The organism is Caulobacter sp. SRI_014 (genome assembly GCF_057586315.1).
On the sequence record NZ_JBYCZQ010000008.1, the window covers coordinates 109313 to 164808 of the forward strand.

Consider the following 55496-nt stretch of genomic DNA (forward strand, 5'->3'; position numbering starts at 1 on the left):
CAGGCTCTGCCAACGGTCCGCGCCATAGAGGGCGAACAGCCGCTTGAGGTCGGGATCGGCGGCGCGCAGTCCTGTCGCGGCCCCCGAATAGATGGGGAAGAAGGCGACGATGGTGGCCAGCACGATGATGGCGCGCTCGGGATGATCAAGGCCGGTCCAGATCATCACCAGCGGGGCGATGGCGATGACCGGCGTGACCTGGATGGTGACCGCGACCGGCTGGATGGCCTTCTCGATCAGGGGCGACAGGCCGCCCAGCAGGGCCAGTGTGCAGGCGCAGACGCTGGCCACGGCCAGGGCGGTGAGCGCCATCGACAGGGTGGTCCAGGCGGCGGCGGCCAATGGCCGCCAATCCTCCATCAGGCTGGACCAGACCGCGCTGGGGGCCGGCAGCAGGTAGACGGGCACGGCCAGCGCCCGGCAGGCGATCTCCCAGCCGGCCAGCAGGACGATGACCAGGGCCAGCGGCGCGAGGATGTCGACCAGCCGCTTCACGAGGCGCCCCCATCCAGCAGGCGGCTGATGGTCTCGGCCGCCTGGCGGAAGCCGGCCGTGGTGCGGAAGCCCTCGGGCCGGGGCATGGGGCCTTCGATGGCCAGCTGGCCGGCGATGCGGCCGGGGCCCGGCGTCATCACCACCACCCGGCCGGCCATGTAGACGGCCTCCTCGACATTGTGGGTGACGAACAGGATGGCCGGTTTGAACTCGGCCCAGAGGCTGAGGACGTCGTCGGCCAGCCGCCGGCGGGTAATCTCGTCGAGCGCCGCGAACGGCTCATCAAGCAGCAGCAGGCGCGGCTTCGTCGCCAGCGCCCGGGCCAGCGAGACGCGCATGGCCATGCCCCCCGACAGCTGCGCCGGCCGCGCCGCCTCACTGCCCGTGAGGCCGACGCGCCGCAGCCAGTCGATGGCCAGCGCCCTCGCCTCGCCGCGGGGCGCGCCGGCCAGCTCCAGCGGCAGGGCGACGTTGTCGGTGGCGCTGAGCCAGGGGGCCAGGGTCGGCGCCTGAAAGACCAGCGAGGTCTCACCCCGGCCGGTGGTGCGGGTCACCGTCCCGCGCGTCGGCGGCTCCAGCCCCGCCAGCAGCCGCATCGCCGTCGACTTGCCGCAGCCCGACGGTCCGACCAGGGCGACGACCTCCCCCTCGCCCAGCGACAGATCGACCGGCCCCAGGGCCAGGCCACGGGCGTATTCGACCTCAACGGCTTTGAGGTCGGCGATCATCAGGCCTTCTTCAGGAACTCAAGCGTGTAGGCCTGCTTGAAGTCCATGTCCTTGGGGTAGACCCCCTGTTCGCTGGTGACCTTGAAGAACTCGGCCCAGCGGGCGTCGCTCATGGCGCCGATGCCGCCGGCCTTCGCGTCGCCGCTCTCGACTATGCCGTACTGGTTCATGACATCGCGGGCGTGGGCCAGCAGCTCCGGGGTCATCTCCGGATTGTCCTTGAGGATCAGGGCGTCGGCCGCCGCCGCGTCCCCGGCCAGATAGGCCTTCCAGCCGACGGCGCTGGCCTCGACGAAGGCGCGGACGGCGTCCGGATTGCGCAGGATCAGCTTGTTGGGCGCCAGCACCATGGTGGCGTAGCCGGGGTAGCCCTCGTCGGCCAGCAGGAAGACGGCCGGTTTCATTCCGGCCTCCTTCTCGATGGTGTAGGGCTCGCTCGACAGATAGCCCTGCTGGACGGCCCGCTTGTCGGCCAGGAAAGGCGCGGCGCTGTAGTTGTAGGCCCGGACCTGATCGTCGGTGAACCCGTACTTGGCGCGCAGCCAGACCCAGAAGGCCTCCTTCGAGGCCGCCGACAGCAGGATCGGCCGGCCCTTCATGTCGGCGATGGACTTGATGCCCTGGTCGGGGTGGGCCAGCAGGACCTGCGGGTCCTTCTGCATGAAGGCGGCGACCGCCTTCACCGGCACCTTCTCCTTAACCAGGTTCAGGGCGATGAAGCTGTTGGAGCCCATGCCCAGTTCGATGGCCTCGGCGGCCAGCAGCTGGGGCACGTTGACGCCCGGACCGCCCTGCTTGATCTCGACCGACAGGCCGCGGCGGGCGTACTCGCCGCTGGCCAGGGCGTGGTAGAAGCCCCCGTGCTCGGCCTGGGCCTTCCAGTCGGTGGCGAAGCGGATGCGGGTCTTGCCGGGCGGGGTCTCGGGAGCCTTGGAACAGGCCGCGGCGAGCGCCGCCATGCCACCAGCCAGGACCATTCGACGAGACGTCATGCCACCCTCCCTCAAAGGGGTGAGAAGGTAGGGCGACCGGCGTTCTGCGCCAAGGGGTTGCGGCGATGATAGGGGCCAAAACGAGAAAGAGGGCGAAGCATCCGGTTGCCCGGCGGCCTCGCCCTCTTACCCAGCTCCCCGAAGGGATCTGATGGCCGAGTGGTGATGGTTGGCGTGGGGTCCGGATTGCTCCGGTCTTCAACCAACCGACCCCTGACCGGTCTCCTCGGGTCTCCCCTCGGTCCTAAAGTCTGGAGCCGTTCCGCTCGCCTGGCCTTCCGGTTTCCCGTCTCGCCCGCGCCGCAGTTCCTCTCGACAAGTGGAGGGTGTCACCGCTCCGGGCGGGCCGCAACAGGCCGTTTCGGCGGGGATGTGCGCCGAGGTCGGACGAGTTGGGGACGGCTTGTGGATAAGCGGGAATAGGTCCTTCACGCCCCTTGGCGGGCAAGGCTTCCCGGTTATCCACCGGTTTTCAGCCGCCGAGGCTCTCGCGCTTCTCTTCGAGGGCCAGCCACTCCTCCTCGGCCGCCTCAAGCTTCGAGCGCGCCGTCTCGGCGGCCGTCATCGTGCGGTCGAAGGTCGCCCGATCGCGCGCATAGAGGCCCGCATCGGCCAAGATGGCGTCCAGCTTGGCGATTTCGACGGGCAGGCTGGCGACCAGGCCTTCCAGCTCCTCCAGCCGGCGCTGGTCCTTGTAGGTCAGCTTGGACTTGGCCTTGGGCGGGGCGGCGACCGTGGCGGCCGCCTTCTGCTGGCTGCGCAGCACCTGGACGCCGCTGGTGAAGAAGCCGGGGTTCTGGGCCAGGAAGTCGTTCCACCCGCCCGGGGTCTCGACCACCTCGCCCCGGCCGTTGAGACCGATGGTCGAGCCGGCCAGCCGGTCGATGAAGTCGCGGTCGTGGCTGACCAGGATCAGGGTGCCCTCGTAGGCGACCAGCAGGTCCTCCAGGAGATCGAGCGTCTCCATGTCGAGATCGTTGGTCGGCTCATCGAGGACCAGCAGGTTGGCCGGCGTCGCCAAGGCGCGGGCCAGCAGCAGGCGGGCCCGCTCACCGCCCGACAGGGTCGAGACCGGCTGGCGCAGCTGGTTGTCGCGGAACAGGAAGTCCTTGGCGTAGCCGGCCACATGGCGCGGCGTGGTCCCGACCATCACCTGGTCGCCGCCGCCGGGGGTCAGGGCTTCCCAGAGGGTGGCGCCCACATCCAGATCGGCCCGGGCCTGGTCGATGTAGGCGATCTCGAGATTGGTCCCCAGCTGCACGGCGCCGCTGTCCGGCTCCAGCTGGCCGAGCAGCAGCTTGACCAGGGTGGTCTTGCCGGCGCCGTTGGGGCCGACGATGGCGACGCGGTCGCCGCGCTGGATGCGGGTCGAGAAGCCCTTGACCAGAACCTTGTCGCCGAAGGCCTTCGACAGACCCTTGGCCTCGGCCACCCGCTTGCCCGAGGCCGAACCGACCGCCATTTCCATGTTCAGCGTGCCGCGCGCCTCGCGCAGCACCGTCGACTTCTGCTCGCGCATGGCCATCAGCCGGCGGCGGCGGCCCTCGTTGCGGGCCCGGCGGCCGGTGACGCCGCGCTGCAGCCAGTGCTCTTCCTTGGCCAGAGCGACGTTGAGACGGCGGAACTCATCGGCCTCGGCTTCAAGCTGCTTTTCCGACCACTCGTCGAAGGCGGCGAAGCCCTTGTCCAGACGCCGCACCCGGCGGCTCTCCAGCCAGAAGCAACGGGTGGTGGTGCGCTCCAGGAAGGCGCGGTCGTGGCTGACGATCAGGGCCGCGCCACGGCTGGCCTTGAGCATGCCTTCGAGAGTCTCGATGGCCAGGATGTCGAGGTGGTTGGTCGGCTCGTCGAGCATCAGCACGTCGGGCTCTTCAGCGAAGGCCCGGGCGAGCGCGGCGCGGCGGATCTCGCCGCCCGACAGGCCGGCGGTGCTCTTGGCGGGATCGAGGCCCAGTTCGGTCAGGGTGGACTCCGCCTGGTAGCCTTCCGCGCCGCCCGCCGTGGCGTAGTCGAGCAGGGTCTCGCCGGTGATCCTCGGCTCCTGAGGCACGACGCTGATGCGGGCCCCGGGGCTGACCACGCGCTCGCCGGCATCGGACAGGATTTCGGCCATCAACAGCCGCATCAGGGTCGACTTGCCCGCCCCGTTGCGGCCAACCAGACAGGCCTTCACCCCAGGCTCCAGCGCCAGGTCGACCCCATCGAACAGGGTGGTGGCGCCGTCCACGAGGCGGACGTCTTTGAGGGCGAGGATGGGCGGGCGCATGGGAGGGCTGCCTCGTAGCGGGCGGCGGGCCCAAGGTCGAGGGCCAATGGTCATGCGAATGAAATCGATTCGCCATAACCCTCATTGTGGGTCATGGTGCCGCCGTCGGGCTCGCGCCTGACGCGAAACCTATTTCCACCACGACGGACGGGGTCGGTGATGGCGATAAAGCTGGTTCGGCCCGACGACGAGGCCACGGTAACGGTGCTCGAGCCGCTGACGGCCGAGATCATCGACGCGTTGCGCTATTTCCGCGGCGCCAGTCACCGCAAGCATGTGATCGAGTTCATCGAGGCGGCCCACCGCAAGGCGGGCCAGCGGGTCGACGGCCTGGCCGACGCACTGCTCAACGCCTTCGAACGGCATCTGGGCGAAGGGCGCGACGATCCTCGGCCCTTCCGCCTGCCGCTGGGGCCCACCTCGCATCGCTGGGCCCTGGCCGACAGCGCGATGAAAGCCTAGTCCGGCTTCACCGGGTCGATGCCGCGGCCCTTTTCCGGGATCAGCATCTGGCAATCGAGCAGTTCGCGGGCCGCGTTGTCGTCGCCGGCCTCGAAACGCGCGCGGGCCGCCTTGATCTCGCGGTTCATGTCGGCCTCGACCTTGGGCGCCGTCAGACCGCCCCTGCGCTGGGCCGCATCCATTGTTGCGAAGGCCCAAAACTCCGCATCGCTCATCGCCAGCTTGGCGCCGGCGGCGTTGCTGCGGGTCTCGAGCACGGCCCAGGCCATTGTCAGGCCGGCGCAGCGTAGCGACTTCGGATAGGGCGGCGGCCCCTCCGACGCAGCGAGCATAAGGCTGAAGGCGGTGACGATCATGCGCTGCCCTCCCCGGCGGCTGCCCTATGAACGGGATAGCAGGAGACGGCGTCAATCGGATACCCGACAAAGGGGGGCTGGCGTCAGCCCCGCTCGCGGGTGCGCTGGAAGCTGACCTTCGGATAGCGCTCGGCGACGTAGTTGATCTCCCAGGCCGTCTTGCCCAGGAACACCGGCGAATTGTCGATGTCGCTGGCCATGGCCGTGCGGTGGGTCGAGCGGAAATTCTCGATGTCGGCGTCGGTCCCGCCCAGCCAACGGGCCTCGGCATAGGGCGAGGCCTCGAAGATGACGTCCAGGGCGTACTCATTGCCCAGCCGGTCGGCCATGACCTCGAACTGCAGCTGGCCGACGGCGCCGACGATGAAGTCCGAACCGAGCTCCGGCCGGAACAGCTGGGTGACACCCTCCTCGGCCAGGCCTTCCAGCGCCTTCTTCAGGTGCTTGGCCTTCAGCGGATCCTTGACACGCACGCGACGGAGGATTTCCGGGGCGAAGTTGGGCAGGCCGGCGAAGCGCAGGGTCCCGGTTTCCGACAGGCTGTCGCCGACCCGCAGCACGCCGTGATTGGGAATGCCGATGACGTCGCCGGCGAAGGCCTCCTCGGCCAGCTCGCGGTCGGAGGCGAAGAACATGATGGGCGCGTTGACGCTCATCTGCTTGCCTGTCCCGCCCTTTCCGAGAGGGGCGCTCTTCAGCTTCATGCCCCGCTGGAACTTGCCGCTGGTCAGGCGGAAGAAGGCGATGCGGTCGCGGTGGTTGGGGTCCATGTTGGCCTGGACCTTGAAGACGAAGCCGGAGACTTCCGTGTCGCCCGGCTCGACCTCCATGGCCTGGCCGGCCTTCTCGGCCTTCACGGCCTTGGGCGGCGGGGCGAAGGCGCCGAGCGTGGCCAGCAGCTCGTCGACGCCGAAGTGGCGCAGAGCCGAGCCGAAAATCACCGGCGTCATGTGGCCTTCGAGGAAGGACTGGGCATCGAATGGCTTGGAGGCCTCCTGCACCAGCATGGCGCCTTCCTCGGCCTCTTCCCGCTCGGCGGGGTCGAGGTAGGAGTCCACCGCATTACCGCCCATCGGCACGGCCGGATCGTGGCCCTCTTCGCGGTTGCGGTTGTAGGGGATGAACTTCTGCGCCCGCAGGTCAATCATGCCCTTGAACCGCCCGCCCGAACCGGCCGGCCAGTAGAGCGGCGCGGGATCGAGCTGCAGCTTGCTGGCGATCTCGTCGAGCAGTTCGAAGGGGTCCTGGGCCTCGCGGTCCATCTTGTTGATGAAGGTGACGATGGGGATGTCGCGCAGGCGGCAGACTTCGAACAGCTTCAGCGTCTGGGGCTCGATGCCCTTGGCGGCGTCCAGCACCATGACGGCGGCGTCGGCGGCGGTCAGGGTGCGGTAGGTATCCTCCGAGAAGTCCTCGTGCCCGGGGGTGTCCAGCAGGTTGAACATCAGACCATCGTGGTCGAAGGTCATGACGCTGGCCGAGACGGAGATGCCGCGCTCGCGCTCGATCTTCATCCAGTCGGACCGGGTGCGGCGGTTCTCGCCACGGGCGCGCACGGCGCCGGCCGCCCGGATCGCCCCGCCGGCCAGCAGCAGGTTCTCGGTCAGGGTGGTCTTGCCGGCGTCAGGATGGCTGATGATGGCGAAGGTGCGCCGGCGCGCGGCCTCGGCGGCGGGGGTATTGGACATGGGCGGGGCTGTAGCGGGCGGCGGCCCGCTTGTCACCTCACCGGTTGGCCTTGATCCGCCGCAGCATGTCCTGGGCCGCGCTGGCCGCGCCGCCGCCGTGCGGGTTGTTGGCCACGGGGCCGAGGATGACGATGGCCTCGTCATACTCCTTCTTGCGCACCAGGGCCTGGGCGTAGAGCAGCCGCACCTGGTCGACCTGGGGCGCCAGGTTAAAGGCGATGTCCAGAACCTGCAGGGTGTTCTCGCTCGGGTAGCCGGCATCGGTCTGCTGGGCCAGAGCGAAGTAGTAGAGGGTCTGGTAGTTGGTCTTGTCGGCCGCGAACGAGCGCGCCAGGAACTTGCTGCCCCCCTTGTAGGCGTCGACCAACGCCTGGCCCGACACCCCGTCGTCATGCGCCTGGTCGATCATCGCCATGCCGATCAACCGCAGGGCCTCGGGGTCCTTGGGGTTGGCCTCCAGCCAGGCGTCGATCAGCGCCTTGCCCTTGGCGAAGTCGCCCAGCCGGAATTCGGCCCGGGCCAGGACCAGGGTGGCCAGCCGGTCGCCCGGATACTTGGCCGCCCGCTCGCGCAACAGGGCGAGAAACTTGTCGCTGTCCTCCTCCTCGCGGTGAGCCGTCTTCAGCCGCTGGTTTTCCAGCAGCAGATCATCGGCGGACGGCGACAGGGTGGTGACGGTGATCACCGGCGGGGCAAAGCCGCTTCGGGTGTAGTTGGTGTATTTCAGCCCGCTTTTCAGATAGGCGCGCAGGATACGCTCCAGGCCCGGGCCGTCGGTACCGAGGATCTGGTACATGGTCCTGGCCGGATCGGCGCCCCCCGAAACCTGCTTCATATAGGCCAGGAACTTCTCGTACCGGCCGGGATCGCTCATCATGTAGTGGGTCAGAAGCCAGGACTGGCCGTAGAAGCCGCCCTGCGTCTCCTTGGGCAGTTCCCAGAACCGCTTGCTGAGCAGGTCGTCCATCGGCGCCCACTTCAGATACTCGAGCTCGAGCACCCGGCCCTCGCTCCACTTGCCGACCTCGACCTGGGTCTTGCCGACCTTGGCGGTATCGAAATACTCGGCGTAGCCCTCGACCAGCCAGGCCGGATAGGCGTTGGCGAAGTACTGGTGCATGAAATGGTGCACGTACTCGTGCTGGATGACGTTGTTGTCGCCCCGGCTGCGGATGGCGACGGCGTAGATGTCGCCCATGCTGGCCGAGTAATAGCCGCCGATGCCGTCGCCCATGCCGGGCGAGGCCCGCCGCAGGCTGGGCGAGTTGGCGACCAGGTAGATCTCCAGCTTGCGCGGCGGCAGCCCGCCGGTCGGCATGCCGTGCCGGAACCGCAGCAGGTCGTCGAAGATCTCGAGGTCGGCGACATAGGTGCGCAGCACCGTCTCGTCGCCATCGCTGTAGACAATGAAGCGGGGGCTCTCGGCCCGAATCCACTTGGCGTCAGCCGGGCTGGCGGCGAGCGCCAGCACGACGACAGCGGCCAAGGCCGTCAGAATACGCGACATCATTGAAAACCCCCGGTACTCACCCGGAAGAAGCTAAGCAAAGCCTGGGCGTAGCGTCCAGAAAATCAGGCGGCGAGGCGGCGCCAAACCTGACGATCGGCCTCGACCGTGGTCAGGGCGCCATGCTGCTGGCGCTCGTAGAGCAGTCCCATGACCTCGAAGCTGATCTGGGCGTAACGCACGGCCACCAGGTCGTCCTTGCAGCCCCGGGCCGGGGCGACGAACAGGGCGGCGTTGATCTCCGGCTGCTTGAGCAGGATCAGGCTGGCCAGCCGCCGCGCGCGTTCGGGGTGAAACCGGTGCAGAAGCGGCTCTTCGGCGAACAGCTCGCGGCCCAGCTTTTCGACGAAGGCCATGCTCAAGGTCTTGAAGCGCGGTGCGGCGACCGGCGGAGCCATCTCCGTCGGCGCAAGGTTCAGAACCACGTCGTTGAGCAGGAAAAGCATGGCGCACTCATTCTGGGGGCAGATATGAATGCACCGGCGTGGCTTTCAGGACCGTCAAGGAACGCGGTTAACGCGTCTCAACCGGCTCGGTCAGGAAGTGGCGGCCCTCGCGGTCCTCGATCTCGACCACCCAGATGTCCGGGTCGATCTTCGCCGTGCGGCTGATGTAGGCGTCGAGGTCGCTCTCGACCGTGCTGGCCACCGGCTGCATCCAGAACCGTTCGCCGTCGCCGCGTGTCGCCTCGCTGTAGAGCCGCGCCCCGCCCTCGCCACGGTTCACCGCCTTGACCAGCACGGATCCGGCCCGCGCGTCACCCTTGCGGGCCACCACGGCGAACGCGCCGCCGAGCTCGGCCCTGCGGATCAGGGCGGCGACCCAGATATCTGTGGAAAGCAGCACAATAGGTCTTTCAAAAACACCGGGCGCTAACCGGATGGTAGGGCAACCGCCGTTACGGTGCCAATTCCAAGCGAAGACTTGGCAAGAATAGAGAAATGCGGACCGATGACGAGCCTGCGTGAGCAGATCGCGGGTCGGGCCGCCTGGTGGTCGGTCGGTCTGGTCTGTGTCGCCCTGGTGGCGACGGCCAAGCCCGCGCATGCCGCCGGGGGCGCCCTGGACCTGCTGTACGAGCGAACCGTGATGACCGCGGCCGACCAGCGCTGCGCGCTGTTCACGCCGCAGATCAAGGCCGCGCTCGACGCCTCGCGGCTGCAGGCGCGCGGCGCCGCCCTGCGGGCCGGCGCCGCCAAGGAAACCCTGGCCGAAACCGAGGGCCGGGCCTGGCGCAAGGCCAAGGCCGTTGACTGCCGCTCGCCCGACATCGCCACGGCCGCGGGCCGGGTGCGCGGGGCCTTCGCCGGCTACTCCAAGCTGGCTCGCATGGACTATCCCGGCGAGGTCGCCGGCTGGAGCGCCGACCGCTCGGTCTCCAAGGCCGGTGAACGCTGGAAGCTGGCCCAGACCAGCAACTTCGGTTGGGACAAGCTGCGCTTCGGCCTGGCCGGCCAGTATGGCGGGCCGCAGCTGACGGCCGTCGCCGTCTTCGCCGACAACGCCACCCCCTATGCGGCCCGCCTGGTCATGCGCGACGTCACCCGCACCAGCGGCCCCTATCTGGACACCCGCGCGCGCGGCAAGGGCGGCAAGCTGACTCTCGTCGCCCGCACCTCGCCGCGTTCGACCTCGCGGGTGTTCACCGCCGAGAGCCGCGGGTCCGCCGGCCCCATGCTGCTGCCCGAGGGCGCCAAGTCCGGCTGGGCTTTCCGCTTCTCGCCGGCCGCCCAGGCGGCGCTGGCCGGCCTCGACCCGCGCGAGGCGGTTGTGGTGGAGTTCGTCTTCGCCGGTCCGCGTGGCGACGTCGTGCGGCAGGCCCATGTCGAGGTCGGCGACTTCGCGGCGGGCAGAGCGTTCCTGGCGGCGGGCGCGCGGTAGTTACCGCACCGGGTTGAACGCCACCACATTGTCCCCCGCCGGCTCGGCGGGTTGCACCGGCGGCAACAGCACCGGCAGGCGGATGGTCACCGTGGTGCCTTCGCCGAGTGTGCTTTCGATGCCCATCTCGCCGCCATGCAGTTCGGCGAAGGACCTCACCAGCGACAGGCCAAGACCCGTGCCCATGGCCCGCCGGTCGCTGTCGCCCGCCTGTTCGTAGGGCCGGCCCAGGCGCTCCAGATCGTCGGCCCCGATGCCGACGCCGGTGTCGGCCACGACCAGCTCGAAGAAGCCTTCGAAACCGTGCGCCGTCACGGTGATCGCCCCGCCCTTGGGCGTGAACTTCAACGCGTTCGACACCAGGTTCAGCACGATCTGCTTGAGCGCCCGCCGATCGGCGTCGATCTCCAGCGGCTGGGTCGGCAGCATGCCGCGCAGCTGGACCCCGGCCCCATCGGCCTGCAGCCGCATCAGGCGAAGGGCCGCCGACACCGCCTCGCGGGCGTCAAAGGGTTCGCGCGACAGCTCGAAGCGGTCGGCCTCGATCTTCGACATGTCGAGGACGTCGTTGATCAGGTCGAGCAGGTGGCTGCCCGCTTCCAGGATGAGCCCGCTGTATTCGCCGTACTTGTCGGGCATCGGCCCGAACAGCCGCGAGTGCATGATGTCGGAAAAGCCCATGATGGCGTTGAGCGGCGTGCGCAGCTCGTGGCTCATGTTGGCCAGGAAGCGCGACTTGCCGCTGGCCAGGGTTTCGGCGTCCGTCTTGGCCTGTTCCAGGGCCGCCTCGCGGGCGCGGTCGGTGGTGGCGTCGCGGACCAGGGCCAGGATCATGTCGTCCTCGGCCCGGCGGAAGGAGACGGCGACCCAGCGGTCCTGGGCGGCGACCGGGGCGAAGGCGACCTCGGCCTTGCCCTCGGTGGCGGCGGCCTTCAGGGCGGCGGCGACCGGCTCGCGCTGCGCCGCCAGCGCCGGCAGGCCCAGCTGCACCAGGGCGTCGGTGTCGATGCCCTCGGGCGCGCGGCCATAGAGGGCGCGGACCTTGCCATGCGGATAGAGGGCAACCAGCAGGTGCGGCTGCCCCGACAGCAGGCCGGTCAGCCGCTGGGCCTCGCTGTCCTGGCGTCCTTCGATCTCGCGGCTGCGGCGGCGCGACAGCAGCAGGCCCGAGCCCAGGGTCAGGACGATGACCGCCATGCCAAGCAGGCCAAGCGCCATGGCCACCGGCGGGCTGGGCGCCTGGAGCGACACGCCCAGCAGCTGGCCGAGCGCGGCGACGGCGGCCGCCGCGATAGACAACAGAGCCCCGGCGGCGGTCAGCCGGTCGCGCCCCATAACTAAAGCTATAGCCAGGGGACTGAGGCAAAGCACGCCCAGAGGCCCGCCGACCCCGCCCGACAGCAGAGCGCCCAGCACGCCGGCGGCGGCCGACAGGGCGAGCAGGAGCAAGGGATCGGGGCGCGCGGGCTTGCGCGCCTCGGTCTCGGCGTCGGCTACGTGATCGTTCGGATCGTCGGTCAACGGCCTGAGCTTGGCGTCCCTGCCCCACTGGTGGTCGTTAAGACATTACCCGTCCGGGGCCGTCAGCAGAAGCGCGCACAATCGGCGGGCGACGGATCAAGCGGGGATGGCTGTGGATAGGGGCCCCGACTGGCGCGCCAGGCGCGCAACGGCACTCCAAAGAAACGGATTCGTAAGCGCCGACTGGCACAACCGCATGGAGGCCGCTCAGAAGCGCGGCGCGAAAGGCCAGAATGACCCGCGCGGCGCTGCAGACCGTTGTCCCCTTCGAGCCGCCGGCCCCCTCGCCAGAGGACCTGGCCGCCGAGCGCCGGGCGATCTTCGACGAGCAGAAGAAATCCTTCCTGCGTATGGTCAGCCACGAGCTGCGCACGCCGCTCAATGCGGTGATCGGCTTTTCCGAGATCCTGTCCTGCGAACTCTATGGCCCGCTCGGCGCCCCGCAGTACAAGGAATACGCCGAACACATCCGGGCCAGCGGCCACAAGCTGCTGACCATCGTCAACCAGGTGCTTGAGATCGCCCGGCTGGAAGGCCATGCCGCCGACATGCAGCTTGGCCCCGAGGCCCTGGACCACGCCCTGGAAGACACGCTGGAACAGCTGTCGCCAGACCTGCGCGAGGCCGGGGTCACCATCGACATCGCCGACGACACCGCCCTGCCCTCGGTCCTGGCCGATGGCCGCGGCCTGCGCACCATGCTGTTCAACCTGCTGCAGAACGCGGTGACCTGGTCGCCGGCCGGCGGGGTGGTCAGCGTTTCGGCCCACAGCCGGGCCGGGATGACCGACATCGTCATCAGCGACACCGGCCCGGGCATCGATCCGGCCGATATTCCGCGCCTGCTGAAACCCTTCGAACAGGGCCAATGCGCCCTGACGCGCAAGGCCAACGGCGCCGGCCTCGGCCTGCCGATCGTTGAGGCCCTGAGTGGGGCCATGGGCGGGCGGCTGACCATTGTCTCGGCCAGGGGCGAGGGCCTGACCGCGCGGCTGAGCTTGCCCGCCGCCTGATCGGCGTCTAATCCCCGGGCATGACTTCCCCCATCGACGCCGAACTCGCCGCGCTTGCCGAGGACTTCGACCTGATCGGCGATTGGGAAGAGCAGATCCAGTACGTCATCGACCTTGGGAAGGAGCTCGCTCCCCTCAGCGAGGCCGAGCATTCCGACGCCAACAAGGTGCGCGGCTGCGCCAGCCAGGTCTGGCTGGTCACCGAGAAGGACGGCGGTGTCCTCAAGTTCCGGGGCGACTCCGACGCCCACATCGTGCGCGGCCTCATCGCCATCCTGCTGAAGTTCTATTCCGGCGCCGCACCCGCCGACATCCTGGCCTTCGACGCCAAGGCCGCCTTCAAGCGCCTGGGCCTGGACGGCACGCTGTCGACCCAGCGGTCCAACGGCCTGGCCTCGATGGTGGAGAGAATTCGCCGGGACGCGGCGGGCGCGCTCTAGGCGGCGCGAATACCGCTCGAATAGGCCGTCCGCTCGGCCTTCAGGCCAATGACCGCGTCATAGCCGAGGATCATGTCGACCTCGCTGCCGTCGGTGGCCAGCGGCAGGCGCAGCCACAGGGTCGAGACGTGGGAGGCGCCGCGCCAGGCCATGCTGTGCGAACCGACCCTCGGCTTGCGGTCGGCGACCACGGCGTCGAGCTCGCTCTTCCAGTAGTCGGCGGCGGTGCTGCTGTAGAGGTCGGTCAGCTTCATGCCGGTAATTTCGCGGCCGTAGACCGAGTAGAGACCGGTGCCGGCCAGACGCTGACGGTAGTCGACGCTGCCGTCCTCGAGGCGGACAACGTCGATCAGGCTGACGGTGGGGAGCAGGCGCTTGAAGGCCTCCGGGCAGATGTCGGCCCGGGCCGGCAGACGGCCAGAGCGGCGCTGAGAGGCCCAGTAACGCAGGAGCTCTTCGTGAGCGCGGGCTGCAAGAGCCGAGGCGCCCAGTTGCGCGACCATCTACAGAATCCTTAACAACCCTTTGAATCACCTGTGATTCACTATCGCTTAACCGACGAATCGGAGGCAAGGGATATTTCGCCGCACGGGAGAAGATTCTGTTTTTGAGTCAATCAAAAAGAGAACCCCGGTTTGTCAGCCCACTTTTGAATCAACGAAAACGCCCGCCGGAATCTCCGGCGGGCGTCCGCGAGTCGAAGCTGAGTCGACGGTAAGTCTTTAGCGGCGCTTCTTGGCCTGACGGCCGCCCTGGCCCAGGCCCATCTGCTTGGCCAGGTCCGAGCGGGCCTTGGCGTAGTTCGGCGCGACCATGGGGTAGTCCTTGGCCAGACCCCACTTGGCCCGGTACTCTTCGGGGCTCATGTCGTACTTGGTGCGCAGATGGCGCTTCAGCGACTTGAACTTGCGGCCGTCTTCCAGGCAGACGAGGAAGTCGGGGGTGATCGAACGCTTCACCGGAACCGCCGGCTCCTTGGGGGCGACCTCGACGGTCTCGACACCCGTGGCAACGCCGCTCAGGGCCTTGTGCACCGACTGGATAAGCGCCGGGATGTCGGTGGCCGACACGGTGTTGTTGCCGACGTAAGCGGAAACGATGTCGGTCGTCATCTCGATGATGGCGGATTTATCTTCCATGGCCGGGGGTTCCATTTGGGAATTGTTGGGTTGTTTCTTGCCCGGGCGCGCCGCCCGGCTGATGGCTGCATAAGCCGTGTCGCCAATGAAGACAACCCCAACCACGATATTTGAAACAACAGTAGAGTGTTGCTCACCGGTAGACAGTGTGGCGGCGGATAGTCGTCAGTTGACGGTCAAAACCTGAGGTTTCCGACACTTATCCCGCGAAATCACGGCCCAAAGCGAGCATGGCTGCCCGTTGTGGGGCGGAGAATTCATCGACGGCGCCATCATCGCCTTCGCGAATGGCCTTCATCAGGGTGGGGGTCAGGGCCGAGGACAGGGCCCAGTTCCAGTATCGCAGCACCGTCTGGGCCCGGTCGACGGCCAGGCTGTCGAAGCAGGTCAGGACCCGTTCCAGCGCCGGGGTGATGTTGCCGGCCCCGTCGGTTTCCGGACGGCGCAGGCCGCGCCAGAGGGCCTTGATGGCGCCCCGCGGCAGGCCGGTGGCCTTGCACAGGATGGCGATCGGCTCGCCGCCCGGATCGGTCATGATCTTGGCGCCGGTCATCGGCTTGAGGCCGGAGAGGTAGCTGATTTCCTCGGCCAGCTCGCGGGTCATGCCGCTCTGCGAGGCGGCGATGGCCTCGTCGAGGCTGCCATAGGGGCTTTTCTCGATGGCGGCGCGGTTGCGCTGGCGGCGTTCGATGAACTGCAGGGCCTTGCGGGTCAGGGGATCCTGCCAGCCCTCCTCGGCGGCGATGGAGAAGAGGTCGCCGACGGCATCCTGCAGCACCTCGCGGCTGACGGCGAACCTTTGCAGGATCAGGCGGCGACAGTCGGAGTCGGCCCACCAGAACATGATGTAGGCGTGGCTGGGCCGCAGCTCGGGCCGCCGCAGCAAGAGGGAGATCAGCCGGGGATTGTCGCGGGTGCAGCCGACGATGGTTTCCAGCGCCCCATGGCTGAGGCGGGCCAGATCGTTGCGCAGCAGGGCTTCCAGCACCGGCTGTTCACAGCGGCGGACCAGGGCGTCGACGACCGCCTCCCCCACCCCGCGGCGAAGGGCGATCTGGCGGCGATGCTCAGGGCCGGCGTAGAGGACGCAGTCGATCAGGTCGGCGTCGCCCAGGTGCTGGCTGTGCTCAAGCAGGTTGCCGGCGATGTCGATGCTGTCGCGCATCAGCATCCGGGCCAGGGCCGGTGGAATATCGGCAATGTTGGCCAGGCGGCGGGCGACCTTGGCCCGTTCCTCGGGCGCGGCCTCGCGCAGCATCTCGATCAGGAGGTCGGAGGTCATCGCCCGTTCGAAGGCGTTGACCCGGCTGCCCGGCAGGCAGACCACGTCGGCCAGGCGCTTGAGCAGGGTGGCGCGGGAGCGGGCCACCGGGGCCGGCGCGGGCGCGGCGCCAGGCGCAGGAGCGCCCGCCGCCCCCGTGGGTTCGGGGGCGTCCTCAAGGGGGCGCATGGGGGCGGGCTCGCTCATCGGGACTCCGGTTCCGGCGTGAGCTTAAGCCCACGCCGTTAACTACCGGTGACGAACGCCCCGCCCTCGAGAGACGCTCAGCCGGCCTTAAGCGAAACTCGCCCGCTCCGGCTTGGAGGCCGGGTGGCTGGCCGTGAACAGGTTGTTGCGCTCGATGAAGATGCTCACGCCCGCGAGGGCCGCGATGGCCACGGCCAGCAGGAACATCGCGCCCTTGTCCGTCGGCAGGTTCAGGGCGTCGATCTGGGCGGCCGTCATCCCCTGGGCCAGCGCCTGCGACAGCGGGACGGGCCTGGGAACCTGCCAGCCCAGCCAGGGCGACAGGTGGAAGACAATGGCGCCGGCGGCGACGAACAGGCCGAGCATGGCCCCCCGTTGACGCATGGCGGGCCACAGCACCAGAGCGGCCGCGATCAACTCCAGCACGGCGGTGAAGTACCGCAGGCCGGGCTCGAACAGACCGATCCCCGACCGGGCCGCGATCAGGCCGAAGACGGGGTTGGGATCAAGACCGAAGAACTTCTGAAAACTCATGGCCAGCAACAGCCCAGCGAGCGCCAGGCCGAACGACCAGCTCAACACGCGATCCATCATGGCATTCTCTCCCGCGAGACTCTGTGAGGTCTCTGCGGGAGAAAGATTGCGCCTCGTCCTTAACTTTGACGAGTCACGGTTCCGCGACGGAAACCGGGGCGCAATGCTCTATTTGAACTGGGGCTCTTCCCAGTCCGGCCAGATGTCGGGCAGATCGGTCGACACCTTGTCCGGATAGTTGGGCGTGCGCTTTTCGAGGAAGGAGGTGACCCCCTCCTTGGCGTCGCCCTGCGCGCCCCGGTACTGGATGGCGCGGCTGTCGGACCGGTGGGCGTACATCGGGTGCGGCGCCCCGACGTTGCGCCACAGAAGCTGGCGGGTCAGGGCGATGGACACCGGGGCGGTGTTGTCGGCGATCTCGCGGGCCAGGGCGCGGGCGGCCGGCAGCAGGTCTTCGGGCGCATGCAGCGAGCGCACCAGCCCGCCGTCCTTGGCCTCCTGCGCGGGGAAGACCCGGCCGGTGTAGCACCACTCCAGCGCCTGCTGCATGCCGACCAGGCGCGGGAGGAACCAGCTGGAAGCCGCTTCGGGCGTGATGCCGCGGCGGGCGAAGACGAAGCCGAACTTGGCTTCCGTCGAGGCCATGCGGATGTCCATGGCCAGCTGCATGGTCAGGCCGATGCCGACGGCGGCGCCGTTGACGGCGGCGATCACCGGCTTCTTGCATTCGTAGATGCGCAGGGTCAGGCGGCCGCCGCCGTCGCGGTAGATGTTGTCGACCTTGCCGCTCTCGCGGGCGTCCTCGTTGCGCGAGGCGTAGTCGAAGGTGGAACCGCCGGTGCCCAGATCCGCCCCGGCACAGAAGGCGCGGCCCGAACCGGTGACGATCACCGCCTTGACCGCGTCATCGGCGTCGATCTCGTCGAAGCATTCGATCATCTCCAGCATCATCTGGGCGGTGAAGGCATTCATCCGCTCCGGCCGATGCAGGGTCAGGGTCGCGATGCCGTCCTCGACGACGTACTGGATGGTTTCGTAGGCCACGAGCGGCTCCCTCTATTGATGTGCCGGCATAGAACCCGCCCTCCCTCACGGAAGGCAAGGACTAGCCGCTGAACGCCACGCCGAGACGCCGGATGGCGTGCACGAAATTGTTGGGGGCGATGTCGATGTCGCCGGTCCAGCGGATGTCGGGATAGCGGGCCAGCAGCTGGCGCCAGGTTTCCTCGAGCTGCAGCTGGGCGACCCGCTTGCCGATGCAGACGTGGGGGCCGTAGCCGAAGGCGATGTGCTTGTCGGCGTTGGCGCGGGTGACGTCGAGGACGTCGGGGTTCGCGAACACCGCCTCGTCGCGGTTGCCGGCGCCATAGTACATGATCACCTTCTGGCCCTCGAGGATGCGCTGGCCGGCGACCTCGGCGTCGCGGGTAGCCGTGCGGCGCATGTAGATCACCGGGCTGACCATGCGGATGAACTCGTTGACGGCATTGGGCAGCAGGCTGTCGTCCGCGAGGAGCTTCGCCCGCTGATCGGGGTGTTCGGTGACCAGCTTCACCGAACCGGACAGGGTGTTCCGCGTCGTGTCATTGCCGGCGAAGACGATCAGCAGCCAGCTGCCGTCGAGGTATTCGTCGGACAGGAAATCCCCCTCCAGCTGGGCGCGGGCGATGGCGCTCATCAGGTCGGGCTGGGGATCCTGGCGGCGCTTGTGCAGCATGTGCCGGCCGTAGTCGAACATCTCCTCGACGTTGGTGTTGAAGTCCTGGATGAACTGCATCAGTTCCAGGGTCGGGCCGGCGGCCAGGTTGGCCTGCTCGGTGGCCATGTTCTGGGCCAGCTCCAGATAATGCATCCATTTCAGGAACTTCGGCCGATCCTCCGGCGGCACGCCGAGGATTTCGCAGAGCGTGAACAGCGGCAGCTGGGAGGAGAAGTTCTCGACGAAATCCAGCTCACCCTTGCCGGCCATCTGGTCCAGCAGACGGCCGATCTCGGCTTTCACCTTGACCTGCAGTTCGCGCAGGTAGCCCGGGGTGAAATAGGGCATGTGCTCGCGGCGCAGCTGCAGGTGCCAGGGCTGGTCCATGTTGATCATGGCGTCCATCGAGGCGCGGAACAGCAGCGCGTGGCGCTGCTCAGGCTTGCCGACGGCCATCAGGATGCCGCCGCGCTGGCTGGAGAAGGTTTCCGGATCGCCGTTGACGGTCATGATGTCGGCGTGGCGGGTCACCGCCCAGAAGCCGGGGCCCCCGCGCGGCTCGGCGTGCCACATGACCGGGGCTTGCGCGCGCATGCGGGCGAAGTCGGCCCAGGGCTGGCCGTGGGCGAAATTCATGGGGTTGCAGAGGTCGATGCCCTCGACGACCGGATAGGCGAGCGGGGCGCCGGGACCCGGACGGGCCTCCTGGACAGTCTGGCTGAGCAGCTCCATCGGTCTCTTCCCTGGATAGGTTATCGTTGGTTAGTCGGGACCTTGGCCCCTCCCCGTTCCGGCGCCAAGGGATGACGTGGCGTCAGGCCACAAGCTTGTGCGCCGCCAGCCGCTCATAGAGGGGCCGGGCGGCGTCAGCGATGCGGGCGAGGTCATCGGGCAAGGCCTGCGCTTCCTCGACGGGCGGCGGGCCAAAGCCGGTCGAACGCTCGACCGCGTCATACCAGGCCGGGGCCCAGACGCCGTCGCTGTCCCGGGGGCCGGCGGGCCAGGCCAGCATGGCCGCGCTGAACGGAATGCCCAGCGCCGCGCAGAGGGCGGTGAGGGTGCGTTCCGGGTTGGCCAGGACATCGGCGCCCTCGACCACGGGCGGCGCGCGACCCAGCCGGTCGCACTCGCGGTCGAACAGCTCGCCCTGCCGCTCGACGCCGATGTCGGCCAGGCTGACCTCGCCGCGCTTCTTGACGTAGGAGGCCAGGACCTTGGCCGGATCGCGGATCAGGAAGGCGTTGACGCAATGGGCGGTCCAGCCGAGGTCGACGCCGGGCAGCATGTGGTGAGTCATGTGCTTCTGGTAGAAGACCGGCGCCGCCGCCTCCCCCGCCATGTCGGCGGCGACGCTCGCCCAGTCCTGCGATTGCGAAGCCAGCACCTCCTCGCGCATCGGATGGTCCAGCCCCGTGGCGGCCAGGTAGGCGGCGTAGAAGGGCTCGTCGACGACGACGGTGTCGGGCCGGTTCTCGAAGGACCGCATCATCGCCGTTGAGATGTTGCGCGGCCCCGACCACATGGCGATGCGCAAGGTCACCGGACCGCCTCCGCGTCCTTGAGAGCCTCGTAGAGCGTCCTCAGTTTCGTCGTCACCGGGCCGGGAAGGGTCAGAGGCAGGGTGACGCCGTCGATCTCGCGCACGGGGGTCAGGCCACCGAAGGTGCCGGTGACGAAGGCTTCGTCGGCGGTCTTCGGATCGTCGGCGGGGAAGTCGCCCAGCTCGAGCGGGATGCCGCCCTCCCGGCACAGGCGGATGACATTTCCGCGGGTGACGCCGTTGAAGCAATAGTCGCCGCGCGAGGTGCGGACCTGGCCGTCCTTGACCCAGAAGAAGTTGGTGGCGTTGCAGCTGGAGATGAAGCCGTGGGGGTCGAGCATGATCCCCTCGTCGGCGCCGAGCGCGATGGCTTCGTTCAGGGCGATGATCAGGTTGAGCCGGCTGTGGGAGTTCAGCCGCATGTCGAACATCTCCGCCGGGCTGCAGCGGATCGAGACGGTGGCCAGCTTCAGGCCCCGGGTGACGATGGCCGGACTCGGCGACTTCCATTCGGCCAGGATGACGACGGTGGGTGTGCCCAGCGCATTGCGGGGGTCCTGGTTGGCCGCCGACTTCGGCCCACGCGTCACCATCAGCCGCAGGTGGACGCCGTCCTCCATGCCGTTGGCGGTCAGGAGTTCGTCGAGGGCGGCGATGACCTCGGCCCGGCTCATGCCGATGTCGAGACCGATGGCGGCCGCGCCGGCGAACAGCCGGTCGAGATGGGTGTCGAGGAAGACCAGTCGGCCCCTGTTCAGCCGCAGCCCCTCCCAGACCCCGTCGCCGACCACGAAGCCGGCGTCGAAGATCGAGACCTTGGCGTCCTCCTTGCGGACCAGGGCGCCGTTCAGCCAGACGCGGGCGGTCTCGTTGCGCGGGTCCGCCGCGAAGTCCTGACTGCCGGCCATGAGTCTTCTCCCTTCCGCCAGACATGAAACAGCCGGCCCTGGAAGACCAGAGCCGGCTGCAAAAGTTCAGGCCCTGAGGGGCTCAGATCAGAGGATCCAGCCGCCCGTGCCGTCCAGGAAGGTCCCGGGGGCGATGATCGACGTGCTGGTGCCCGAGTGGTCACCGTCGATACGCAGCGAGTAGTCGGCCTTCTTGTCGCCGTTGACGTCGAGGCGCAGGTAGGTCGAGTTCGTCCCCGCATCGTAGGTCAGGGTCGCTTCGCCGGCCACACCGCTGAAGGTCGTCAGCACGGTGGCGAAGTGGAAGGCCTGGTTGCCCATGACGTTGGCATTGGCGTCGATGGCCGACAGGTCCACCCGGTCGCCGCCCGCGAAGCTGAGATCGAAGATCCGGTCGGTTTCCAGGGTGGCCAGGCCGACGCTTTCCTGACGGACCGCGAAGATGTCCCAGCCGTTCTGGCCGTACAGCAGGTCGTTGCCGACGCCGCCGAAGATGACGTCGTTGCCGTCGCCGCCCTTGATGGTGTCGACCCCGGCCTTGCCATCGAGGACGTTGACGCCCTCGTTGCCGGTGATGGCGTTGGCCCCGCTGTTGCCCGTGCCGGCGATGTCGCCGGCGCCGGCCTGCAGTTCAAGCGCCTCGAGATTCTCACCCATGATGTAGGAGGCGAAGGCTCGGACGATGTCATAACCTTCGCCAGCATTCTCAAGGATGAAGTCATTGTATTCGTTGACGATGTAGACGTCATTGCCGACCCCGCCATACATCTTGTCGGGACCGATGCCGCCATCCATGAAGTCGTTGCCGCTGCCGCCGGTCATGGTGTCCACGCCGTCGCCGCCGTACATGTAGTCGTTGCCGTTGCCACCCGTCAGGTTGTCAATGCCGGCGCCGCCGAACAGCTTGTCGGCGCCTTCGCCACCATCCAGCTGGTCGTTGCCGTCATCCCCGTTGAGGATGTCGTTGCCGTTGCCGCCGGCGGCAGTGTCGTTGTCCGCCCCGCCGTTGACCACGTCATTAGAGTCGCCGCCGTCGATGACGTCAGCCCCGGCGCCGCCGTTGAGGACATCCTTGCCACCAAAACCGTAGAGCTTGTCGGCGCCATCCATCCCCGAGAGGATGTTTACCCCGTCATTGCCGTTGATGGTGTTGTTGGAGCCGTTGCCCGTGCCGTTGGAGTCGCCCGAACCCAGCAGGGTCAGGTGTTCCAGGCCGGCGCCGAGGATGTAGGTCCCCATCGACCTGACGGTGTCGATGCCCGAGCTGTCGGTGATGGTGTCGCCGGCGTCATCCACGAAGTAGATGTCGCTGCCGTCGCCGCCGTTCATGTCGTCGGCGCCCGTGCCGCCATCCAGCGTATCGTTGCCGTTGCCGCCGACGAGGTCGTCAGCACCGGCGCCGCCGTTGAGGATGTCGTTGCCCTCCTCGCCGTTCAGCTGGTCGTTGTCGTCGCCGCCGTTGAGCTTGTCAGCCTGGTCGCCACCGTTGAGGGTGTCGTCGCCCGCTTCGCCGTTGATGACGTCGCCGCCGCCAAGGCCGTTTCCGGTGTCATTGCCACCGCCGAGGTTCATGGTGTTGCCCGTGCCGCTGCCGGTCACGGTGTCGGCGCCGGCGGTGCCGGTGTAGATGTCGCCCGCGTCGGTCTCACCGTCGATGGTGATGGTCACCGTGGCCACGTCGCCGCCGTCCACGGTGTAGGTGAAGACGTCGGTGTCGGTGCTGTTGCCGGCCCCGGCGCTGGCGTCGACCAGGTCGTCGAAGGCGCCGTTCGGATCGTAGTCGAACGTGCCGTCCGAGTAGACGGTCAGCAGGGCGCCGCTCGGCAGGGTGATCTGGACGCCGTAGGTGATGGCGTTTCCGTTGACCTCGGTGACGTCGGTCACCGAGGTGTCCGCGCCCGAGCCGTTGTCGGCATAGAGATCGCCGGCGACGATCGGGGTCGATTCCGTGGTCGTGAAGGCGTCGTCCTGGGCGTCGCCGCCGCCGTCGGCGATGGTGATCACCGTGGCCGTCTGGGCGCTCGGATCAGAGCCGTCCGTGACGATGATATTGACCGTCCGGCTGTTGTCCGTGCCGCCGACGTTGGCGTCGCCGGCATGATCGTAGGTGATCGAGCGGATCGCCGCCTGGTAGTTGGCGACCGAGGCGGACCCGGTCAGGGTCAGAACCCCGGTGCCGGAGTTGTAGACGCCCGAGATGCCGTTCTGGTTGGTGAAGCCCAACAGGTCACCGGCGACGAAGTCGGAAATGGAGATGGTGGCGCCGGTCAGGTTGGCGCTGTCGACGTCCGCGACGTTGTAGTTCGGCGCGAAGGCGATCGCCCCGGCGCCTTCGGTGAAGGTCGCGGTGGTGTCGGCGTTGACGTCCGGGGCGTCGTTCACCGCGTTGACCGAGGTGCTCAGGGTCACCGTCGCGTTGGAGTAGACGGTCGTACCGCCCGAGCCCGTCAACGACGAGTCGAGGCGGGTGCCGGTGACCACCGGGCCGGCGGAGTCGTCGATCAGCAGAACCACCAGGGTGCCCGGCGTGCCGTTGTAGTCGGCGGCCGGGACGAACCGCAGGGAGTCGCTGGCCGAGATCAGGTAGGTGTCGGTCGGGCTCAGCGCCGGCAGGTCGGACCAGCTGCCGCCGGTGAACACCTGCCAGTGACCCTGGGCGCCGTTCGAGTTGTCGATGCCGATCATGATGCCGGCGAAGCTGTTGGCGGAGCTGCCGCCTGAGACGGTGTCCGCCGCGTCGGAGAAGTGGCTTCCGAACAGGTTGGAGACCGTGTCGCCGGCCGGGTTGGTCACATCCTCGTTGACCGCCAGCAGGGTGGCCGTCGTGCCGTTGATCACCGTCGGGGCGTCGTTGACCGCCGTGATGTCCGGCTGGCTGAGCACGACCGTGCCGCTGCTGTAGGGGGTGGTGCCGCCGCGGGTGGTCACGTCGAGGTGGGCGCCGTTGGTCAGAGCGCCGCCGGAGTTGTCGACCAGCACAACAGTCAGGGCGGGGGCCGGGCCGTTGAAGTTCGCCGCCGGGGCGAAGCGGATCGGCGTGGCGGCGGTCAGCGTGGTCGCCGAGGCGGTGCTGGAGGCTCCGATGTTGATCCAGGAGGCGCCGTTCCAGTACTGCCACTGGCCGGTCCCGGCAGCGGAGTCATTCACCGTGACGGCGACGCCGGCGAAGCTGTTGGCGCTGGAGCCGCCGTTGGCGGACTGATCGTCGGTGGCGTCGGAGAACTGGCCCGAGAACAGGCTCGAGACGGTCTGGGTGAGGCTGTTGCTGCTTGAATCCTCGACGACCTGGACGGCCGTTTCGGTGCCGTCGCCGGCCACGGTCGGGGCATCGTTCACCGCCGTGACGGTGATGACGCGGACGTCGCTGTCCTGCTCGGTGGTTCCCGTCCCGGTCGCGCCAGGATCGTTGCCGTTGAAGCCACCGTCGTTGGTGACGACGGTGATGTCGATGCCGCCATTGAGGTTGGCGGGGATGCTGCTCAGCACCAGGCCGTTGACCGCCGCCAGGACGGCGTTGATCTGGTTCTGGGTGCCGGTCAGGGTGACAGTCGCGGTGCCGTTGCCGGAAACCTCGCCGGCCACCAGGCCGCCTGTGACGTTGGTCAGCACCGTCAGGACACCGTACTCGGCCGTCAGGGTGACGGTGATGTCCTGGGTGGCCGGATCGGCATCGACGTCCGACACGGAGATCCCGGTGATGGCCAGGGTGCCGACGTCTTCGGCGACGGTGCCGCCGGTCCCCACCGAATTGACCGGCGCGTCGTTGATGCCGGTGACCGTCACGGTCGCCGTGCCGGCGTCGGCGTTCAGGATGCCGTCGCTGACCGTCCAGCGCAGGACCCGGTCGTTGGCCGTGCCGTAGTAGGTCGGGTTGTCGCCGCTGACCGTGAAGCGGGCGGTCTGCAGCAGGGTTTCATAGGCGTCGAAGGTCGAGACGCCGGTCAGGCTCATGACGCCGGTGGCGGTGTCGTAGGCCCAGGTGATGCCGCCGCTGGTTCCCGAGGTCGTGCCGTTGATGGTGATCCGGTCGCCGGACTGCAGGTTGGTGGCGATCCAGACGGTCGCGCCGGCCAGCTGGTCGGTCTGGTCGGCGTTTTCGAAGTCGGTGACGTCGAGGGCGTCGATGAAGTCGATGGCCGTCGAGGTACCCGAGGCCGGGCCGTTGGAGGCTTCGGTGGTCCCCAGGCCACCGTTGGCGCTGGTGGTCATCGTCGGGGCGCGGTTGAGGTGCAGCCCGATACCGACCAGCCCGGATTCGTTGTTGATGGTCGAGAACAGGACGGGCGTGCCCGTGCCGTTCAGATTGCCCGACCAGACGCCTTCGCCGTCATTGGCGACGATGCCCGACGTGCCGGTGGTGTCGAGCACGTACCAGCGGCCCGTGACGACGTCGATTTCCAGGTCGCTGAGGATCCCTTGCGGACCCTGGCCGGCGGTCTGTTGCCAGACGACACTGTAGGTCCCGGCGGCGTTGCCGGTCAGGGCGTAGGCGTAGATGCCGCCCGGATGGTAGATGGGCGCCGTGCCGCTGTTCTGGTCGTCATCGAGCAGAACCTCGCCGGTCGAGAAGTAGAGGATGTTGTTGACCGTATCGATGGCCAGGCCGTCGAGGGTGCCGAACTCCTTGGGGAAGGCCTCGCCGGGGTTGTTGGTGCCGGTGCCGACTTCGTTGTCCTGCGGGCTGAACGGCATGACGGTCAGGTTGCCGCCGCCGAAGGTGAAGGCACCCGCGCCGTCGGAATTGTCGAGGCCGCTGATCCGGTAGAGGTAGTTCTTCTGGACCGAGTCGCCGCCGGCGCTGGCCAGGACGCGCGTGCTGGTGAAGTAGACATCGCCGGTGGCGAAGTTGATCACCATGTCGTTGAAGAAGTTGTTGGCGGTGCCGATCGGATTGCCCGAGCCGGTGCCGAAGTTGGCCAGCTGGGTGCCGGCCTGGTTGGGGGTGTCGGACGACACCTTCCAGAAGCCACTGCCGAGCGTGAAGTAGACCGAGCCGGTCTGCGGATCGACCTCCATGTGGTCGATGCGGCCGGTGGCGTCGGTGGCGGTGTTGTTGAACAGCACCGTCAGGGTCGGGACCGCCGCCGGATTGAACAGGTCGGCGATGTTGCCCTGAAGGATGCGGTTGTGGCCGTTCAGGTCGCTGTCGGCGATGTAGAACTTGCCGTGCACCGTATCGAAGGTGATGTCGGCCGGCCGGTACAGCATGTCGTTACCGCCCGACTGGAAGTCGGTGTACAGGCGGTTGATGTTGTGGCCGAGGTTGCCGCCGCTGATCGTGCCGTCGCCATCGACCTTGATCAGGCCGTCGCCGCCGCTGGCGCCGGTGACCCACAGCTGGAAGTCGGGCGCAACGTGGAACTGGCTGTTGAACGGATGCGGGTGCGCCTGCTGGCCGTCGATGTCGTCCCCGGCCCAGTTCTGGGCGTCGGAGATCTGGCGCATGAAATACTCGGCGCCGCCGCCGTTGGTCGGGCCGTGGTAGGAGCCGATGTCCAGCGGAATTGCCGCGGCGTTGACCCCGGCGGTCAGGCCGGTGTTCACCAGGCTGGCGTTGAAGGTGGAGTTGCCGTCGGCGAACTCGATGGCGAACAGGAAGGTCGTCGGGGTGTTGGCGTCCGTGCCGGTGTAGGCGTAGATCGCTTCACCGGAGTTGGCGAATTCGTTGCCCCCGAAGCCGGTCAGCGTCGGCGTGATCACGGCCCCCGCCGCAAGGCCGCCGCCGGGAACCGTGTAGCTGAACGTCCCGTCCGTGCCGCTGCCCGAGAAGGACGTACCGTTCCAGGTCCGGTCGGTGAAGTAGATCACCGTTCCGGCCGGCAGCGGCCGCAGAACGACAAAGGTCAGCGACTGCGCCGCCCCCACGGGAGCCGAGGTCTGGGCTGTGTTGTAGCCAATGATTGCGATGTCGCCGGCAGCAGGCATTCTCGTTCCCCCAAAAGGGGCCGGCGTCATGACCGGCCCTGGGCCTCTACCGCGACGGTTCGCCGCTACGCAGATGGCCGATCAAATACAATGAAGCACCAAATCCGCCCCCTGCACGAAATACAAGGAATACGCGAGTTTGGTGCGTTCGCGCGGTAGTGAAGCCCCATAGCTAGCAAATTGTAAAGACGTTTAAGGCGCTTGCACTACGGCGAATGGCCGCGAATCGGCGCCAGGTCGCCTAACACAGGTTCCCCGCCTCGGGTACTAGCCCATGGCCACTAGCAACGGCTCGTACAACCTGTCTTTGCGCTATTGTGAGCGGATGAGCGTTGGTCTAGGTTGGCCACGGCGATGGGGGGATCGCGGCCCAATAGCGTGTGACGCCCCTCCTGTCCTGAACAACGTGTTGGCAACGTCACGGTCGTGGACCGTCGACGACAAGGAGGCGGGGCATGGCGCAACCCTACGTTGGAGAAATCCGGATGTTCGCAGGGAACTTCGCCCCCAACGGGTGGATGTTCTGCGAAGGGCAGACCTTGCCCATCTCCGAGAACGAGGTGCTGTTCCAGCTGATCGGCACCACCTACGGCGGCGACGGCCAGGAAACCTTCAACCTGCCGAACCTGGCCAGCCGCGTGCCGATCCACATGGGCACGGGCCCCGACGGCACCACCTATCAGATCGGCGAGATGGCCGGCACCGAACAGGAAACCCTGACGGTCCAGCAAACTCCGAACCATACCCACGCCGTCCTTGCGACCAACGCCAGCTCCAGCCAGTTTCCCGGCGGCGCCCTGATGGGCCCGGCGACCAGCGCCCAGTCGGGCGTCAAGATGTACGGCGTCGATACCCCGCTGGTGAACATGGCGGCCCAGTCCGTCGCGCCGCAGGGCGGCAGCCAGCCGCACGAGAACTGTCAGCCGTTCCTGTGCATCAACTTCATCATCTCCCTGTTCGGCGTCTTCCCCAGCCAGAACTAAGAAGCAGCCCGCTGCCCGGGGCCGGGCGCTTCCTGAACCGTTAGGGACAAGCATCATGTCTGACCAATTCGTCGCCGAGATCCGCATCTTCCCGTTCAACTTCCCGCCGACCGGCTGGGCGTTCTGCGCGGGTCAACTGATGCCGATCTCGCAGAACACCGCCCTCTTCTCGCTGCTGGGCACCGTCTACGGCGGCGACGGCAAGTCGACCTTCGCCCTGCCCGACATGCAAGACAATGCGCCGATGCAGCCTGGCCAGGGCCAAGGCCTGTCGTTGCGCGACCTGGGCGAACTGTCGGGCTCACAGTCGGTCACCTTGCTGGTCAGCGAGATGCCGTTCCACACCCACACCATGCAGGCCAGCAGCCAGGACGCCAGCAGCGCCAGTCCGACCGGCGCCTATCCGGCCAAGGGCCTGTGGGACGCCGGCACCGGCGGCGGCCTGGCCGGCTCCTTTGTCGCCACCAACGCGGGTCCCCAACAGACCATGAACGCCCAGCAGCTGTCGCCGGCCGGCGGGTCGCTGCCGCACAACAACATGCAGCCGTACCTGACGCTGAACTTCTGCATCGCCTTGCAGGGCATCTTCCCGCAGCGCCCCTGATTTCGCGGGGCTCCAGCCCCCTTCGCCGGGCCGAGCCCGCCGTCAACCAGACCTCTTCGGAGCGACCCAGATGTCCGAACCCTTCCTGTCTGAAATCAAGATCGTCTCGTTCAACTTCCCGCCCAGGGGTTGGGCGCTCTGCAACGGCCAGTTTCTGCCGATCAACTCGAATCAGGCCCTTTTCGCCCTGCTCGGGACGACCTACGGCGGCAACGGCCAGACCACCTTCGCCCTGCCCAACCTGCGGGGCCGTACGCCGGTCGGCTTCGGCGCCAGCTTCACCCTCGGCGAGGCCGCCGGCTCCACCTCGGTGACCATCACCCAGCAGACGATGCCGACCCACCTCCACTTCGGCCAGGCGATCAACGTCGCGGCCCCCGCCGACGAGAACGGGCAGGACGCCACGGGCAAGGAATTCGGCGGCGCCACGGTCTTCGCCCAGGGCGGCAACACCCAGACGGTCAACATGTACGGCCAGCCCTCGGGCCTGACGGCCATGGCCCCCGACATGCTGACCAGCGTCGGCGGCAGCCAGCCGCACAACAACATGATGCCTTACCTGACGCTGAACTTCATCATCGCCCTGCAGGGAATCTTCCCCAGCCAGAACTGATCGGGCGGCATCACAATGGAAAGGCCGGGCGCGGCGCCCGGCCTTTTTTGTGTGTCAGCCAAGAGGTCCTGATGGCCTGACTCCTGGTTGACTGTCCCCGCGATTGCCTGCCCCCTAGTTGAACGTGGCCTGATAGTCCTGCTGCCCACGCTGGTGGGTCTGGATCGGCATGAGGTACAGCTCGAAGCTCTCCTCGCCGCCTTCGACATCCAGGAGGTAAAGGCCGTCCGGCAACACGTCATCGGCCGGACCGGTGAAGATCAGGGTAAAGGGCATCCGGACGATCTTCGGCCGGTCGGCCTCCAGCACAGTGTGCTCGACGATGGCCGACAGGGTGAAGACATGGCGCCCCTCCCGCACCTTGAAGGTCTTCTGAACATGGGGCTTGAAGTCTTCAAGGGTCAGCATGGCGAGGCAGGGTTCCGTCGGTGGTGTGCGCCGCTACTATGGCGGCAAGTCCCGGGGCCGCAACCCTGTAGCGCGTCGATGAGCAAGGCATGACCAGTTCCCCGGATACCGTCTTGATTCCCTGGCCGCACGGCCGGCTGACCCTGCGCCCCGAAACCCGGGACGACCTGCCGTTCCGCTTCAACCTGTTCGTCCGGTCGCGGCCGCCGGAATGGGACCAGGTGGTCTTGCCGGTCGAACAACTGACCCAGGTGATGAACCATCAGTTCTGGGCCCAGACCCAGACCTATCTGGCGCGGTTTCCCGATGGCCGGTTCGACATCATCGAACTGGACGGCAAGCCCATCGGCCGCATCGTGGTCAACCGCCCCGGCGACCGCATCCACATCGTCGATCAGGCCATCGCGCCGGAGCTGCGCGGCCAGGGACTGGGGACGGCGATCATGCGCCATCTCATGGCCGAGGCGGAGGCGAACGGGCTGTTCATGGCCCTCAAGGTCGGCAACGCCAACGATCCCTCGATGCGGCTGTACAGCCGCCTGGGCTTCGCGGCGATCGACGAGTCGCTGGAATACATCGAGATGCACTGGCGGCCGGCGTGAACCCGGCGCCCTGCGCACTGCGCCTGCCGATGCGGTTTGACCCGGACCGCCTGCAGGCGGATCTGGAAATCCTGCTGGCGGAGCCCTGGTATCTGCACCCCAACACGGCCGACTACGACCGGGACTGGAGCATCCTGTCCCTGCGCTCGATAGGCGGCCATCCCCGGCGGACCATCGCCGCCCCCTTGCCCGCCGAGGCCTTCGCCGACACCCCGAACCTGGCCCGGACCCCCTATTTCCGATCAGTTATCGCCGCCTTCCCGATGCCGCTGCAGGCAATCCGGCTGCTCAAGCTGGCCGCCGGGGCCAACATCACCGAACACACCGACGGCGGCCTGGGGTTCGAGGACGGACAGGTCCGGTTTCACATCCCCATTATCTCCAGCCCGGAGGTTGAATTCCGGCTCGCAGGCCAGCGGCTCGACATGCGTCCCGGCGAGGTCTGGTACGCCGACTTCAATCAGGTCCACAGCGTTCACAACCGCGGGGCCGAAGACCGGATCCACCTGGTCATTGACGGGCAGGTCAACGCCTGGGTCGCCGGCCTGCTGGGCCGGCCGACGCCGCAGTCAGCCGCTGAAGACTACGCTGGATAAGCATTCAAATTGGGCTTTGGCAGCCTTTAGTTGCGTTTTCGAAGTTTACCGCAACCCTCGGGTGAATAGGGGATTTCCAGTGTTCGCCCCGGACGATTCCGCATGACGACGTGCGGCGGACCCTGTTAATTTGCCGTTTGCCTTGAAGGCATTGTTTGGGTTGGGGACCTACAGATGGACAGACGCGCATTTATCGCTGGCGCCGGCGCGATTGCCGCCGTGCCGATGGCCGCTCAGGCCCAAACTGCCGGCAAAGGTGAGATCGTGACGATCCGCGGCTATCTGAAGCGCATCACGACCCACATCTACGCCATCGCGCCGACGGCCCAGAAAACCGACCCCAAGACGACCAACTATGCGGCCTGGCCGACGGACGTGGTCCGGGTCTACCCCAAGGACGCCGGCAAGATGACGCTCGGCCTGGTGACCATCAAAGGCAAGTATTATCGGGGCCGCCAGATGGACGCCTCCAGCCGCACCGTGGCGACTGTGGTCATGACCGACGCCGTCATGGGCTGATACAGCCCTTCGGCCCGAGTTCTGGACGCCGCCCGGTCCGCCGGGCGGCGTTTTGTTTGGGCGCTGGAGCGGAAGGCGCCTTAGTCCGTCAGCTTCGGGATCGGCGTGTAGCCGGGCGGGACGGGCTCGCCGGGAGGGCCGCTCCACCAGCCCTTGCTTCCCTTGGGCGGCGGCGGCAGCGGCTTGCGCTGGCGACTGGGCTTTGGCGGGCCCGCAGATGCAGGCGGGGCGATGGTCCCGCCATCGGCCTTCGGGGCGGTAAAACGGCGCTCGGGGGCGGTCATGGCCGGGCTGAGCGGGCCGCTGCGGGCGGTGAACAGCGCCACCTTCAGGCTCTTGCGGCCCTTGACCAGCCGGGCGTCGCGGCGGCCAAGCGAGACCACCCGCCAGCCGTCAACGCTGTCGCCACGGCGGGCTCGGACGCTCATCCCATTGGACGAGAAATAGCCGGTCAGCGCCCCGTCCTTGCCCATCACCCCGACCAGGACCGGCAGGGCGTCGACCGGCGGCGGCGGCGGGGCGACGGGCGCGCCGGCGGGGTCGGCCTCGGCGCTCAGCGGCGCGCCGGCGGCGGCGAAGCGGGTCATGCGGGCGGCGCTGGAGGCCTCCTCGACGCCGGCGGCCAGGATGCGCGGACCGCTGCTGGCTGGCAGCACGCCTTCGGCGACCGTGTCGCGCTCCTCGCCCGGCCAGAAGGTGATGGCGGCGGCAAGCACCGCGGCGCTGGCCAGGATGATCAGGGGCGGACGAATCATCAGCCGCCCCCCTGGATGGCGACCAGCACGGCCAGATCAGCGCTGATCTCGGCCCCCGGGGCGCCGGGCTCGCCAGTCGCCAGCAGCAGCCGCTCAAGCACCACCGCTTCGCCCCTTTTCTCGATCCAGCGGGCCAGCCGGTCGGCGGCGGGGGCGTCAGCGTAGCCGCGCAGGCCCAGCCGCACGACCTGCAGGTTGGTCCCGCCCGGCCGGCGCTCCAGCACCTCCAGCTCGACGACCTTGATGCCGGCGTCGGTCAGTTCCTGGCGCATGCGTTCGGCGGCGGCCAGCGAGGCCTGGCTGGCCGGGGCGGCGACCAGAGCCTCGCCCGTCATCGCCGCGCCCGTGCGGGCGGTGTAGTCGCGGACCAGACCTTCCTGCAGCGCGGTTTCCTTGTGGGTGGCGCTGAGGTCCTGCAACTGCAGGCCGACCCGCACCGCCAGAAGGGCGGCGACGGCCAGCAGCAGGGCGGCCAGCAATGGCAGCCAACGCTCGGGGATCTGCGGCAAGGTCCGGTCGGTCATTGGCAGACCTCCGGATCCAGAATCACCCGGTTGCCGGCCCCGTTGCCGTTGTCATTGCTGGCCCGCGCCCCCTTGGCGGTCAGGGCCGCCAGCTGCTCGGCGCTCATCGGCTGGGCGAGACCGGCCATCACCTGGCCGTCGGCGGCCGACAGGTCGGTCAGCACCACCTCGCTGCCGGTGGAGGCGAGCGTGTCGAAGGCGCAGTCGACCATCATCGCATGGCGCTGGCCGGCGGCCGTCCGCCAGACCCTTTGCGCATCCCCCTGCAGCCGCACTTGGCGGCTGGTGAAGCGGACGAGATCGGTGGTCGCCTCCAGCCGCGTCTGCGCCGCCTCGACCGACTGGCCAAGGCGCAGGGAGGCGGCGCCCAGCACCAGCACCAGGCCGAGCGCGAAGGCGCAGACGAGTTCGAGGGTCTTGCGGCGGTCGTCCAGAGCTGCGCCGCGGCGATAGGGGTTGTCGAAGCGGAAGTCGAAAGTCTCGCCGTCCAGTTCGCCCCGCAGGTCGACGAAGGCCGGCCCGTGGGCGGCGATGCTGGCCGTCGGGCCGAAGAGGGTGCGTGAAGCGAAGGCGACAGCGAACCGGGTCTGACCGTTGTCGGCCGGCCCGACCGTCTCGACGGCGAAGGCGGTCTGTTCGGCGGGCAAGGGCGAGAGGATGTCCAGCTGCAGGGCCACGGCCTCTCGCGCCGCCTTCAGCGACCCGGTCGGAAGGTCGAGCGGGCGCACGAAGACATTCGCTTCTTCCGCTCTGTCGTCGGCCTCGAACAGGCTCATCGCTTGCCGCAATCCCCCCGCGTCGGATCATAGTTGCAGACCTCCGGGAGATCGCACCGCAGGGCCGCGACCGCAATCGCCGTATCGTCGCGGGCGACCGTCGCCACCGACCAGCCGGACCGTTCGGTCCCGTCCGCCTTGCGGGCGGTGACGATCTCGGCCCGGCTTCCCGAGGGCAGGCCGAGGAAGGGCAGGATGTCCTTCTCCGACTTCAGCCCAACGCCGCCGTTGTCGTCCATGGTCAGCACCAGCCCCGGATTGGCGCAGCGGTCGGCGTTGCGAAGGCTCGCCTGCAACGCCCGGTCCGACAGGTCCGGCCGGCCGAGCGCCATCGCCCGCTGGGTCCAGCCGATGAAGTCAACCTGCAGATAGATCATTGCCGTCATGATCAGCGCCCCGATGCCGATCGCGACCAAGGCTTCTGTCATGGCAAACCCGTTGGCCCGCCTCATTGCGAGCCTCCGACGATGACCGCGTCGATGGCGCTGCGGTCTGGCCGGGCCCCGGCCGTCCAGGTCACTTCCAGCCGCACCTGCTGGGCGCCGTTGGAATTGGCCGCCTCGACCGGCCCGCGCGGCAGCCGCCGCCAGCGATAGCGGCCGGTCTTGCCCGAGGTCATGACGCGCAGATCGGCCGGGGTCGTCAGCCGGGCCTCCTCGTACAGGCGCTCGATAACGGTGGCGGCGGCCATCCGGGCCTGGGCCCGGTCGATGGTCCGGGCCGCCCAGACCAGCAGGGTCAGGGCCAGGGCGCCGGTCAGGGTCGCGAGGCCGAGCGAGACCAGGGCCTCCGCCAATATGAAACCCCGCCGCCTCACAGCTCGACCATATCGCTGATCGACATCAGGCCCTGGAAGACCACCAGGACGATGCCGCCGACCACCAGCCCGATCATCAGCACGATGGCCGGGGTCAGGATCGACAGGAAACGCTCGGTCTTCTCCTGGGCCCGGGCCGACAGGGCGTCGCCCGCTTCGCCAAGAACGCGCGGCAGGTCGGAGGCGCTTTCCCCCACCTTGGTCAGGCCGATCAGCATCGGCGGGGCGAACGAAATGGCCCGAAACACCTCCGACAGCTTGGTCCCTTCACGCAGGCGCGGCTCCTGGGCCTCAAGGGCCAGGCGGACGGGTTCGACCCCGATGGCCTCGACCGAGACGCGGAAGGCGGTGGCCAGCGGCACTCCGGCCCCGATGGCGATCGACAGCCGTTGGGCCAGGCCCCCGAACACGGTGTCGGGCAGGATGCCGAAGCCCGCCCGGGTCAGCATCACCCGGTGCAGCAGGCGGATGGCGACATCGCGGGCCGCCCGCGACAAGGTCAGGGCCAGGGCCAGGATCAGGCCGGCCATGCCGAGGATCGGGGCGGCCGTGCGCAGGATACGTCCGCCGGCCATCACCGCCTTGGTGGTGGCCGGAAGCTCGCCGACTCCGGTGAAGGCGGGCTCCAGGGCCGGCAGCACGGCGAAGGCGAACAGCAGGATGGCCGCCGCCGCCATGGCCATGACGAACAGCGGATAGATGATCATGGTGATCAGCCGAGTGCGGGTCGCCGCCGAGGCCTTCAGGGCCGCCGCGCCGCCGGCCAGGATCTCGGTCAGCCGGCCGGTCGCCTCGCCGGCCTTGGCCAGGGCCTGCAGGTAGCGGCCGGTCTGGCCCGGAATGGCCGACAGCCCGGCTGACAGCGGCCGTCCTGCCATCAGCTCAGCCCGCACATGGGCCGCCAGCCGGGCCAGCACCGGCACCTCCGAGGTGGTCTCGATGATGTGGAGGGTCTGGCCGAGCGACAGGCCGCTCTTGAGGAACCGCGCCAGGTCGGCGGCGAAGGCGGCCCCCTGGGCGTCACTGACCGACAGGCCCGTGCGGGCCGGGGCGAAGGGCGTGGTGCTGGCGGTGATGGCGGTCGGGGTGACCTGCTCGGCCAACAGGTCGTCGCGCACCTGGGCTTCGCTGAGGCCTTCGCGGCGGCCGCGCGCCTGGCGGCCGGCGGCGTCCACCCCCCGCCAGGCGTAGGTCCTCATAGAGAGGTCGCCCGGTAGACATCCTCCAGCGCCACCTCACCCCGAGCGGCGTGGCGCAGAGCGTCATGAGCGAGGGTGGTAAAGTCGGCCCGGTCGGCCAGCTGGCGGCGGATGTCGGCGGTCGGGGCGCCGGTCGAGATCATTCGCTCGATGGCCTCGTCGACGGTGAAGATTTCGCCCAGCGGCGCCCGGCCGACCCGGCCGGCGCCGTTACAGGCCTTGCAGCCGGCCGCCTCATGGAGATGCAGCTCGCCCGCCTTGATGCCATGGGCCTGGAACAGGGTGACTTCGTCCGGCGTCGCCGCGCGCGGCGCCTTGCAGGCTTCGCACAGCCGGGGCGTCAGCCGCTGGGCGGAGGCCCCGATCAGCACGCCGGCCAGCAGGTAGCGCTCCACCCCCATGTCGGCCAGGCGGGCCGGAGCGGTGGCGGCGTCGTTGGTGTGCAGGGTGGCCAGCACGAGGTGCCCCGTCAGGGCGGCCTGCACGGCCAGCCGGGCGGTCTCGCTGTCGCGGATTTCACCGACCAGGATGACGTCAGGGTCGTGGCGCAGGAAGGCGCGCAGAGAGGAGGCGAAGGTGACGCCCGCCGCCTCGTTGACCTGGGTCTGGTTGATGCCGTCGAAGACGTACTCGATCGGATCCTCGATGGTCAGGACCTTGCGTTCCCGCGTCGCCAGCTTGCGCAGGGCGGCATAGAGGGTGGTGGTCTTGCCGCTGCCGGTTGGACCGGTGACCAGGATCAGACCGTAGGGGCGGCGCAGCTGCTGGGCGAAGGTCTCGCGGAAGGCGGCGTCAAAGCCCAGCGAGTCGACCGTGAAATCGACCCCGTGCCGGGTCAGCAGGCGGACCACCGCCGACTCCCCGAACACCGTCGGCGTCGTGGAAATCCTGAGGTCGGTCAGCGCCCCGCGGATCGAAGCCGTCGCCCGACCGTCCTGCGGCGCCCGCACCGAGGCCACGTCGAGGTCGGCCAGAACCTTGATCCGCGCCACCACGCCCGAACCGAAGGCCGCGGCCAGGGGCTCGAGATCGCGCAGGGCCCCGTCGACCCGGATGCGCACCAGGCAGCGGTCGGCCTTCTGTTCCAGGTGGATGTCGCTGGCCCGCTCCTGCAGCGCCCGCTCGAGCAGGCCGTCGAGGTAGCGCACCACCGGGGCGTCGCGGGCGAAGTCGCGCAGGCGTTCGGCGTCCTCCAGCGAGCCGACGTCCGGACCACCGGCCTCCACCTCCGCGGCGACGGCGCGGGTGCGGGCCGCCCGCCACAGGCTGAAGGGGATGGTGCGCAGCTCGACGCTCTTGCCGGCCGCAAAGCGCAGGCCCCGCCGGACTTCCTCGCCGCCGGCGTCGACCAGGCCGACGACCAGGCGGTCGGGATGGTCTTCCAGCACGAGGGCGTGGTTTTCGGCCAGGTACTTCTCGTTCAGCGAGGTGGGGCCAGGGGCCTGCGGCTCGCTCTCGCCGTCCCACAGCGGGGCGTCGTGCAGGGCGGCGCTGGCGGCGGCGATGACGGCGTCCCCGGCCAGGCCCAGCAGGCTGGCGGCCACCGCCGGCGGCTGTCCGGCCGTGGCCACGGCGGCCCGCAGCCGCTCGCGATCGGCGGCCTGCAGGCCCAGCGCCTCGGCGAGCCGTTTGGCGCCCTCGATCCGCGCCTGCGCCAGGGTCGGCAGCGTGGCCCCGAAGTCCGGGCGCGACCTGTCGCCATATGGACTCTGTGAAACGGACTGGGGCATAACCTGCTGCAAGTTCTGGGGGTTGGTCGGTGGGTACAATGGCGGGTTTGGACACCGGCAGGAAGATCAAACAACGCCGCGGTGACCGCGCGCGCCGTGAGGCGGGCTATACCCTGACCGAAATGCTGGTCGTTGTGGCGATCATCGGCCTGATCTCGGCCGTGGTCATTCCCCAGGTCATGGGCCAGATGGGCAAGGCCCAATCACGCGCCGCCAAGCTGAAGGCCCAGACGGTGGCCGCCGCCGTCGAACTCTATTCCGGCGATGTCGGCCATTTCCCGACAAAGGAAGAGGGCCTGATCGCCCTGGTCCAGCGGCCGGGCGGCCTGGACAGCTGGACCGGTCCCTATCTGCGGACCAAGGACGAACTGCTTGATCCCTGGGGCCAGCCGTTCCTGTACACGGTCGGTGAAGGCGGGGGCTTTAGCGTGAGTACGCTCGGCGCCGACAAGAAGCCGGGTGGCGAGGGGGCGGACCGGGACATCTCGGTCCAGTAGAGGGCGATATGAACAAGGCCATTGCCGTCGGCGCCGTCGCGCTGCTGATGCTGCTGGGCGCCTGCGCGAGCGATCCGCGCCGGCCAGGCGGCAGCGCGACCCTGCCGGAGTCGCAGCCCACATCCCCAGCCGCCGAGGCTGCCGCCACCACCCGTGTCGGCGAGGAGCCGCCGCCCGAGCGTCAGGGCTGGCGCGACGACGCGGTCGGCGCCCCGATTTCCGCCGCGCCGCCGGTTCCCTCCAGCGGCTCGACGCAACGCATTCCGATCAACGTCCTGATGGACCGCGCCCCGATCCCGGCCGCCGTCGAGGCGGTGCTCGGCGAGGTGCTCAGCCGGCCGTTCCGCATCGATCCTCAGGTCACCGGCGAGGTCTCGTTCCGCCTGGTCGGCGAGATGACCGAGACCGACATCCTGATCAGCCTGGACCAGGCCCTGCGCAGCGCCAACGCCGCCCTCGTCGCCTCGCCCGGCGGCGGGCTGGCCGTCGTCCCGGCCGGCAATGTGCCGGCCTTCTCGGTGCTGCCCAGCGGGACGTCGCAGCAGCGCAGCTTCTTCGCCGGCGGCACGGCCATCTACCGGGCCCAGAACGTCAGCGCGATGGAGATGGTCCGGGTCCTGACCCCCATTGCCGAGGGCCGCGCCCAGGTGCGGGGCGATTCCACCCGCGAATACGTCTACATCAGTGGTGATCCGGCCACGGTGAACAGCCTGGTGCGCACCGCCGAGCTGTTCGACGTCGAATGGCTGCGCGGCAACAGCTTCCAGTTCTATCCGTTGAAGTACGCCGGGGCCAAAGCCGTGGCCGACGACGTGCGCCGCCTCTACGGCGGGGCCGACGGGCCGATCGGCACCCAGGTCGACATGATCGACATCGAGCGGCTCAACGCCATCATCGTCATCGCCAAGTCGCCAGCCCTGCTGGACCAGACGATGAAGTGGATCGAGCGCCTGGATCAGCCGGCCTCGCCCAGCGAACAGCGGATCCGCGTCGTGCCCCTGTCGAACATCAAGGCCGAGGAGCTGGTCAAGGTGATCGGCGGCTTCTTCGGCGCCGCGCCGCCGCCGCCCGGCGGCCTGGCCGGCCAGGCCGGCGCCGCCGGGTCCTCGCCCAGCGGCGGCCAGGTGACAGCCGATCCACGCAGTAACTCGATCATCCTCTACGCCACCGATGCGGAGTACCAGAACCTGCTGCAGGTCGTGCGCCGCCTCGATGTGCCGCCGCCGCAGATCCTCATCGAGGGCACGGTCGCGGAGGTGCGGCTGAACGACAAGCTGAACCTCGGCGTCCAGTGGTTCCTGCAGAACGATCCCAAGGTCACCGGTGGTTTCGCCACGGTCGGCAACGGCAACCTGGCCCTGACCTTCCCGGGCCTGTCGCTGCAGTACCTGGGCCCCGATATCAAGGTTGCGATCAACGCCCTGTCGTCGGTCACCGACGTCGAGGTGGTGTCGACCCCGCGCCTGCTGGTTCTGGCCAACGAGACCGCCACCCTGCAGGTCGGCGACCAGGTGCCGATCATCACCCAGACCTCGACCGGCGACCAGCAGACCAGCCTGACGGTCAACGCCGTCAGCTATCGCGACACCGGCGTGCTGCTGACCGTCACCCCGCGTGTCGGCGAGGGCGGCCGCATCTTCATCGACATCGAGCAGGAGGTCAGCGACGTATCGGAAACCACCACCTCCGAGATCAACAGCCCGACCATCGCCCAGCGCAAGTTCCGCACCCAGATCGCCGTCGACAACGGCCAGGTCATCGCGCTCGGGGGCCTGATCCGCTCGACCCGCACCAAGGGCGACAGCGGCGTGCCGCTGCTCAGCCAGATCCCGATCGCCGGGGCCCTGTTCCGCGAGCGGGCCAATGTGAAGGGCCGCACCGAACTGGTGGTGTTCCTGAAGGCCACCCTGGTCCGGGACCGGGCCGACGCCGACCGGGTGACCAAGGACATCGCCTCCGGCCTGACAACACTCGGGTTCGGGCGTGACCGCCGGTAGACGATCCTTCAGGGGCTTCACCCTGCCCCTGACGCTGGCGCTGGCGTTCGCGATCATGAGCACGGCGGCCGGGCTGACCGGCCTCGTCACCGTCAAGGCCAAGGCGGCTCGCCAGAAGGACGCCGACCTCTTCGCCCTGATCACCCTGGAGTCGGCGACTCAGGCCGGGCTGGCCCGGCTGGAGAAGGACGGGGCGCCGCAAACCCCGGACTGGGAAGCGAGCGAGCGCCTCAACAATCGCCAGGTCGAGCTGACCTTTTTCGCCCCCGGATACAAACCCGACGCAGGCCAGGATCCCGCCACCGACATCGCCGCCAGGGTGGCCCAGCCGGGGCTGCGAGCCCGGGTCGTCGCCGCCCTGACAAGTCCCGACCCCAAGATCGGACGGATCGGCTTCATCCGGCTGAGCGACTTCCTGAAGGCAGCCCAGGTCTCACCGTCGGAAGAGGATTGCCTGCGCGCCCTGCTCACCCTCGGCCGCCAGGGACCAACCCCGCAACCGATGCCTCCGGCGACCGCCCTTTCGCCGCAGATCACCCCGCTGCTGCCCGGAGACAGCATCGAGCTGCGGGCCGTCATCCGCACCGACCGCTACAGCGACGTCCTCTGGCAGCGGGTCCGTTACACCGGGACCCCCGGCCAGCCCTGGCACATCCACGACTGGCGCCGTCTGCGCCTGGCCCCAGGCGCCGTGCTGTGCAAGCCGCCGCAAGCCTGATCGCCCCCTTCCTGGCCCTGGGAGCCTTGGCCATGGGTGCGCTTGCCGCCGCCCTGGGCCTGGCCTGGCCCGCCTGGCCGAGGCTGACCGGCGCCCGGTCGCGGGCCCTTTGGGTCGCCGCCGGCCTGGTTCTGGCCTTCGCCGCCTTGGCGCCCTTCGGCCGCTGGTCGCTGCTGCCGGCCGGCGCGGCGCTGATCTACCTCGCCCTCACGGACCTGCGCCGGTTCTCGCTGCCCTGGGCCGGCCTGGCGGCTCTGGCGCTTGCCGTCGGCCTGGACATCGCGCTTCACCAGGACACGGCAAGGGAGCGGCTGTCCGTCGGGATCGTCACCGGCCTGTTCCTGTTCAGCATCCGCCACTGGTCGGGCAGGCCGCCAAAGCTCGGCTTCGGAGACGTCCTGTTGGCCGCCATGGCCGCCGCCCTGGTCGGTTGGCGGGAGGCCGTGGTGATGCTGGCCCTGGCCGCCTTCGCGCCCCTGTTGCTGCAGAGGCTTCAGCGCCGCCAGGGTCCTGTGCCCTTCGGCTTCTGGCTGTCGCTGGCCGCCCTGCCCTTCGCCTTCCTTGGCCTCGCCTGAGCGATGGACAGCGCCAGGATTTCCGACACAAGGTCGGGCGTGACGCCACTCCGCTACCGCCTGCATCTGACGCCCAACGCTGACGCCGGAACCTTCACCGGCGCGCTGACCCTCGACGCCGCGGGGGCCGCGCGGCTCGAAACCATCAGCCTCGATTGCCTCGGTCTCGATATCGAGGCGGCCTCGATCGACGGCGTGCCCGCAACCTGGCGCCAGGACGGCGGCAAGCTGCATCTGATCCCCGCCGTCCCGGCCGGCGATGTGATCAGCATCCAGATCGCCTACGCCGGTCGCCTGTCCCACGCGCCGCGCGGCCTCTATCGCGGCGACGGTTTCATCGCCAGCCAACTGCAGCCGAACCACGCCCGCTGGGTCTTTCCCTGTCTCGACGATCCCGGCCTGCGGGCCGTCTTCGAGCTCAGCGTCGCGGTTCCGGACGGTCAGACCGCCCTGTCCAACTCCGCCGTCGTCCGCCATGAGGCCGGCGTCGCCACCTTCGCCCCGACCCCTCCGCTGCCGACCCACCTGATGGCCGTAGCCCTCGGCGCCCTCCACGCCACCCGCGACGGTCCGGTCAGCCTCAACACTCTCGAGCCCGGCCCCAACGACGCCTGGGTGCTGCGGACCGCCGTCGCTGCCCTCGCCTTCTTCGGCGACTGGCTGGGTGTTCCCTATCCCTTCGCCAAGCTCGACCTCGTCCTCCTGCCCGAAATTGGCGTCGCCGGCATGGAGAACACCGGGGCCATCTTCCTGCGCCGGGCGTCCCTGACCCGGCCGACCCGCGAGGCCGCCACTCTCATCGCCCATGAGATCGCTCACCAGTGGTTCGGTGGTCTGGTCACCCCGGCTGGCTGGGACGAGCTTTGGCTCAACGAGGGCTTCGCCACCTGGCTGGCGCCCAAGGCGGTGGCCGCCGACCTCGCCGACGAGCCCGCCGAGGTCGCCGCCCTGCGCGCCGCTCTGGCCGCCGACAGCGGTCCGGGCGCCCGGCCCCTGAGCGGACCGCCCCCCGACGATCCAGCCGGCCTCTTCGACGTCCTCACCTACCGCAAGGGCGCGGCCCTGCTGCGCATGCTCGAGGGCTGGATGGGCGAGGCGGCGATGCGCAGCGGCCTTGGCCGGTATCTCAGGGATCACGCGCTCGGCGTCGTCCGCTCAGATGACCTGTGGGCCGCTCTCGAGACCGCCAGCGGCAAGCCCGTCGCCGCCATGGCCGGCGACTTTGTCCGCCGCACAGGTCCAACGCGCATCGCCCTGCATTGGGAAGGCTCCACCGTCCACATTTCCCAGCCCGACGACGACCCGGTCACCCTCCCCGTGCGCCTGCGCATCGCCACCGACGCCGGCGAGGTCCACGACACCGTCCTGCTCGAGGGACGGACCGCCAGCCTCACCCTGCCTGCCGAAGTCCGGTACGCCTGCGCCGACGGCTATTTCCGCACCCACTACCCGGCCGGCGCGCCGCCGCCGAACGCCCTTTCCGAGTCCGAGGCCATCGTTCTCATCGAAGACGCCTGGCTGGACCTGTGGGCCGGCGAGACCGACCTGCCGGCCTTCCTCGACCTCGCCCGCCAGGCGCTCACCGCCGGCCGCGCGGTCAGCGTCCTTCGCGCTCATCTCGCCGACCTGCGCGACCTGCTGGCCGGCGGAGCCCGCGGACCGCTGTACGACGCCTGGCTGGCCAGGCTCGACCCGCCATCCCCCACCCCCGCCTTCGCCGAACTCAAGAGCCGCCTGACGGACGACGAGGATGCAGCCCTCGCCGGTCTCTGCGCCATTACCGACCCGGAAGCCCTGCCGGACCAGCTGGCCCTGTTCGACCGCTGGCCCGTGCTTGCCGCCGAGGGCCTGCTGGCCAACCCTGCCGTCCGCGCCGCCGCCTGGAGTCACATCAAGGCCCATTGGAACCAACTGGGTGAGGCGGTGCAGGGTCTCGGCGGCAGAGGCCTGGTCGCCGGCCTGGCGGCCTTCCACGATCCGGCGGCGGCGGGCGACATCGTGCGCTTCTTCCATGACCGCAAGGCGCCCCCGGGACTGGCCGGCGCCCTGCAGCGGATCGCCGGCCGCACGGGATTCCGCGCCTGGGCGCAGACGGCGATGGACGCCTTCCTGATCCGTCAGGGAATCGACAATCCAGCGGGCGACGGTCAACCCATGCTGGCGGCCATGGTCGCCGGCTTTCAGGGGGCCCTGGTCCAGCGCACGATGCTCGCCGATCAGGGGCTCCCGGTCGCGCCCTGGATGCACACGCCCGAGAACCTTCGCGGCGCGCTCGGGGCCATCGAACGGACTTGGCTTCAAAGCCTCCGCGGCGAGGCGCCTCCGCCGCGCGATCTCGCCATGCGCCTGATCGAGGATCTTGAGGCCGCCGCGGCCGACCTGGCACGCCTGGGCGGGAAGCTGGCTGACAATCGCGATCCCGCGGCGGCGAGGAGCGTTATCGCCGGCCTCGCGCGGGCGGCAATCACGGCAGAGCGGCGGGCCGAACTGGCTGTCCTGGCCGCCGCTGTTATCGACAACGGGACATCCGCTGCCCCCCTGAGAGCCGCCTTGGCCGAACGGCGGGCCGAAAGCGCCGCGACCCGCGCCTGGACCCTCAGTGCGCCGGACGTCCTCACCCGCTTCCAGCGCCTGGACCTGCGCAAGTCGGCGGGTCTGGCCGCGACGACCTTGCGCGATCTGGCCCGCGAGATGCGAACTGCCCTGCAGGGATGAAGAAACTGCGGCCCCCTGCCGCGACGGCGCCCTTGAGCCCGAGCCCGCAACGCGCTTCTATTCGCGCTTCAAGTGAACACCGATAACCCGGCGCCAAGACCGGGGGTCCCCGAGGAAGCACCATGCACCCCAGCCATTACGCCAAGAGCCACCCCGACCGCGCCGCCTACATCATGGCGGGGACCGGCGAGACGGTGACCTACAAGCAGCTCGACGAGCGCTCCAATCAGGGCGCGCAGCTGTTCCGGTCGCTGGGCCTGGGGGTCGGCGACGTGATCGCCGTCTGCATGGACAACAACGCCCGCTACTTCGAGATCGCATGGGCCGGCCAGCGCTCGGGGCTCTACTACACCTGCATCTCGTCCAAGCTGACGGCCGGCGAGATGGAGTACATCCTGCGCGACTGCGGGGCCAAGGTGCTGATCACCTCCTCGTCCATGGGCGAGCTGGCCGACGAGGTGGCGGCCCTGGTCCCGGACCTGAAGCTCTACATGGTCGGCGGCCAGCGCGGCCCCTACGAGAGCTTCGAGGCCGCGCGCGATAAGATGCCGACGACGCCGGTCGCCGATGAAACCGCCGGCTCCGACATGCTCTACAGCTCCGGCACTACCGGCCGGCCCAAGGGCGTCAAGCCGGCCCTGACCGGCAACCCGATCGATATGCCCAACCCCCTGTCGATGATGACCCAGGGCCTGTTCGGCTTCCAGGAAGGCTGCATCTACCTCTCGCCGGCGCCGCTGTACCACGCCGCCCCGCTGCGCTGGTGCATGAGCGTCCACAAGCTGGGCGGCACCGTCATTGTCATGGAGAAGTTCGATCCGGAGACGGCGCTGGCCCTGATCGAGAGGTACAAGATCGACTGCGGCCAGTTCGTGCCGACCCACTTCGTGCGCATGCTGAAGCTGCCTGAAGAGGTGCGCGCCAAGTACGACATCAGCTCGATGAAGTCGGCCGTTCACGCCGCCGCCCCCTGCCCGGTGCCGGTCAAGGAGCAGATGATCGCCTGGTGGGGCCCGGTGATCCACGAGTACTACGCCGGCACCGAGGGCAACGGCTTCTGCTACATCGGCAGCGCCGACTGGCTGGCCCACAAGGGTTCGGTCGGCAAGGCGGTGCTGGGCGAGCTGCGCATCTGCGACGAGGAGGGCGACCCCCTGCCGCCGCGCGCCGAAGGTCAGGTCTATTTCGAGAACGGCCCGCCCATCAACTACCACAACGACCCGCAGAAGACCGCCGACAGCTACAACAAGCATGGCTGGACGAGCCTGGGCGATGTCGGCTGGATGGACGAGGAAGGCTTCCTCTACCTGACCGACCGCAAGAGCTTCATGATCATTTCGGGCGGGGTGAACATCTATCCGCAGGAGATCGAGAACCTGCTGGTCACCCACCCCAAGGTCACCGACGTGGCCGTGGTCGGCGGGCCCCACGAGGAGATGGGAGAGCAGGTGATCGCCGTCATCCAGCCGGCCACCGGCGAGGGCGACGCGGAACTGGCGGCCGAACTGCTGGCCTTCTGCCGCGCCAACCTCAGCCACGTGAAGACGCCCCGCGTTATCGACTTCATGGCCGAGCTGCCGCGCCACCCGACCGGCAAGCTCTACAAGCGCCTGATCCGTGACGCCTACTGGGGCAAGACCGACGCCAAGATCGTTTGACCCCGCGCGATCTGTACGCGGCGTCAAACCCAAACTGCGTCCGACGGCTTTTAGGGGAGCTCAGTTGTTCCTGAAGCGCGGCAAGCTATCTCAATGGGCTAACGACGTTTATTTCTGATCAGAGGTCTGGTTGCTCCGTCGCGGAAAGCGTTTCGCGGCGGTCCGGGTAGAATTGGTGTTCGTGTGACGGGTGAGCTTGGCAAAGAGACCGCAGGCCAGATGGCCGATCTCGTGCTCGAAGTCCTCGACCAGGCGCGCATGGACGCCATGATCGCCCATCCCCGCTTCGCGTCGGCCAGCCTGGCCTTGCTCGACAACTGGGGTCCGCACGCCGAGGACGACGCCTCGATGACGCGCACCCTGCGCGACGTCGGCCACTACATGGCCGGCATCTGGGCCCTGGCCCTGCATGGGTCGCTGGAGGGTCTGACCCACACCACCCTCAGCGCCCTCGTCGAACCCCTGGGCTTCGGCAGCCGCACCCGCGTTCACGCCATGCTGGTCTATCTGCAGGTCATCGGCCTGATCCGGCCGACGGCGGCGCGTGGCGATGGCCGTTTCAAGCGCTATGCCCCGACGCCGGCTCTCGAGGCCCTGTTCCGCGCCCGCTTCCGGCGCGAACTGGCCCTGTGCACGCCGCTGGCGCCCAAGGCCCAGTCGGTGCTCGACCGCTGGGACGAGCCGGGCGTGTTCGAAGAATTCATGGCCGCCACGGGCCGGTTCATGGCCGGCAGCTTCCTGGCCTATGACCGCAAGGCCCCCAACCTCGACGGCATCTCGCAGCGCAACGCCGGCCTGACGGTGATGGGCCAGCTGGTTGTCATGGCCGGCGACGGTTTTCCGCCAAGGGGGTCGGCCGAGATCAACCTCAGTGAATTGGCCAAGCGCAGCGGGGTCTCGCGCCAGCACGCCCGCAACATCCTGAAGGTCGGCGAACAGGCCGGCTTCTGGCGCAACAGTTCCGACGCCCGGCTGAGCTTCACTGACAGCTTCGACCTGCAGATCCGGGTGCTGATGGCCTCCTACGTCCTGCACCTGGGCTGGTGCGGCGAGCAGGCCCTGGCCGCCGTCGACGGCCGCAGAACAGCCGCCTGAGGTCTAGACCTCTTCGTCGATGCTGATGACCCGGCGCACGTCGTCGCCGATCAGGCCGATGGCCGAGGGGTTGCGCACGCCGGGCAGGGCGACGACGTCGAACAGCTCCTTCACCACGCCCTCGATCCGCACCCATTCGACGGTGTCGCCGCTCTCGGTATCGATCACCAGGATGCCGCAGCGGGCCACGGCGTCACGGCTGGCCAGCGCCTGGTCCAGCGGCAGCCCGCTGAAGGTCCGGTTCTCGCGGGCCTGCGACAGGCCGACCAGGGCGTACTTGCCGATGAACGACAGGCCGCGCGCATAGCCGGGACAGAAGGCCACCGACTTGAAGGCGCTGGTGTCGGGATCGATGAAGCCCAGTTCGCCGGCGCCGGAGTTCAGCACCCACAGCTTGCCGTCATGGATGCGCGGCGAGTGGGGCATCGACAGGCCCTCGACCACCCGCTCGTTGTTGGTCACGTCCATGATCATGCCGCCGTCCGAGCGGCGATCGCGCCAGCCGTCGGCGACGTCGGACTTCGAGACCATGGTCACATAGCGCGGACGGCCGTTCTCCATGGCCAGGCCGTTCATGTGGCAGCGGTCTTCCGGGGCCAGCTTGGTTATGAACGGCGGCTTCCAGAGCGGCTTGAAGCTGAAGCCCTCGCTGATCGTCGCCAGGCAGGAGAACAGGGTGTTGACGAAGACGATGTTCCCGTCGGCGTCGAAGGCGATGTCATGGGCGTCGACGTCGCCCGTGATCCAGCTGACGCGCGGGCTGTAGACGGCATCATGCGGGCCGCTCATCTGGCCCGGCGGCAGGACATTGTCGAAGCGGTAGATCTGGTAGTGAGTGGCCAGCGCCAGTTTGCGGGCGTCGTCACTCCGGGCCAACCCCATGCAGCGGGCGAAGGTGCGCTCGAACACGGCGATGCGGCCGGGCTCCTTGATCCCCAGGAAGAAGATCTTGCCCGCCTGATAGGTGGTGAAGCTGATCGACGATCCCATGCGCGCCAGCCAGTCGGGGAACCCCCGGGAGGTGGTCAGGGCGAAAGCTTCCTGGGGCGGGGCGGCGGTCGTCGTATCGGTCATGGCGCACACTTGGCACACCGCACGCGCACTGACGAGTGGAAGAATCCGTCTCCTTTCAGGCCGCCGTCGCCTTTGCGGCGCGCGCGGCGGCCGCCTCGGTCATCACCCGGGCGGTGTGCTCATCTGCGGCGAAGAAGGTCTCCAGCACCAGTTCCGACAGGGTGACGTCCACCGCCGTGCCGAACAGGGTGGTGGTCGAGATGAAGCTGAGCGGCCCGTAGGGGCTGGACATGCGCAGGGGCACCGCAACGCCGCCGTAGTCGGGGCCGTAGGCCCGACCGACCGCCGCCGGCGGAGCGGGAAAGGCCGCCAGCTCGGCCAGCAAGGCCGCCAGCACCGGATCGGCGCTGGCCGCCAGGTCGCGCCGCAGCCGGTCCAGCACATGGCCGCGCCATTCGACCAGGTTGAGGATGCGCGAGGCCAGGCCCCCCGGATGCAGGCTGGCGCGCAGCACATTGACCGGCGGGGTCAGCAGCTCCAGCGCCAGCCCGACCATCAGATGCTGCGCCGCCTGGTTGGCGGCCAGCAGGTTCCAGTGGCGGTCGACCAGCAGGGCCGGGTGCGGTTCGTGGCCGGCCATGATCAGGTCTACGGCCCGGCGGGCGGCGGCCAGCTGCGGATCGTCCAACGACCGCTGCGGGAAGACAGCGGCGAAGCCGGCGGCGGTCAGCAGCTGGTTGCGCTCGCGCAGCGGCAGCTCCAGCCGTTCGGCCAGGTTCAGCACCATCTCGCGGCTGGGGCGCGATCGGCCGGTCTCCAGGAAGCTCATGTGGCGCGGCGAAATCTCCGCCTCGAGCGCCAGATCCATCTGGGTCATGCGCCGCCGGCCGCGCCAGTCGCGGACGAGGTCGCCGAAGGTCTGCTGCGTGCTCATGATCGGAGCCTAACCCGACAGCCTGCGTCTCTCCATGACCTGACGGGTAATCGGCTTGAGGCCGCCGCCGAGGCGTGGCACACCCTCAAACAACTGTTCAACAAAGGGGCAAGCGCCATGAAGGAAGTCGACATCAAGGACATCGGCACGCTGGTCGGCCAGGAAATCGGCGTCAGCGACTGGGTCGAGATCACCCAGGAGCGGGTCAACCAGTTCGCCGAGGCGACCGGTGACCACCAGTGGATCCACGTCGACGTCGAGCGCGCCACCCGTGAGATCGGCGGCCCGATCGCCCACGGCTACCTGACCCTGTCGCTGATCCCCTTCCTCGGCGCCGGCCTGCTGCGCGTCACCGGCGTCACCCGGGGCATCAACTACGGCTCGGACAAGGTGCGTTTCACCAACATGGTCCGTGTCGGCAAGAAGGTGCGCATGCGCCAGAAGCTGCTGGCCGCCGAGCCCAAGGCGGGCGGGATCCAGATGAAGAACGAATGCACCATCGAGATCGAGGGCGAAGAGCGCCCGGCCTGCGTCGCCGAGACCATCTCGGTCATCTACGGCTGATCGGCGCACATCATCAAAGTACGAACGGCCGCCCCTCGGGGCGGCCGTTCTGCTTTGAGAGCTAGCTGCGGAAGCTCTTGTCCTCGGCGTGGCGCGCTTCGAAGGCACGGATTTCTTCCTCCGCCTTGTCCTTGGCGTAGCCGTAGCGTTCCTGGATCTTGCCGTGCAGCTGGTCGCGCTTGCCGGCGATCACGGTCAGGTCGTCATCGGTCAGCTTGCCCCACTGTTCCTTGGCCTTGCCGGCGAATTCCTTCCAGGAGCCTTCGATACGATCCCACATGGGCTGATCCTTTCACGCTGCGCCGGCGATGATCGCCGGCCGGACCATGAAAACCCCTTCATGTTGGGGTCCGTTCCGTTGACCATTCGCGCCGTGTCGGGCCAAGGTCGGCGCCAATGCCGGATGCCCGGCCTTTTCACACCTCCAGAGTGTCTCCATATGAACCGTCGTGAAATCCTGGCGGCCGGCGCCGCCGCCACAGCCCTCCTTCCTGGTCAGGTCATGTCCGCAACCAAGCCCAAGCCCGTGCCTCCCGTCGTCAAGAAGGAGCCGAAGGTCATCGAACAGCTCGGCCGCAAGCGGACCGATGACTATGCCTGGATGAAGGACGACAACTGGCAGAAGGTCCTGCGCGACCCGACCATCGTGAAGGCCGACGTCAAGGAGCACCTGACCGCCGAGAACGCCTACACCAAGGCCATGCTGTCCTCGACCGAGGACCTGCAGACAAAAATGTTCGAGGAAATGAAGGGCCGCGTGAAGGAGGACGACGCCTCCGTTCCCGCCGGCGACGGCCCCTGGGAATACTACACCCGGTTCAACAAGGGCGGTCAGCACCCACTCTTCTGCCGCCGGCCGCGCGGCAAGACCGATGGCGAGCAGATCCTGCTCGACGCCGACGCCCTGGCCAAAGGCAAGGCCTACTCCGAAGTCGCCGCCACGGCCCACTCGAGCGACCACAAGCTGTTCGCCTACGCCGAGGATGCGCAGGGCTCGGAGTTCCACACCATCGTCGTCAAGGACCTGGAGACCGGCAATCTGGTCGGCGAGCCCATCGCGGCCGGCTATGGCGACGTGACCTTCTCGCCCGACGGCGCCTGGCTGTTCTGGACCCACCGCGACGAGGAAGGCCGGCCCAGCAAGATCTTCCGCCGCCCGGCGCGGGGCGGCGAGGCGACCCTGGTCTATGAAGAGACCGACGAAGGCATGTTCATGGGCGTCGGCACGACCGCCTCTGACGCCTACATCGCCATCGGCATCGGCAACCAGGAGACCAGCGAACTTCGCCTGATCCCCGCCGAGACCCCGACCGCCACCCCGGTGGTGTTCGCCGCCCGCCAAACCGGCGTCCTCTATGACGTCGAGCATTGGGACGGCAAGTTCGTCATCCGCACCAACGCCGGCGGCGCCGTCGACTTCAAGCTCTGCACCGCCGAGCCGGGCAAGACCGCCCAGGCCGACTGGAAGGACTGGGTCGCCCACACCCCCGGCCGCTTCATCGTCGGCATCGGCGCCTTCAAGGACCACCTGGTCCGCATCGAGCGGGTCAACGCCAACAACTCGATCATCATCACCAAGCGGGCCGACAAGTCCGAGCACGCCATCGCGGTGGACGAGAAGGCCTATGTGCTGGGCATCGACGGCGGGTTCGAGTTCGACACCCCGGTGATGCGCTACACCTACACCTCGCCGACCACACCCCGGCAGTGGTTCGACTACGACATGGAGGCGCGCACCAAGACCCTGCGCAAGACCCAGGAAATCCCCTCGGGTCATGATCCGTCGAAGTACGTTGTCGACCGCGTCTACGCCAAGGCCAGCGACGGCGCCGAGGTGCCGATCACCGTCCTGCGCCGCAAGGATGTGGCCCTCGACGGCAAGGCGCCGCTGCTGGTCTACGGCTACGGGTCCTACGGCATCCCGCAGGAGCCGGGTTTCTCTATCCGCAACTTCAGCCTCGTTGATCGTGGCTGGATCTGGGCCATCACCCACATCCGGGGCGGTTCGGACAAGGGCTGGGGCTGGTTCCAGGACGGGCGGAAGTTCAAGAAGAAGAACACCTTCACCGACTTCATCGCCTGCACCGAGCACCTGCAGAAGAACGGCTACGGCAAGCCGGCGAAGACGGTGGCCTACGGCGGTTCAGCCGGCGGCCTCTTGGTGGGCGCCGTCATCAACATGCGGCCCGACCTCTACACCGGCATCATCGCCGCGGTGCCCTTCGTCGATGTCATCAACACCATGAGCGACACCAGCCTGCCGCTGACCCCGCCGGAGTGGCCCGAGTGGGGCAATCCGATCGAGGACGCCGCCGCCTACGACTACATGATGAGCTACAGCCCCTACGACAACGTCGGCAAGAAAGCCTATCCCAGCGTGCTGGCGACCGGGGGCCTGTCCGACGGGCGGGTCACCTACTGGGAGCCGGAGAAGTGGGCCGTGAAGCTGCGTGAGCACACCACCAGCGGCAATCCCATCCTCTTGAAGATCAACATGGAGGCCGGCCACGGCGGCGCCTCGGGCAGGTTCGACTTCCTCAAGGAGATCGCGCTCGACTACGCCTACGCCGTCTGGGCCGTCGAGAAGGGCTGGACCCGCGCGTGAGCCTGCTCACGCGACCCTTGGGAGGGACTCCTTGATCGTAAGGGACGCGACCGAGGCCGACGCAGGGGCGCTCGCCGCCATCTACGGCGACGCCTGCCTGCACGGCTTCGGCACCTTCGAAGAAGAGGCGCCGGAGCCCGCCGAGATGGCCCGGCGCATGGCCGAGGTGCATGACCTTGGCCTGCCCTACCTGGTCGCCGAGGACGGCGGCCAGGTGGTCGGCATGTGCTACGCCAAGCCGTTCCGGCCCCGCTCGGCCTATCGCTTCACCGTCGAGGACAGCGTCTATGTCGCCCCCGGCCAAGCCGGCAAAGGGGTCGGCCGCCTGATGCTGGCCGAACTGATCCGCCGCTGCGAGGCCATGGGCCTGCGCCAGATGACCGCCGTGATCGGCGACAGCGACAACGCCGGCTCTCTCGGACTGCACGCCGCCCTGGGGTTCGAGCACATGGGCGTCTTCCGGTCGGTCGGCCGCAAGCACGGCCGCTGGGTCGACATCGTCTTCATGCAGCGCCCCCTCAACGGCGGCGACGCCACGCCGCCGGCCACTTGAGCCAGCGGACCAACGGGCCTATCTGAGCCCCATGGCCTTCGCCCGCACCCTGCTGCTGATCCTGACGGCGATGATCTTCGCCTTCGGCGGCCTGGCGCGCGCGGGTGAAGCCCCGACGGCTGAGCCGCCCTGTCACGAGGCGCCGGCCCAGCATCCCGACAAGGCCACCCTGGCCATGAGCTGCTGCGTCGGCTGCATGCCGGCCCCGAACCTGCTGCCCGCGCCGGTCGGGTCCGCGACAGCGGTTGCGCCGGCGAACTACGTCGTCGCAAGCCCGACCCTGATGGGCCGTCCCCTCGCTCCGGACACCCCGCCTCCCCGCGCCTGATCCGTCCCTTTCACGGTCGCCACGCGCGTCCCCTCGGATCATGATCAAGCAAACAAGGAGGAGGTCCCGATGACCTCGAATACCCTGCGCACGCTGCTCGGCGGAACGGCCCTTTTGGCCGTCTCCGGCGCCGCCTTGCCCGCCTTCGCCCAAACCCCACCGCCGGCGGAAGACCACGCCAACATGGACCACAGCCAGCATACCGACATGCCGGCGGGAGACCCCATGGAAGGCATGGACCACGGCATGACCAGCCCCTACGGCCCCTGGGCCATGGCGCGCGACGCCAGCGGCACCAGCTGGCAGCCGGAGGCCGCTGGGCACGGCGGCATCCATTCCAGCGCCGGCGACTGGATGGTGATGAGCCATGTCCTGCTCAACGCCGTCTACAGCGACCAGACCGGCCCGCGTGGCGATGACAAGGCCTTCCTCGCCGGCATGGTGATGACCTCAGCCAGCCGCGACTTCGGACCCACCACGGTCAATCTCCGCGCCATGCTCAGCCCCGATCCGCTGATGGGCGAGGAAGGCTATCCCCTGCTGCTGGCCGCCGGCGAGACGGCCGATGGCGTCGAGCCCCTCGTCGACCGGCAACATCCGCACGACCTGTTCATGGAGCTGTCGGCCAGCGTCTCCTACCGCTTCGGCGGCGACCAGAGCGTCTTCCTCTATGGCGGCCTGCCTGGCGAACCGGCCTTTGGTCCACCGGCCTTCATGCACCGTCCAGCGGCCATGGACAGCCCCGAGGCCCCGATCAGCCACCACTGGCTGGACTCGACCCACATCACCTTCGGCGTCCTGACCGCCGGCTACGCCAAGGGTCCGTTCAAGATCGAAGCCTCCCGCTTCCGGGGCCGTGAACCGGACGAGGAGCGCTACAACATCGAGACCGGCGCTCTCGACTCCAGCGCCGTGCGCTTCAGCTGGAACCCGAACGAGAACTGGGCCCTGCAGGCCAGCTGGGCCAGCATCAAGAGCCCCGAGGCCCTCGAGCCCGGCCATGACGAGCGCCGCGTCTCCCTGAGCGCGCTCTACACGCAGCAGTTCGGCGACACCAAGGTCTCGGGCACGCTGGCCTGGGCCCGAAAGGACGTCGTTCCCGGCGACACCTCCCAGGCCTGGGTCGTCGAGGGCGCGGTGCAGCCGGGTCCCTGGACGATCTTCACGCGCATGGAGCAGGTCGATCAATCGGAGCTGACCCTCGGCGTCCACCACGGGCCGCAGTACACGGTGCGCAAGGCCTCCCTGGGCGTCATCCACGACTGGTGGCTGGGCGACAATGTGCGGCTGGGCGTCGGCGGCCTGGTCAACGCCTTCGATATCCCGGCCCCGCTGTCGGCCAGCTACGGCGATCCCGGCGGCGGCATGGTCTTCGTCCGGCTGAAGATCGAGTAGTCAGCCCTTCAGCCGGCCAATGACCTTGGCCAGGGCGGCGGCGTCGTAGGGCTTTGTCAGCCAGGCGGCGCCGTCCGCATCCGCCGGTGCGACTTCACCGGTGGCGAAGACGACGCGCAGCTCGGGCCGCAGCGCCCGGGCCTGGGCCGCCAGGGCTTGGCCACTCATGCCGGGCAGGCCAAGATCGGTGAACAGGATATCGACGCGGCCGGTCCCCTCCAGAATGCTGAGAGCGCCGGGACCGTCGACCGCCTGCTCGACCGCATAGCCGAGGGACCCGATCATGTCGGCCGCCACCTCACGGACCAGGGCGTCGTCCTCGACCAGCAGCACCGTCGGCCGGGCCCCGCCCAAGGCCTGCATGACCTTCCGGGCCAGGGCCTCGCGACCGTAGGGCTTGGACAGCAGGTTGACGCCCTCGTCGAGGCGACCGTGGTGGACGATGGCGTTCTCGGTGTAGCCCGAGGTGTAGAGCACCGGCAGGCCCGGACGCAGCTTCTGAGCCTTGGCCACGAAATCGCGGGTCTTGATGGCGCCCGGCATGATGACGTCGGTGAACATCAGGTCCACCGCCGCGCCGCCATTGAGAATATCCAGCGCCGCCTGCGGCCCGTCGGCCTGCAGGGCCGTGAAACCCATGTCGGTCAGCATGGCCACGGCGGCCTCGCGCACCGCCTGTTCGTCCTCGACCACCAGCACGGTCTGGCCACGGCCGGCCGGGGCGCTGGCCTGGGTGGCGGTGCGTTCGACGGCGGCCTTGCGGGTGCGCGGCAGGTAGAGCTTGACCGTCGTGCCCTGGCCGACCTCGCTGTAGATCTTCACATGGCCGCCGGACTGTTTGACGAATCCATAGACCATCGAGAGGCCCAGGCCCGTCCCCTTGCCCTCGCCCTTGGTCGAGAAGAAGGGCTCGAACACCCGGGCCAGGGTTTCGGGGCTCATGCCGGCGCCGGTGTCTGAGACAGCGAGCAGGACGTACTGCCCGGGCTTCACGTCCGGCTCGGCGCGGGCGTAGTCGTCGTCGAGGGCGGCGTTGGCGACCTCGACGGTCAGGCGTCCGCCCTCGGGCATGGCGTCGCGGGCGTTGATGGCGAGGTTCAGCAGGGCGCTCTCGACCTGGGCCGGATCGGCCAGCGTATTCCACAGGCCGCCGGCGATGACCGTCTCGACCTCGATGCCCTCGCCCAATGTTCGGCGCATCAGTTCGGCCACCTCGCCGACCAGGCGGCCGAGGTTGATCGGCTGCGGCTCCAGCGGCTGGCGGCGGGCGAAGGCCAGCAGGCGGCGGGTCAGGTCGGCGGCGCGCTCGGCCCCGTGGATGGCGTTGCGCAGACGGCGGCGGGCCTTCTCGTCGGTGATGGTTGGTTCGATCAGTTCGAGGTTGGCGCGGATCACCTGCAGGAGGTTGTTGAAGTCGTGTGCGACGCCGCCGGTCAGCTGGCCGACCGCCTCCATGCGCTGGGCCCGACGCATCTGGCCTTCCTGGGCCTCGCGCTCGGTGACATCGCGGGCCGAGCCGACGATGCGCTCGATGCGGCCGCTTTTACCGCGCACCGGCACCAGCACCGATTCCCAGACCCGGGTGATCCCGCCCGGGAAGGGCAGTTCGTCGCGGGTCGACAGCGGCGCCCCGTTGTCGACCACCCGTTGGTAGTAGGCGCTGAGCGCCCGGGCGGCCGGGGCCGGCGCCAACTGTTCGACCGTCTTGCCGCGCATACGATCGGCCTTGAGGCCGGTGGCGGCTTCGAGGGCGGGATTGAGGTCCTCCATGGTGAACCGGCCATCGTCGAGCACGCCGATGACGAAGACATAGTCGGCGGTGTTGGCGAACACGGCGCTGTAGAGGGCGACGCTCTCCCGCTGGCCGTGCTGGGCGGCGTCACGATCGGTCAGGGCCTGCCCCAGCTGGTGATTGGCGCGGCCCAGTCCGAAGATGGCCCAGGCCAGGCCTGCCAGGGCGACGGCCGCGAAGATCAGGCCGATCAGGAAGCTGAGCTGCTCCTCCCCGTCCGCCTTTCGCTGGCGTTCGGCCAGCAGGGCCTTCTCCTTTTCGATGAGATCGCCGACCAGCCCGCGAATGCGGTCCATCTGGACCTTGCCGCGACCGGTCTCCAGCAGGTCTTGAGCGGCCTGCCTGTCGCCCGCACGGACAAGTCCGTT

General features: G+C 68.6%; 53 protein-coding genes (2 of these 53 running past the window's edge). 22 read left to right on the top strand and 31 right to left on the bottom strand.

Annotated elements, in window-relative coordinates:
• The 4 genes from AC2YG9_RS17055 to AC2YG9_RS17070 all read right to left on the bottom strand — a co-directional run.
• On the bottom strand, nt 1-486 hold the 5' portion of the coding sequence (locus AC2YG9_RS17055; protein ID WP_487299268.1) for an ABC transporter permease. Its footprint begins 273 nt before the window's first position; the window shows 486 of its 759 coding nt (coding positions 1-486); its start codon is at nt 484-486; its stop codon lies beyond the left edge, outside the window.
• A 5-nt stretch (nt 487-491) separates the two neighbouring features.
• A complete protein-coding gene (locus tag AC2YG9_RS17060; RefSeq protein WP_487299183.1) occupies nt 492-1223 on the bottom strand; it encodes an ABC transporter ATP-binding protein in 732 nt (243 codons plus the stop codon).
• Nucleotides 1223-2215 carry an ABC transporter substrate-binding protein gene (locus tag AC2YG9_RS17065; protein ID WP_487299184.1) on the bottom strand — a complete coding sequence of 331 codons (993 nt, stop codon included), beginning with the start codon at nt 2213-2215 and terminating at the stop codon, nt 1223-1225. The genes AC2YG9_RS17060 and AC2YG9_RS17065 overlap by 1 nt, the downstream gene beginning before the upstream one ends.
• Nucleotides 2216-2687: 472 nt before the next feature.
• Nucleotides 2688-4481, bottom strand: coding sequence for an ABC-F family ATP-binding cassette domain-containing protein (locus AC2YG9_RS17070; protein WP_487299185.1), 1794 nt, complete (start codon nt 4479-4481; stop codon nt 2688-2690).
• Nucleotides 4482-4640: 159 nt separating this feature from the next.
• Between AC2YG9_RS17070 and AC2YG9_RS17075 the strand changes: the two genes are divergently transcribed.
• Nucleotides 4641-4943 carry a hypothetical protein gene (locus AC2YG9_RS17075; protein WP_487299186.1) on the top strand — a complete coding sequence of 101 codons (303 nt, stop codon included), beginning with the start codon at nt 4641-4643 and terminating at the stop codon, nt 4941-4943.
• Here the strand turns inward: AC2YG9_RS17075 and AC2YG9_RS17080 are convergent.
• From AC2YG9_RS17080 to AC2YG9_RS17100, 5 genes are all read right to left on the bottom strand, one after another.
• Nucleotides 4940-5299: a hypothetical protein gene (locus AC2YG9_RS17080; protein WP_487299187.1), complete on the bottom strand. Its 360-nt coding sequence runs from the start codon at nt 5297-5299 to the stop codon at nt 4940-4942. The genes AC2YG9_RS17075 and AC2YG9_RS17080 overlap by 4 nt on opposite strands.
• An 83-nt stretch (nt 5300-5382) precedes the next feature.
• Nucleotides 5383-6987 carry a peptide chain release factor 3 gene (locus tag AC2YG9_RS17085; RefSeq protein ID WP_487299188.1) on the bottom strand — a complete coding sequence of 535 codons (1605 nt, stop codon included), beginning with the start codon at nt 6985-6987 and terminating at the stop codon, nt 5383-5385.
• 37 nt (nt 6988-7024) lie between these two features.
• Nucleotides 7025-8497, bottom strand: coding sequence for a tetratricopeptide repeat protein (locus AC2YG9_RS17090; RefSeq protein WP_487299189.1), 1473 nt, complete (start codon nt 8495-8497; stop codon nt 7025-7027).
• Between the two features lie 62 nt (nt 8498-8559).
• Nucleotides 8560-8940, bottom strand: a complete 381-nt coding sequence (locus tag AC2YG9_RS17095; RefSeq protein ID WP_487299190.1) for a hypothetical protein — start codon at nt 8938-8940, stop codon at nt 8560-8562.
• A 67-nt stretch (nt 8941-9007) separates the two neighbouring features.
• Nucleotides 9008-9340, bottom strand: coding sequence for a DUF1491 family protein (locus tag AC2YG9_RS17100; RefSeq protein WP_487299191.1), 333 nt, complete (start codon nt 9338-9340; stop codon nt 9008-9010).
• 105 nt (nt 9341-9445) lie between these two features.
• Between AC2YG9_RS17100 and AC2YG9_RS17105 the strand changes: the two genes are divergently transcribed.
• A complete protein-coding gene (locus tag AC2YG9_RS17105) occupies nt 9446-10375 on the top strand; it encodes a hypothetical protein (protein ID WP_487299192.1) in 930 nt (309 codons plus the stop codon).
• On the opposite strand, the gene AC2YG9_RS17110 is transcribed toward AC2YG9_RS17105, so the two are convergent.
• Entirely contained in the window at nt 10376-11896 is a 1521-nt protein-coding gene (locus AC2YG9_RS17110; protein WP_487299193.1) for a sensor histidine kinase, read from the bottom strand.
• Nucleotides 11897-12129: 233 nt separating this feature from the next.
• Here AC2YG9_RS17110 and AC2YG9_RS17115 point away from each other — a divergent pair, with 233 nt between their 5' ends.
• Nucleotides 12130-12909, top strand: a complete 780-nt coding sequence (locus AC2YG9_RS17115) for a sensor histidine kinase (RefSeq protein WP_487299194.1) — start codon at nt 12130-12132, stop codon at nt 12907-12909.
• 20 nt (nt 12910-12929) lie between these two features.
• Entirely contained in the window at nt 12930-13349 is a 420-nt protein-coding gene (locus AC2YG9_RS17120) for a SufE family protein (RefSeq protein ID WP_487299195.1), read from the top strand.
• On the opposite strand, the gene mopJ is transcribed toward AC2YG9_RS17120, so the two are convergent.
• The 9 genes from mopJ to AC2YG9_RS17165 form a co-directional block, all read right to left on the bottom strand.
• Nucleotides 13346-13852 (bottom strand): motility/cell cycle regulatory protein MopJ, encoded by a 507-nt coding sequence (gene mopJ / locus AC2YG9_RS17125; protein WP_487299196.1) that lies wholly within the window; start codon nt 13850-13852, stop codon nt 13346-13348. The genes AC2YG9_RS17120 and mopJ overlap by 4 nt on opposite strands.
• Nucleotides 13853-14071: 219 nt before the next feature.
• Nucleotides 14072-14488 carry a Ros/MucR family transcriptional regulator gene (locus AC2YG9_RS17130; RefSeq protein WP_487299197.1) on the bottom strand — a complete coding sequence of 139 codons (417 nt, stop codon included), beginning with the start codon at nt 14486-14488 and terminating at the stop codon, nt 14072-14074.
• A gap of 199 nt (nt 14489-14687) precedes the next feature.
• Nucleotides 14688-15956: a DUF2336 domain-containing protein gene (locus tag AC2YG9_RS17135; protein ID WP_487299198.1), complete on the bottom strand. Its 1269-nt coding sequence runs from the start codon at nt 15954-15956 to the stop codon at nt 14688-14690.
• An 87-nt stretch (nt 15957-16043) separates the two neighbouring features.
• The gene (locus AC2YG9_RS17140; RefSeq protein WP_487299199.1) at nt 16044-16550 is read right to left on the bottom strand and encodes a hypothetical protein; all 507 of its coding nucleotides are present in this window, start codon (nt 16548-16550) and stop codon (nt 16044-16046) included.
• Nucleotides 16551-16658: 108 nt separating this feature from the next.
• Nucleotides 16659-17534, bottom strand: a complete 876-nt coding sequence (locus AC2YG9_RS17145; protein WP_487299200.1) for a crotonase/enoyl-CoA hydratase family protein — start codon at nt 17532-17534, stop codon at nt 16659-16661.
• A 61-nt stretch (nt 17535-17595) separates the two neighbouring features.
• Entirely contained in the window at nt 17596-18921 is a 1326-nt protein-coding gene (locus AC2YG9_RS17150) for a cytochrome P450 (RefSeq protein ID WP_487299201.1), read from the bottom strand.
• 82 nt (nt 18922-19003) lie between these two features.
• Complete coding sequence (locus tag AC2YG9_RS17155; RefSeq protein WP_487299202.1) at nt 19004-19729, bottom strand: sulfotransferase-like domain-containing protein; 726 nt, start codon at nt 19727-19729, stop codon at nt 19004-19006.
• Nucleotides 19726-20637 (bottom strand): aminotransferase class IV, encoded by a 912-nt coding sequence (locus AC2YG9_RS17160; RefSeq protein ID WP_487299203.1) that lies wholly within the window; start codon nt 20635-20637, stop codon nt 19726-19728. The genes AC2YG9_RS17155 and AC2YG9_RS17160 overlap by 4 nt, the downstream gene beginning before the upstream one ends.
• A gap of 87 nt (nt 20638-20724) precedes the next feature.
• A complete protein-coding gene (locus AC2YG9_RS17165) occupies nt 20725-26562 on the bottom strand; it encodes a beta strand repeat-containing protein (RefSeq protein WP_487299204.1) in 5838 nt (1945 codons plus the stop codon).
• Between the two features lie 455 nt (nt 26563-27017).
• On the opposite strand from AC2YG9_RS17165, the gene AC2YG9_RS17170 reads away from it, so the two are divergent.
• The 3 genes from AC2YG9_RS17170 to AC2YG9_RS17180 all read left to right on the top strand — a co-directional run bounded on the left by AC2YG9_RS17170 (nt 27018) and on the right by AC2YG9_RS17180 (nt 28762).
• Nucleotides 27018-27545: a phage tail protein gene (locus AC2YG9_RS17170; protein WP_487299205.1), complete on the top strand. Its 528-nt coding sequence runs from the start codon at nt 27018-27020 to the stop codon at nt 27543-27545.
• Between the two features lie 55 nt (nt 27546-27600).
• Nucleotides 27601-28149, top strand: a complete 549-nt coding sequence (locus AC2YG9_RS17175; protein ID WP_487299206.1) for a phage tail protein — start codon at nt 27601-27603, stop codon at nt 28147-28149.
• A 70-nt stretch (nt 28150-28219) separates the two neighbouring features.
• Nucleotides 28220-28762, top strand: a complete 543-nt coding sequence (locus tag AC2YG9_RS17180; protein WP_487299207.1) for a phage tail protein — start codon at nt 28220-28222, stop codon at nt 28760-28762.
• A 114-nt stretch (nt 28763-28876) separates the two neighbouring features.
• On the opposite strand, the gene AC2YG9_RS17185 is transcribed toward AC2YG9_RS17180, so the two are convergent.
• Nucleotides 28877-29170, bottom strand: coding sequence for a DUF6916 family protein (locus tag AC2YG9_RS17185; RefSeq protein ID WP_487299208.1), 294 nt, complete (start codon nt 29168-29170; stop codon nt 28877-28879).
• 89 nt (nt 29171-29259) lie between these two features.
• Between AC2YG9_RS17185 and AC2YG9_RS17190 the strand changes: the two genes are divergently transcribed.
• The 3 genes from AC2YG9_RS17190 to AC2YG9_RS17200 all read left to right on the top strand — a co-directional run bounded on the left by AC2YG9_RS17190 (nt 29260) and on the right by AC2YG9_RS17200 (nt 30887).
• Complete coding sequence (locus tag AC2YG9_RS17190) at nt 29260-29772, top strand: GNAT family N-acetyltransferase (protein ID WP_487299209.1); 513 nt, start codon at nt 29260-29262, stop codon at nt 29770-29772.
• On the top strand, nt 29769-30368 hold the full coding sequence (locus AC2YG9_RS17195) for an aspartyl/asparaginyl beta-hydroxylase domain-containing protein (protein ID WP_487299210.1): 600 nt from the start codon (nt 29769-29771) through the stop codon (nt 30366-30368). Before AC2YG9_RS17190 ends, AC2YG9_RS17195 begins: the two co-directional genes overlap by 4 nt.
• Before the next feature lie 174 nt (nt 30369-30542).
• Nucleotides 30543-30887 carry a hypothetical protein gene (locus AC2YG9_RS17200; protein WP_487299211.1) on the top strand — a complete coding sequence of 115 codons (345 nt, stop codon included), beginning with the start codon at nt 30543-30545 and terminating at the stop codon, nt 30885-30887.
• Nucleotides 30888-30967: 80 nt separating this feature from the next.
• Here AC2YG9_RS17200 and AC2YG9_RS17205 read toward each other — a convergent pair whose 3' ends face one another.
• From AC2YG9_RS17205 to AC2YG9_RS17235, 7 genes are read right to left on the bottom strand one after another with little or no spacing between them, the layout of a single operon-like run.
• Entirely contained in the window at nt 30968-31642 is a 675-nt protein-coding gene (locus AC2YG9_RS17205; RefSeq protein ID WP_487299212.1) for a hypothetical protein, read from the bottom strand.
• A complete protein-coding gene (locus AC2YG9_RS17210; protein ID WP_487299213.1) occupies nt 31642-32166 on the bottom strand; it encodes a hypothetical protein in 525 nt (174 codons plus the stop codon). The genes AC2YG9_RS17205 and AC2YG9_RS17210 overlap by 1 nt, the downstream gene beginning before the upstream one ends.
• Nucleotides 32163-32942, bottom strand: a complete 780-nt coding sequence (locus AC2YG9_RS17215; protein WP_487299214.1) for a hypothetical protein — start codon at nt 32940-32942, stop codon at nt 32163-32165. The genes AC2YG9_RS17210 and AC2YG9_RS17215 overlap by 4 nt, the downstream gene beginning before the upstream one ends.
• Nucleotides 32939-33370 (bottom strand): hypothetical protein, encoded by a 432-nt coding sequence (locus tag AC2YG9_RS17220; RefSeq protein ID WP_487299215.1) that lies wholly within the window; start codon nt 33368-33370, stop codon nt 32939-32941. The genes AC2YG9_RS17215 and AC2YG9_RS17220 overlap by 4 nt, the downstream gene beginning before the upstream one ends.
• A 20-nt stretch (nt 33371-33390) precedes the next feature.
• Nucleotides 33391-33738, bottom strand: coding sequence for a hypothetical protein (locus tag AC2YG9_RS17225; protein ID WP_487299216.1), 348 nt, complete (start codon nt 33736-33738; stop codon nt 33391-33393).
• 17 nt (nt 33739-33755) lie between these two features.
• On the bottom strand, nt 33756-34958 hold the full coding sequence (locus tag AC2YG9_RS17230; RefSeq protein WP_487299217.1) for a type II secretion system F family protein: 1203 nt from the start codon (nt 34956-34958) through the stop codon (nt 33756-33758).
• The gene (locus tag AC2YG9_RS17235) at nt 34955-36688 is read right to left on the bottom strand and encodes a GspE/PulE family protein (RefSeq protein WP_487299218.1); all 1734 of its coding nucleotides are present in this window, start codon (nt 36686-36688) and stop codon (nt 34955-34957) included. Before AC2YG9_RS17235 ends, AC2YG9_RS17230 begins: the two co-directional genes overlap by 4 nt.
• Nucleotides 36689-36726: 38 nt before the next feature.
• Between AC2YG9_RS17235 and gspG the strand changes: the two genes are divergently transcribed.
• The 7 genes from gspG (at nt 36727) to AC2YG9_RS17270 (ending at nt 45943) form a co-directional block, all read left to right on the top strand.
• Nucleotides 36727-37185, top strand: coding sequence for a type II secretion system major pseudopilin GspG (gene gspG, locus AC2YG9_RS17240; RefSeq protein WP_487299219.1), 459 nt, complete (start codon nt 36727-36729; stop codon nt 37183-37185).
• Nucleotides 37186-37193: 8 nt separating this feature from the next.
• Nucleotides 37194-39182, top strand: coding sequence for a type II secretion system secretin GspD (gene gspD / locus AC2YG9_RS17245; protein WP_487299220.1), 1989 nt, complete (start codon nt 37194-37196; stop codon nt 39180-39182).
• The gene (locus AC2YG9_RS17250; protein WP_487299221.1) at nt 39169-39900 is read left to right on the top strand and encodes a PulJ/GspJ family protein; all 732 of its coding nucleotides are present in this window, start codon (nt 39169-39171) and stop codon (nt 39898-39900) included. The genes gspD and AC2YG9_RS17250 overlap by 14 nt, the downstream gene beginning before the upstream one ends.
• Nucleotides 39879-40475, top strand: a complete 597-nt coding sequence (locus tag AC2YG9_RS17255; protein ID WP_487299222.1) for a prepilin peptidase — start codon at nt 39879-39881, stop codon at nt 40473-40475. Before AC2YG9_RS17250 ends, AC2YG9_RS17255 begins: the two co-directional genes overlap by 22 nt.
• Before the next feature lie 39 nt (nt 40476-40514).
• Nucleotides 40515-43190, top strand: coding sequence for a M1 family aminopeptidase (locus AC2YG9_RS17260; RefSeq protein ID WP_487299223.1), 2676 nt, complete (start codon nt 40515-40517; stop codon nt 43188-43190).
• A gap of 122 nt (nt 43191-43312) precedes the next feature.
• Nucleotides 43313-44848 (top strand): acyl-CoA synthetase, encoded by a 1536-nt coding sequence (locus AC2YG9_RS17265; RefSeq protein WP_487299224.1) that lies wholly within the window; start codon nt 43313-43315, stop codon nt 44846-44848.
• A 219-nt stretch (nt 44849-45067) separates the two neighbouring features.
• The gene (locus AC2YG9_RS17270) at nt 45068-45943 is read left to right on the top strand and encodes a hypothetical protein (protein WP_487299225.1); all 876 of its coding nucleotides are present in this window, start codon (nt 45068-45070) and stop codon (nt 45941-45943) included.
• Nucleotides 45944-45946: 3 nt separating this feature from the next.
• Here the strand turns inward: AC2YG9_RS17270 and AC2YG9_RS17275 are convergent, their stop codons facing one another.
• Both AC2YG9_RS17275 and AC2YG9_RS17280 read right to left on the bottom strand, forming a co-directional pair.
• Entirely contained in the window at nt 45947-47017 is a 1071-nt protein-coding gene (locus tag AC2YG9_RS17275; RefSeq protein ID WP_487299226.1) for a TIGR03032 family protein, read from the bottom strand.
• Nucleotides 47018-47072: 55 nt separating this feature from the next.
• The gene (locus tag AC2YG9_RS17280; RefSeq protein ID WP_487299227.1) at nt 47073-47891 is read right to left on the bottom strand and encodes a helix-turn-helix domain-containing protein; all 819 of its coding nucleotides are present in this window, start codon (nt 47889-47891) and stop codon (nt 47073-47075) included.
• A gap of 117 nt (nt 47892-48008) precedes the next feature.
• Between AC2YG9_RS17280 and AC2YG9_RS17285 the strand changes: the two genes are divergently transcribed.
• Complete coding sequence (locus AC2YG9_RS17285) at nt 48009-48455, top strand: MaoC family dehydratase (RefSeq protein ID WP_487299228.1); 447 nt, start codon at nt 48009-48011, stop codon at nt 48453-48455.
• Nucleotides 48456-48516: 61 nt separating this feature from the next.
• Here the strand turns inward: AC2YG9_RS17285 and AC2YG9_RS17290 are convergent, their stop codons facing one another.
• On the bottom strand, nt 48517-48735 hold the full coding sequence (locus tag AC2YG9_RS17290; protein WP_487299229.1) for a CsbD family protein: 219 nt from the start codon (nt 48733-48735) through the stop codon (nt 48517-48519).
• A 159-nt stretch (nt 48736-48894) separates the two neighbouring features.
• Between AC2YG9_RS17290 and AC2YG9_RS17295 the strand changes: the two genes are divergently transcribed.
• The 4 genes from AC2YG9_RS17295 (at nt 48895) to AC2YG9_RS17310 (ending at nt 53336) form a co-directional block, all read left to right on the top strand.
• The gene (locus AC2YG9_RS17295) at nt 48895-51060 is read left to right on the top strand and encodes a S9 family peptidase (protein WP_487299230.1); all 2166 of its coding nucleotides are present in this window, start codon (nt 48895-48897) and stop codon (nt 51058-51060) included.
• 31 nt (nt 51061-51091) lie between these two features.
• Nucleotides 51092-51613 (top strand): N-acetyltransferase family protein, encoded by a 522-nt coding sequence (locus tag AC2YG9_RS17300; protein ID WP_487299231.1) that lies wholly within the window; start codon nt 51092-51094, stop codon nt 51611-51613.
• 31 nt (nt 51614-51644) lie between these two features.
• Complete coding sequence (locus tag AC2YG9_RS17305) at nt 51645-51941, top strand: hypothetical protein (RefSeq protein ID WP_487299232.1); 297 nt, start codon at nt 51645-51647, stop codon at nt 51939-51941.
• Nucleotides 51942-52010: 69 nt separating this feature from the next.
• Nucleotides 52011-53336, top strand: a complete 1326-nt coding sequence (locus tag AC2YG9_RS17310; RefSeq protein ID WP_487299233.1) for a hypothetical protein — start codon at nt 52011-52013, stop codon at nt 53334-53336.
• Here the strand turns inward: AC2YG9_RS17310 and AC2YG9_RS17315 are convergent, their stop codons facing one another.
• Nucleotides 53337-55496: the 3' portion of a CHASE3 domain-containing protein gene (locus AC2YG9_RS17315; RefSeq protein WP_487299234.1), read on the bottom strand. Its footprint extends 369 nt past the window's final position; only the last 2160 of its 2529 coding nucleotides appear in the window; the start codon falls outside the window, past its right edge; its stop codon occupies nt 53337-53339. It lies immediately after the preceding gene.

What these genes read in the sequence shown, in the direction of transcription:
- AC2YG9_RS17060 (WP_487299183.1), bottom strand. Translation starts at nt 1,223, where the DNA reads ATGATCGCCGACCTCAAAGCCGTTGAGGTCGAATACGCCCGTGGCCTG.
- AC2YG9_RS17265 (WP_487299224.1), top strand. Translation starts at nt 43,313, where the DNA reads ATGCACCCCAGCCATTACGCCAAGAGCCACCCCGACCGCGCCGCCTAC.
- AC2YG9_RS17305 (WP_487299232.1), top strand. Translation starts at nt 51,645, where the DNA reads ATGGCCTTCGCCCGCACCCTGCTGCTGATCCTGACGGCGATGATCTTC.
- AC2YG9_RS17135 (WP_487299198.1), bottom strand. Translation starts at nt 15,956, where the DNA reads ATGAGCGAGCCCGCCCCCATGCGCCCCCTTGAGGACGCCCCCGAACCC.
- AC2YG9_RS17210 (WP_487299213.1), bottom strand. Translation starts at nt 32,166, where the DNA reads ATGACCGACCGGACCTTGCCGCAGATCCCCGAGCGTTGGCTGCCATTG.
- AC2YG9_RS17200 (WP_487299211.1), top strand. Translation starts at nt 30,543, where the DNA reads ATGGACAGACGCGCATTTATCGCTGGCGCCGGCGCGATTGCCGCCGTG.
- AC2YG9_RS17140 (WP_487299199.1), bottom strand. Translation starts at nt 16,550, where the DNA reads ATGATGGATCGCGTGTTGAGCTGGTCGTTCGGCCTGGCGCTCGCTGGG.
- AC2YG9_RS17185 (WP_487299208.1), bottom strand. Translation starts at nt 29,170, where the DNA reads ATGCTGACCCTTGAAGACTTCAAGCCCCATGTTCAGAAGACCTTCAAG.
- gspD (WP_487299220.1), top strand. Translation starts at nt 37,194, where the DNA reads ATGAACAAGGCCATTGCCGTCGGCGCCGTCGCGCTGCTGATGCTGCTG.
- AC2YG9_RS17160 (WP_487299203.1), bottom strand. Translation starts at nt 20,637, where the DNA reads ATGGCCGGCAGTCAGGACTTCGCGGCGGACCCGCGCAACGAGACCGCC.
- AC2YG9_RS17165 (WP_487299204.1), bottom strand. Translation starts at nt 26,562, where the DNA reads ATGCCTGCTGCCGGCGACATCGCAATCATTGGCTACAACACAGCCCAG.
- AC2YG9_RS17150 (WP_487299201.1), bottom strand. Translation starts at nt 18,921, where the DNA reads ATGGAGCTGCTCAGCCAGACTGTCCAGGAGGCCCGTCCGGGTCCCGGC.
- AC2YG9_RS17095 (WP_487299190.1), bottom strand. Translation starts at nt 8,940, where the DNA reads ATGCTTTTCCTGCTCAACGACGTGGTTCTGAACCTTGCGCCGACGGAG.
- AC2YG9_RS17130 (WP_487299197.1), bottom strand. Translation starts at nt 14,488, where the DNA reads ATGGAAGATAAATCCGCCATCATCGAGATGACGACCGACATCGTTTCC.
- AC2YG9_RS17235 (WP_487299218.1), bottom strand. Translation starts at nt 36,688, where the DNA reads ATGCCCCAGTCCGTTTCACAGAGTCCATATGGCGACAGGTCGCGCCCG.
- AC2YG9_RS17120 (WP_487299195.1), top strand. Translation starts at nt 12,930, where the DNA reads ATGACTTCCCCCATCGACGCCGAACTCGCCGCGCTTGCCGAGGACTTC.
- AC2YG9_RS17115 (WP_487299194.1), top strand. Translation starts at nt 12,130, where the DNA reads ATGACCCGCGCGGCGCTGCAGACCGTTGTCCCCTTCGAGCCGCCGGCC.
- AC2YG9_RS17070 (WP_487299185.1), bottom strand. Translation starts at nt 4,481, where the DNA reads ATGCGCCCGCCCATCCTCGCCCTCAAAGACGTCCGCCTCGTGGACGGC.
- AC2YG9_RS17065 (WP_487299184.1), bottom strand. Translation starts at nt 2,215, where the DNA reads ATGACGTCTCGTCGAATGGTCCTGGCTGGTGGCATGGCGGCGCTCGCC.
- mopJ (WP_487299196.1), bottom strand. Translation starts at nt 13,852, where the DNA reads ATGGTCGCGCAACTGGGCGCCTCGGCTCTTGCAGCCCGCGCTCACGAA.
- AC2YG9_RS17175 (WP_487299206.1), top strand. Translation starts at nt 27,601, where the DNA reads ATGTCTGACCAATTCGTCGCCGAGATCCGCATCTTCCCGTTCAACTTC.
- AC2YG9_RS17090 (WP_487299189.1), bottom strand. Translation starts at nt 8,497, where the DNA reads ATGATGTCGCGTATTCTGACGGCCTTGGCCGCTGTCGTCGTGCTGGCG.
- AC2YG9_RS17215 (WP_487299214.1), bottom strand. Translation starts at nt 32,942, where the DNA reads ATGAGCCTGTTCGAGGCCGACGACAGAGCGGAAGAAGCGAATGTCTTC.
- AC2YG9_RS17275 (WP_487299226.1), bottom strand. Translation starts at nt 47,017, where the DNA reads ATGACCGATACGACGACCGCCGCCCCGCCCCAGGAAGCTTTCGCCCTG.
- AC2YG9_RS17290 (WP_487299229.1), bottom strand. Translation starts at nt 48,735, where the DNA reads ATGTGGGATCGTATCGAAGGCTCCTGGAAGGAATTCGCCGGCAAGGCC.
- AC2YG9_RS17295 (WP_487299230.1), top strand. Translation starts at nt 48,895, where the DNA reads ATGAACCGTCGTGAAATCCTGGCGGCCGGCGCCGCCGCCACAGCCCTC.
- AC2YG9_RS17190 (WP_487299209.1), top strand. Translation starts at nt 29,260, where the DNA reads ATGACCAGTTCCCCGGATACCGTCTTGATTCCCTGGCCGCACGGCCGG.
- AC2YG9_RS17285 (WP_487299228.1), top strand. Translation starts at nt 48,009, where the DNA reads ATGAAGGAAGTCGACATCAAGGACATCGGCACGCTGGTCGGCCAGGAA.
- AC2YG9_RS17080 (WP_487299187.1), bottom strand. Translation starts at nt 5,299, where the DNA reads ATGATCGTCACCGCCTTCAGCCTTATGCTCGCTGCGTCGGAGGGGCCG.
- AC2YG9_RS17220 (WP_487299215.1), bottom strand. Translation starts at nt 33,370, where the DNA reads ATGACAGAAGCCTTGGTCGCGATCGGCATCGGGGCGCTGATCATGACG.
- AC2YG9_RS17180 (WP_487299207.1), top strand. Translation starts at nt 28,220, where the DNA reads ATGTCCGAACCCTTCCTGTCTGAAATCAAGATCGTCTCGTTCAACTTC.
- AC2YG9_RS17085 (WP_487299188.1), bottom strand. Translation starts at nt 6,987, where the DNA reads ATGTCCAATACCCCCGCCGCCGAGGCCGCGCGCCGGCGCACCTTCGCC.
- AC2YG9_RS17205 (WP_487299212.1), bottom strand. Translation starts at nt 31,642, where the DNA reads ATGATTCGTCCGCCCCTGATCATCCTGGCCAGCGCCGCGGTGCTTGCC.
- AC2YG9_RS17270 (WP_487299225.1), top strand. Translation starts at nt 45,068, where the DNA reads ATGGCCGATCTCGTGCTCGAAGTCCTCGACCAGGCGCGCATGGACGCC.
- gspG (WP_487299219.1), top strand. Translation starts at nt 36,727, where the DNA reads ATGGCGGGTTTGGACACCGGCAGGAAGATCAAACAACGCCGCGGTGAC.
- AC2YG9_RS17310 (WP_487299233.1), top strand. Translation starts at nt 52,011, where the DNA reads ATGACCTCGAATACCCTGCGCACGCTGCTCGGCGGAACGGCCCTTTTG.
- AC2YG9_RS17280 (WP_487299227.1), bottom strand. Translation starts at nt 47,891, where the DNA reads ATGAGCACGCAGCAGACCTTCGGCGACCTCGTCCGCGACTGGCGCGGC.
- AC2YG9_RS17105 (WP_487299192.1), top strand. Translation starts at nt 9,446, where the DNA reads ATGACGAGCCTGCGTGAGCAGATCGCGGGTCGGGCCGCCTGGTGGTCG.
- AC2YG9_RS17230 (WP_487299217.1), bottom strand. Translation starts at nt 34,958, where the DNA reads ATGAGGACCTACGCCTGGCGGGGGGTGGACGCCGCCGGCCGCCAGGCG.
- AC2YG9_RS17170 (WP_487299205.1), top strand. Translation starts at nt 27,018, where the DNA reads ATGGCGCAACCCTACGTTGGAGAAATCCGGATGTTCGCAGGGAACTTC.
- AC2YG9_RS17075 (WP_487299186.1), top strand. Translation starts at nt 4,641, where the DNA reads ATGGCGATAAAGCTGGTTCGGCCCGACGACGAGGCCACGGTAACGGTG.